At 65.3% G+C, this 56,704-nt stretch carries 53 protein-coding genes (2 of these 53 running past the window's edge); 25 read left to right on the plus strand and 28 right to left on the minus strand.

From position 1 onward, the window contains the following. A protein-coding gene (locus CK489_RS06220; protein ID WP_095731647.1) for a T6SS phospholipase effector Tle1-like catalytic domain-containing protein crosses the window boundary here: on the plus strand, positions 1-1,217 show its 3' portion. Its footprint begins 1,051 nt before the window's first position; 1,217 of the gene's 2,268 nt are visible here — the last part of the coding sequence; its start codon lies beyond the left edge, outside the window; its stop codon occupies positions 1,215-1,217. A gap of 90 nt (positions 1,218-1,307) precedes the next feature. Here the strand turns inward: CK489_RS06220 and CK489_RS06225 are convergent, their stop codons facing one another. Together CK489_RS06225 and CK489_RS06230 are read right to left on the minus strand one after the other, a co-directional pair. Further along, positions 1,308-2,408, minus strand: coding sequence for an LLM class flavin-dependent oxidoreductase (locus tag CK489_RS06225; protein WP_095731648.1), 1,101 nt, complete (start codon positions 2,406-2,408; stop codon positions 1,308-1,310). A gap of 104 nt (positions 2,409-2,512) precedes the next feature. Beyond that, positions 2,513-3,151 carry a TetR/AcrR family transcriptional regulator gene (locus CK489_RS06230; protein WP_095731649.1) on the minus strand — a complete coding sequence of 213 codons (639 nt, stop codon included), beginning with the start codon at positions 3,149-3,151 and terminating at the stop codon, positions 2,513-2,515. 55 nt (positions 3,152-3,206) lie between these two features. On the opposite strand from CK489_RS06230, the gene CK489_RS06235 reads away from it, so the two are divergent. Next, positions 3,207-4,718: an FAD-dependent oxidoreductase gene (locus CK489_RS06235; protein ID WP_198960845.1), complete on the plus strand. Its 1,512-nt coding sequence runs from the start codon at positions 3,207-3,209 to the stop codon at positions 4,716-4,718. A gap of 29 nt (positions 4,719-4,747) precedes the next feature. Here CK489_RS06235 and CK489_RS06240 read toward each other — a convergent pair whose 3' ends face one another. From CK489_RS06240 to cobS, 5 genes are all read right to left on the minus strand, one after another. Beyond that, the gene (locus CK489_RS06240) at positions 4,748-5,860 is read right to left on the minus strand and encodes an NADH:flavin oxidoreductase/NADH oxidase (protein WP_095731651.1); all 1,113 of its coding nucleotides are present in this window, start codon (positions 5,858-5,860) and stop codon (positions 4,748-4,750) included. A gap of 152 nt (positions 5,861-6,012) precedes the next feature. Continuing rightward, positions 6,013-7,119, minus strand: coding sequence for an esterase-like activity of phytase family protein (locus CK489_RS06245; protein ID WP_095731652.1), 1,107 nt, complete (start codon positions 7,117-7,119; stop codon positions 6,013-6,015). 3 nt (positions 7,120-7,122) lie between these two features. After that, a complete protein-coding gene (gene cobT, locus CK489_RS06250) occupies positions 7,123-9,021 on the minus strand; it encodes a cobaltochelatase subunit CobT (protein WP_095731653.1) in 1,899 nt (632 codons plus the stop codon). Further along, the gene (locus tag CK489_RS06255) at positions 9,018-9,428 is read right to left on the minus strand and encodes a GNAT family N-acetyltransferase (protein WP_095731654.1); all 411 of its coding nucleotides are present in this window, start codon (positions 9,426-9,428) and stop codon (positions 9,018-9,020) included. The genes cobT and CK489_RS06255 overlap by 4 nt, the downstream gene beginning before the upstream one ends. 3 nt (positions 9,429-9,431) lie before the next feature. Continuing rightward, positions 9,432-10,430 (minus strand): cobaltochelatase subunit CobS, encoded by a 999-nt coding sequence (cobS, locus tag CK489_RS06260; protein WP_050630678.1) that lies wholly within the window; start codon positions 10,428-10,430, stop codon positions 9,432-9,434. 294 nt (positions 10,431-10,724) lie between these two features. Between cobS and CK489_RS06265 the strand changes: the two genes are divergently transcribed. Further along, the gene (locus CK489_RS06265; protein WP_095731655.1) at positions 10,725-11,387 is read left to right on the plus strand and encodes a DedA family protein; all 663 of its coding nucleotides are present in this window, start codon (positions 10,725-10,727) and stop codon (positions 11,385-11,387) included. Positions 11,388-11,390: 3 nt separating this feature from the next. On the opposite strand, the gene CK489_RS06270 is transcribed toward CK489_RS06265, so the two are convergent. Next, positions 11,391-12,614, minus strand: coding sequence for a citrate/2-methylcitrate synthase (locus tag CK489_RS06270; RefSeq protein WP_095731656.1), 1,224 nt, complete (start codon positions 12,612-12,614; stop codon positions 11,391-11,393). A 76-nt stretch (positions 12,615-12,690) separates the two neighbouring features. Between CK489_RS06270 and CK489_RS06275 the strand changes: the two genes are divergently transcribed. Then, positions 12,691-13,785 carry a citrate synthase/methylcitrate synthase gene (locus tag CK489_RS06275; protein WP_095731657.1) on the plus strand — a complete coding sequence of 365 codons (1,095 nt, stop codon included), beginning with the start codon at positions 12,691-12,693 and terminating at the stop codon, positions 13,783-13,785. A gap of 192 nt (positions 13,786-13,977) precedes the next feature. Here the strand turns inward: CK489_RS06275 and CK489_RS06280 are convergent, their stop codons facing one another. Next, entirely contained in the window at positions 13,978-14,613 is a 636-nt protein-coding gene (locus CK489_RS06280) for a J domain-containing protein (RefSeq protein WP_050630680.1), read from the minus strand. A gap of 109 nt (positions 14,614-14,722) precedes the next feature. Here CK489_RS06280 and CK489_RS06285 point away from each other — a divergent pair, with 109 nt between their 5' ends. Both CK489_RS06285 and CK489_RS06290 read left to right on the plus strand, forming a co-directional pair. Then, positions 14,723-14,998, plus strand: a complete 276-nt coding sequence (locus CK489_RS06285) for a BolA family protein (RefSeq protein ID WP_095731658.1) — start codon at positions 14,723-14,725, stop codon at positions 14,996-14,998. Between the two features lie 127 nt (positions 14,999-15,125). Next, complete coding sequence (locus tag CK489_RS06290) at positions 15,126-15,575, plus strand: hypothetical protein (RefSeq protein WP_050630682.1); 450 nt, start codon at positions 15,126-15,128, stop codon at positions 15,573-15,575. Between the two features lie 45 nt (positions 15,576-15,620). Here CK489_RS06290 and CK489_RS06295 read toward each other — a convergent pair whose 3' ends face one another. The 3 genes from CK489_RS06295 to CK489_RS06305 are packed head-to-tail and all read right to left on the minus strand — an operon-like array spanning position 15,621 to position 18,720. Continuing rightward, positions 15,621-16,928 carry an HlyC/CorC family transporter gene (locus CK489_RS06295; protein WP_050630683.1) on the minus strand — a complete coding sequence of 436 codons (1,308 nt, stop codon included), beginning with the start codon at positions 16,926-16,928 and terminating at the stop codon, positions 15,621-15,623. A gap of 17 nt (positions 16,929-16,945) precedes the next feature. Continuing rightward, positions 16,946-18,088, minus strand: a complete 1,143-nt coding sequence (aroB, locus tag CK489_RS06300; RefSeq protein WP_095731659.1) for a 3-dehydroquinate synthase — start codon at positions 18,086-18,088, stop codon at positions 16,946-16,948. Continuing rightward, positions 18,085-18,720, minus strand: a complete 636-nt coding sequence (locus tag CK489_RS06305; protein ID WP_095731660.1) for a shikimate kinase — start codon at positions 18,718-18,720, stop codon at positions 18,085-18,087. Before CK489_RS06305 ends, aroB begins: the two co-directional genes overlap by 4 nt. Positions 18,721-18,865: 145 nt before the next feature. Here CK489_RS06305 and CK489_RS06310 point away from each other — a divergent pair, with 145 nt between their 5' ends. The 7 genes from CK489_RS06310 to CK489_RS06340 all read left to right on the plus strand — a co-directional run bounded on the left by CK489_RS06310 (position 18,866) and on the right by CK489_RS06340 (position 27,047). Next, positions 18,866-19,012 carry a hypothetical protein gene (locus CK489_RS06310; RefSeq protein WP_016843561.1) on the plus strand — a complete coding sequence of 49 codons (147 nt, stop codon included), beginning with the start codon at positions 18,866-18,868 and terminating at the stop codon, positions 19,010-19,012. Between the two features lie 17 nt (positions 19,013-19,029). After that, positions 19,030-20,043 carry a site-specific tyrosine recombinase XerD gene (gene xerD, locus CK489_RS06315; protein WP_095731661.1) on the plus strand — a complete coding sequence of 338 codons (1,014 nt, stop codon included), beginning with the start codon at positions 19,030-19,032 and terminating at the stop codon, positions 20,041-20,043. Positions 20,044-20,245: 202 nt separating this feature from the next. Continuing rightward, positions 20,246-21,208: an acetyl-CoA carboxylase carboxyltransferase subunit alpha gene (locus CK489_RS06320; protein ID WP_095731662.1), complete on the plus strand. Its 963-nt coding sequence runs from the start codon at positions 20,246-20,248 to the stop codon at positions 21,206-21,208. Positions 21,209-21,437: 229 nt separating this feature from the next. Then, a complete protein-coding gene (locus CK489_RS06325) occupies positions 21,438-22,910 on the plus strand; it encodes a L,D-transpeptidase family protein (protein WP_095731663.1) in 1,473 nt (490 codons plus the stop codon). Positions 22,911-23,446: 536 nt separating this feature from the next. Further along, on the plus strand, positions 23,447-23,833 hold the full coding sequence (locus tag CK489_RS06330; protein WP_095731664.1) for a nuclear transport factor 2 family protein: 387 nt from the start codon (positions 23,447-23,449) through the stop codon (positions 23,831-23,833). Between the two features lie 229 nt (positions 23,834-24,062). Beyond that, positions 24,063-25,574 carry a Do family serine endopeptidase gene (locus CK489_RS06335; RefSeq protein WP_095731665.1) on the plus strand — a complete coding sequence of 504 codons (1,512 nt, stop codon included), beginning with the start codon at positions 24,063-24,065 and terminating at the stop codon, positions 25,572-25,574. A gap of 129 nt (positions 25,575-25,703) precedes the next feature. Continuing rightward, entirely contained in the window at positions 25,704-27,047 is a 1,344-nt protein-coding gene (locus CK489_RS06340; protein WP_245350268.1) for a S41 family peptidase, read from the plus strand. A gap of 90 nt (positions 27,048-27,137) precedes the next feature. Here the strand turns inward: CK489_RS06340 and CK489_RS06345 are convergent, their stop codons facing one another. The 9 genes from CK489_RS06345 to CK489_RS06385 form a co-directional block, all read right to left on the minus strand. Further along, the gene (locus tag CK489_RS06345) at positions 27,138-27,368 is read right to left on the minus strand and encodes a cysteine rich repeat-containing protein (protein WP_050630690.1); all 231 of its coding nucleotides are present in this window, start codon (positions 27,366-27,368) and stop codon (positions 27,138-27,140) included. Between the two features lie 645 nt (positions 27,369-28,013). Next, positions 28,014-28,715 carry a branched-chain amino acid ABC transporter ATP-binding protein gene (locus CK489_RS06350; protein WP_050630691.1) on the minus strand — a complete coding sequence of 234 codons (702 nt, stop codon included), beginning with the start codon at positions 28,713-28,715 and terminating at the stop codon, positions 28,014-28,016. After that, a complete protein-coding gene (locus CK489_RS06355; protein WP_050630692.1) occupies positions 28,708-29,442 on the minus strand; it encodes an ABC transporter ATP-binding protein in 735 nt (244 codons plus the stop codon). The genes CK489_RS06350 and CK489_RS06355 overlap by 8 nt, the downstream gene beginning before the upstream one ends. Further along, on the minus strand, positions 29,429-30,523 hold the full coding sequence (locus CK489_RS06360; protein WP_245350269.1) for a branched-chain amino acid ABC transporter permease: 1,095 nt from the start codon (positions 30,521-30,523) through the stop codon (positions 29,429-29,431). Before CK489_RS06360 ends, CK489_RS06355 begins: the two co-directional genes overlap by 14 nt. Before the next feature lie 7 nt (positions 30,524-30,530). Further along, positions 30,531-31,751 carry a substrate-binding protein gene (locus tag CK489_RS06365; RefSeq protein ID WP_050630694.1) on the minus strand — a complete coding sequence of 407 codons (1,221 nt, stop codon included), beginning with the start codon at positions 31,749-31,751 and terminating at the stop codon, positions 30,531-30,533. 5 nt (positions 31,752-31,756) lie between these two features. Beyond that, positions 31,757-32,614, minus strand: a complete 858-nt coding sequence (locus tag CK489_RS06370) for a branched-chain amino acid ABC transporter permease (RefSeq protein ID WP_095731668.1) — start codon at positions 32,612-32,614, stop codon at positions 31,757-31,759. A gap of 36 nt (positions 32,615-32,650) precedes the next feature. After that, on the minus strand, positions 32,651-34,165 hold the full coding sequence (locus tag CK489_RS06375; RefSeq protein WP_050630695.1) for an amidase: 1,515 nt from the start codon (positions 34,163-34,165) through the stop codon (positions 32,651-32,653). A 165-nt stretch (positions 34,166-34,330) separates the two neighbouring features. Continuing rightward, a complete protein-coding gene (locus tag CK489_RS06380) occupies positions 34,331-35,515 on the minus strand; it encodes a substrate-binding domain-containing protein (RefSeq protein WP_095731669.1) in 1,185 nt (394 codons plus the stop codon). Positions 35,516-35,583: 68 nt separating this feature from the next. Beyond that, on the minus strand, positions 35,584-36,765 hold the full coding sequence (locus CK489_RS06385) for a substrate-binding domain-containing protein (protein WP_095731670.1): 1,182 nt from the start codon (positions 36,763-36,765) through the stop codon (positions 35,584-35,586). A 178-nt stretch (positions 36,766-36,943) separates the two neighbouring features. On the opposite strand from CK489_RS06385, the gene CK489_RS06390 reads away from it, so the two are divergent. After that, entirely contained in the window at positions 36,944-37,387 is a 444-nt protein-coding gene (locus CK489_RS06390; protein WP_016847408.1) for a MarR family winged helix-turn-helix transcriptional regulator, read from the plus strand. Between the two features lie 144 nt (positions 37,388-37,531). Further along, positions 37,532-37,966, plus strand: coding sequence for a VOC family protein (locus CK489_RS06395; RefSeq protein ID WP_095731671.1), 435 nt, complete (start codon positions 37,532-37,534; stop codon positions 37,964-37,966). A 56-nt stretch (positions 37,967-38,022) separates the two neighbouring features. Here CK489_RS06395 and secA read toward each other — a convergent pair whose 3' ends face one another. Then, positions 38,023-40,887 (minus strand): preprotein translocase subunit SecA, encoded by a 2,865-nt coding sequence (gene secA, locus CK489_RS06400; protein WP_095731672.1) that lies wholly within the window; start codon positions 40,885-40,887, stop codon positions 38,023-38,025. 379 nt (positions 40,888-41,266) lie between these two features. On the opposite strand from secA, the gene CK489_RS06405 reads away from it, so the two are divergent. Beyond that, positions 41,267-42,196 carry a peptidylprolyl isomerase gene (locus CK489_RS06405; protein WP_050630698.1) on the plus strand — a complete coding sequence of 310 codons (930 nt, stop codon included), beginning with the start codon at positions 41,267-41,269 and terminating at the stop codon, positions 42,194-42,196. 375 nt (positions 42,197-42,571) lie between these two features. Continuing rightward, complete coding sequence (gene argJ, locus CK489_RS06410; protein ID WP_095731673.1) at positions 42,572-43,813, plus strand: bifunctional glutamate N-acetyltransferase/amino-acid acetyltransferase ArgJ; 1,242 nt, start codon at positions 42,572-42,574, stop codon at positions 43,811-43,813. 92 nt (positions 43,814-43,905) lie between these two features. Here the strand turns inward: argJ and CK489_RS06415 are convergent, their stop codons facing one another. Further along, positions 43,906-45,255, minus strand: coding sequence for a TadE/TadG family type IV pilus assembly protein (locus tag CK489_RS06415; RefSeq protein ID WP_095731674.1), 1,350 nt, complete (start codon positions 45,253-45,255; stop codon positions 43,906-43,908). 165 nt (positions 45,256-45,420) lie between these two features. On the opposite strand from CK489_RS06415, the gene CK489_RS06420 reads away from it, so the two are divergent. Continuing rightward, on the plus strand, positions 45,421-45,831 hold the full coding sequence (locus CK489_RS06420; protein ID WP_050630700.1) for a (deoxy)nucleoside triphosphate pyrophosphohydrolase: 411 nt from the start codon (positions 45,421-45,423) through the stop codon (positions 45,829-45,831). 309 nt (positions 45,832-46,140) lie between these two features. On the opposite strand, the gene CK489_RS06425 is transcribed toward CK489_RS06420, so the two are convergent. Next, entirely contained in the window at positions 46,141-46,983 is an 843-nt protein-coding gene (locus CK489_RS06425) for a methyltransferase domain-containing protein (protein WP_095731675.1), read from the minus strand. Positions 46,984-47,061: 78 nt separating this feature from the next. On the opposite strand from CK489_RS06425, the gene CK489_RS06430 reads away from it, so the two are divergent. From CK489_RS06430 to CK489_RS06450, 5 genes are read left to right on the plus strand one after another with little or no spacing between them, the layout of a single operon-like run. Further along, a complete protein-coding gene (locus CK489_RS06430; protein WP_095731676.1) occupies positions 47,062-47,871 on the plus strand; it encodes a ComF family protein in 810 nt (269 codons plus the stop codon). A 29-nt stretch (positions 47,872-47,900) separates the two neighbouring features. Continuing rightward, positions 47,901-48,173: a glutaredoxin 3 gene (gene grxC, locus CK489_RS06435; RefSeq protein ID WP_050630704.1), complete on the plus strand. Its 273-nt coding sequence runs from the start codon at positions 47,901-47,903 to the stop codon at positions 48,171-48,173. Further along, the gene (locus CK489_RS06440; RefSeq protein ID WP_095731677.1) at positions 48,173-49,051 is read left to right on the plus strand and encodes a carbon-nitrogen hydrolase family protein; all 879 of its coding nucleotides are present in this window, start codon (positions 48,173-48,175) and stop codon (positions 49,049-49,051) included. The genes grxC and CK489_RS06440 overlap by 1 nt, the downstream gene beginning before the upstream one ends. Continuing rightward, on the plus strand, positions 49,048-49,518 hold the full coding sequence (locus tag CK489_RS06445) for a DUF1178 family protein (RefSeq protein WP_050630706.1): 471 nt from the start codon (positions 49,048-49,050) through the stop codon (positions 49,516-49,518). The genes CK489_RS06440 and CK489_RS06445 overlap by 4 nt, the downstream gene beginning before the upstream one ends. Continuing rightward, positions 49,515-49,943 carry an EamA family transporter gene (locus CK489_RS06450; protein ID WP_095731678.1) on the plus strand — a complete coding sequence of 143 codons (429 nt, stop codon included), beginning with the start codon at positions 49,515-49,517 and terminating at the stop codon, positions 49,941-49,943. Before CK489_RS06445 ends, CK489_RS06450 begins: the two co-directional genes overlap by 4 nt. A 58-nt stretch (positions 49,944-50,001) precedes the next feature. Here the strand turns inward: CK489_RS06450 and CK489_RS06455 are convergent, their stop codons facing one another. From CK489_RS06455 to CK489_RS06470, 4 genes are all read right to left on the minus strand, one after another. Continuing rightward, complete coding sequence (locus tag CK489_RS06455) at positions 50,002-50,901, minus strand: EamA family transporter (RefSeq protein ID WP_095731679.1); 900 nt, start codon at positions 50,899-50,901, stop codon at positions 50,002-50,004. Positions 50,902-51,321: 420 nt separating this feature from the next. After that, positions 51,322-51,603, minus strand: coding sequence for a GIY-YIG nuclease family protein (locus CK489_RS06460; RefSeq protein WP_095731680.1), 282 nt, complete (start codon positions 51,601-51,603; stop codon positions 51,322-51,324). A 711-nt stretch (positions 51,604-52,314) separates the two neighbouring features. Continuing rightward, complete coding sequence (gene ubiG, locus CK489_RS06465) at positions 52,315-53,097, minus strand: bifunctional 2-polyprenyl-6-hydroxyphenol methylase/3-demethylubiquinol 3-O-methyltransferase UbiG (protein ID WP_095731681.1); 783 nt, start codon at positions 53,095-53,097, stop codon at positions 52,315-52,317. A gap of 14 nt (positions 53,098-53,111) precedes the next feature. After that, positions 53,112-53,579, minus strand: a complete 468-nt coding sequence (locus tag CK489_RS06470) for a PH domain-containing protein (protein ID WP_050630709.1) — start codon at positions 53,577-53,579, stop codon at positions 53,112-53,114. 209 nt (positions 53,580-53,788) lie between these two features. On the opposite strand from CK489_RS06470, the gene CK489_RS06475 reads away from it, so the two are divergent. Further along, positions 53,789-55,045 (plus strand): aspartate kinase, encoded by a 1,257-nt coding sequence (locus CK489_RS06475; protein ID WP_050630710.1) that lies wholly within the window; start codon positions 53,789-53,791, stop codon positions 55,043-55,045. 468 nt (positions 55,046-55,513) lie between these two features. Continuing rightward, positions 55,514-56,704 carry the 5' portion of a phosphoenolpyruvate--protein phosphotransferase gene (ptsP, locus tag CK489_RS06480; protein WP_095731682.1) on the plus strand. The gene runs 1,077 nt beyond the window's last position, so only the first 1,191 of its 2,268 coding nucleotides appear in the window; the start codon lies at positions 55,514-55,516; its stop codon lies off the right edge, out of view.

Raw genomic sequence — 56,704 nt, forward strand, 5'->3', positions numbered from 1 at the left:
ATCCCTATGCCGGCGTCAGCGTGCCGATGCCGAAGATCCATGAGAGCGTGTTCGAGCGGATCGACAGCGGCGCCAATGCCTATGCCCCGATCGGCCTGCCGCCGAACTACGTGGTCGTCTCCCGCGGCGGCCAGATCACGCCGTTGGCTTCCAGCACGTTTGAAACGTCCGCCGGCGCGCCGGCGCGCTATGCCGCGCAGGAGAAGCTTTGGAATTTCGTCTGGATGCGGCGGATCGCCTACTTCGCGACACTGGCGGCGTCGCTGCATCTGGCGGCGTTCTGGCTGTTCCACAATCAGCACAAGGAGCACGAATTCAGCTCCTGGTTCAGGATGATCTCGGAGCTGGTGCGCTTTGTGGAATCCTTCCTGCCGGCTTCGTTTCACTGGTGGACCGATTGGTACGCGGGCAATCCGGAATGGTTTGCCGGCGGCATCATCGCCGTTTTGGTGCTGATGGGCGTCGGCAATTCGCTCAGCGCAACCATCAGCGACAGGATGCGGATCATCTGGCGTGACCGCGCCAGCCCGGCGCCGCTCTCCGGGTTCATGCACGATGCGATCTATCGAGTCCGTACCAGCGCGATCTATCAATGGATTCTCAATGCCGGGAAGCGGCACGTCGTGCCCTTCCTGCTCACGGCCCTGCTGGTCTGGTTCGGCGCGACGCTCCTCAGCCATTTCCTGTTCAATGCCGCGGACTCGATGGGCGCCTTCTGCAACGGGACCGAGGCCGACAAGCTCGTCGCCGTCGACAAGGGCATCCCGCAGGATGCGGCCGATTTCGACACCAGCGCGATCTGTGCGCCGACCGGCCTCAAGGTCCGCACCGGTTTCAGATACGAGATCGCGATCACGATGTCGGAGCCATGGGAGGACGCCGGACGCGCGGTGACGCCGATCGGATACCGAACCTCGACCATCGAGGGCGCAAAGCGCTGGCGCGGATACGCCACGATCTTCCTGCGGCGGATCCTGTTCCGGCCCTGGTTCAGGTTGATCGCGCGGGTCGGAGAAACCGGCGTCGACGAGTATTTCCTCGATCCCCTGCCGGCGCCGAACACCGACCCGCAGGTCTACAAGGCAAGGTTCACCGCGGACCGCAGCGGCGAGATCTTCCTCTACGTCAACCAGGCCGTCATAGGCGTGCCCTGGATCACCAAATGGTTCTACGGCGATCACAAGGGCAAGGCGAAGGTCACGGTGAAGTTGCTGTAGGCAGCACAGCCCGTCGGATCCGTTGCGATCAGGCGATCCCGTGAAAGCGGGGCGGCGTTGCCGCCGCCCCGCGTCATCCTCATCCCAGACCTAAGCCGCGCGCCCGACCGAGGCGTCGAGATGCTTCAGCCGCGGCAGCACCTCGTGCTTCAGGAGCCGCAGCGAATTGTGCCAGGCCTCGGGCTTGTGCTTGTAGTCAAAGCCGAACACCAGGAGCACGCCGAAGCCGCCGACTTCCTGATAGATCTTCTCGATCTTCTCGGTGACCGTGGCGGGCGAGCCGACGATCCAGTTGTTGCGGGCGCAATACTCCACCGTGACGTCACTGTCGGGAACGTCGGGCGACGCCTTCAGATAGTCCTTGAAACCGAAATGGCCGAGCAGCGGCAGGAAATACTCGCCCATCATCCGGCCCATCATGTCGCCGGTCGACAGCTTCCAGGCCTCCGCGTCGGTATCGGCGACGAAGACCTCGCGCACCATCCGCCAATCCTTTCGGCTCGGCTTGCGGCCGGTCCTGGCGGCGCCGGCTTCGACCGAGTCCCAGTGGCTGCCGACATAGGCCGGATTGAGATTGAGGCTCATCGGAATGAAGCCGCGCTCGCCGGCGAGCTTCAGGGTGTCCGAGTTCTTCGACAGGCCGGCGACGCCGATCGGCGGATGCGGCGCTTGCTGAGGCTTGATGTGGGGCTTCAGGAAATCGAACATCGTGTCCGGCTTGGTCACCGTCCAGAACTTGCCTTTGTGAGTCCACGGACCCGGCTCGGTCCACATCTTCAGGATGATCTCGAGCGCTTCGCGTGTCATGTCGCGGTTCTGGCCGGACATGCCGTCGACATTGAACATCGCCCAGTCGCTCGGCAGGCCCGAGGCGGCGACGCCGAAGTTCAACCGTCCGTTTGAGAGATGATCGAGCATCGCGACGCGGTTGGCGAGCTCGGCCGGATGATGATACGGCAGCAGGAAGCCACCGGGCCCTATGCGGATGTTCTTGGTCTGCAGCAGCGCCTGCGCCACCAGGAGATCGGGCGACGGATGCGGCTCCCAGGGCGCGGTGTGATGCTCGCCGATCCAGGCTTCCTGATAGCCGAGTTCGTCGAGCCAGCGCAGCACCTGCAGGTCCCAGTCGTGGCCCTCTTTCAGTCCGCACTCCGGCGGATGCGACGGCATCGCGAAGTATCCGAGTTCCATGGGTTTCCTCTCTTTGTTCGTTGCGTGTCTTCCGCACGCGCGCAGAGAGTAGCTGCCCAGGCTGCGACAGAACAATGGTTTTATCGCCTGCTGCCCTGCCGGGATTACACGTAAGGCGTCCCCTTCAGCATGGTTGCGATGCCGGAAAAGCTTCGTTCCATGATCCGCAGAAAGGCCTCGCGTGACGACGCAGCCGGCCGGCGGGCCTTGTGCTCGCGAAGACCTTCCGCATAGCCAACGGTCAGCGCCGTGACCACCATCGCAGCTGTGAGCCTGGCATCGGCATCGGCGTTCGGCCGCTTGATCGCGCCGGCCAGTACGGTCGCCAGATCGTCGATCAGCTCGTCACGCATCTCGCGCGCCCGCGCCGAGAGTGCCGGGCTCTCGGCGACGGTGCGCCAGAACTTTGCCGTTCCATCGGTGAACTTCGCAAATGGATGTGCGCGATCCGCCAGGCTGTGCACCAGCCTGCACAGCGTCGCGAGCGGCGCCTCGCCGGCCGGCCGCTCGGCAAAGGCCGCCCGCAGCATCTGGCGGCTTTCCTCCTCGCGGTCGAAGAACAGGTCCTCCTTGCGCGGAAAGTAATTGAACACCGTCATGCGGGAGACCTCGGCGGCCTCGGCGACTTCGGCCACCGAAACATTGTCGAAGCCGCGCGCCAGGAACAGCTCGGTCGCGACATCCGAGATCGCCTGCCGCGTCGCCTCCTTCTTCCGCTCGCGCAATCCGCCCTGATTTGACATGCGAGAATTTGTACCATACTAAATATTATACTGAGTACAAATTTATGGTGACGGCGTGACGCATGAGCGAACGGATGTGGTTGTGGTCGGCGCCGGGCCGACCGGTTTGCTGCTGGCGATCGGACTGACTTTGGGCGGCGCCGACGTGATCGTGATCGAGCGGCTGACGGAGCCCGACCAGACCATCAAGGCCGGCGCGATCGGCGCCCTCGCAGGCGAGGCGCTGGAGCGCCGTGGCCTTGCCGACGAAATGGATGCGGTCGAACGCAGCATGGCGGAGGGCATGTCGAGGCTCATGAAGAGCGCGGGCGACGAGACCGAACTGCCGTTCAAGAAATTCGGCGGTCACTTCTCCGGTATCTTCCGGATCGACCAGACGCGGCAGCGCGAGCCGAACCGCCGGCTGCGCGGTGTGAACCAGCAGGCACTGGAACGAATGCTCGGCGAGCGCGCCCGCGCGCTCGGCATCGAGATCAGGCGCGGCTGCGAACTGATCGATTTCGAAGATCACGGAGTGGGCGTCGCGGCACGGATAAAGAGCGCATCCGGCGATGTCGAGCTGCACGCCGCCTATCTCGTCGGCTGCGACGGCGGACGCAGCACGGTGCGCAAGCGGGCGGGCTTCGACTTCTCCGGCACCGAGCCAACCCTCACCGGGCACCAGGCCATCGTCGACCTCGATCATCCCGACCGTCTGCTCCCGGTGGGCTGGCGACGCACGCCGGTCGGCATGATGGCGTATGGCCCGATTCCCGGCCGGGTGTTCCTCGCCGAGTTCGACGGGCCGCCTACCGATCGCAGCGCGCCGGTGACGCGCGAGGAGATCGAGACCACGTTGCGCCGGATCAGCGGCGCCGACGTCCGCGTCACCGCGGTGAAGACCGCAACGCGCTTCACCGACAATGCGCGGCAAGCCGACAGCTATCGCAGGGGTCGCGTGCTCCTCGTGGGCGACGCGGCGCATGTGCACTCGCCGTTCGGCGGGCAAGGCCTCAATCTCGGGCTGCTCGATGCGGTCAATCTCGGCTGGAAGCTTGCGGCGGTTGTCTGCGATCGCATGCCCGAAAGTCTGCTCGACAGCTACACGGAAGAACGGCATCCGATCGCGGCAAGGGTGCTCGCCAACACCCGCGCTCAGGTCGCATTGATGCGGCCTGACGTCATGACCGACGCCTTGCGCGAGATCGTCACTGACCTGATGAGCCTCGACGAAGGCACCCGCTATTTCGGTGAAATGATCAGCGGCATCCGGATTCGTTACGACCTCGGCAACGACCATCCGTCAGTCGGCCGGCTCGCCGGCAATATCGCCCTCGGCGACGACAACGCGGAGACAACGCTGTTCGATCGGATGGAGGACGGCAAGGCCGTGCTGGTCGATGCAGCGGGCGGCACGGCGTCAGCGATCGCAGCCCGCTGGGACACTCTGGTCCGATGCGTACCGGGGCGTGGCAGCCCTTCACTCCTCGTCCGTCCGGATGCCTGCATCGCCTGGGCGACCGACGGCACCGACATGACGGGCCTCGACGCCGCGCTCACGCGATGGTTCGGGCCCGCCATGCATTGACCTCGGCAAACGGCCGGCGAGACGGAGCGTCAGCGCGCGCCGAACGTGGTCTTGCCGAACAGCGCCTTCTGGGTCGAGGGCTGCGAGCGCCAGTATTGCGGCGGCGCGCTCACCTCTCCGCCGAGCTCGGCGGCGGCGTGCCAGCCCCAGCGCGGATCGTAGAGCATGCCACGGGCAAGCGCGACCATGTCGGCCTTCCCGGACGCGACGATCTCCTCCGCCTGCTTCGCTTCGGTGATCAGGCCGACCGCCATCGTGGTGACACCGGTCGCCTCCCGCACCGCCTGCGCCGCCGGCACCTGATAGCCCGGCCCGAGCGGGATCTTCTGCAGCGCAGAGACGCCGCCGGAGGAGACATCCATCCAGTCGACGCCGCGCTTCTTCAGCTCCTTGGTGAACTCGATGGTCTGCGCGACGTCCCAGCCGCCCTCGACCCAATCGGTCGCCGACACCCGGACGCCGACCGGCTTGCGGTCCGGAAAGACAGCGCGCACCGCGTCGAACACTTCGAGCGGAAAACGCATCCGGTTCTCGAGCGAGCCGCCGTAGCGGTCGGTGCGCTTGTTGGCGAGCGGCGACAGGAACTGGTGCAGCAGATAGCCGTGCGCGGCGTGCAGCTCGAGCGCGTCGATGCCGAGCCGGTCGGCGCGCTTCGCTGACGCGACGAAGGCTTCGCGGATGCGCGCCAGGCCGGCATCATCGAGCGCCACCGGCGCGGCTTCGCCGTCCTTGTGCGGGACCGCTGAAGGTCCAACCGTCTGCCAGCCGCCTTCGGCAACCGGGATCAACTGCCCGCCCTCCCAGGGACGCTGGCTCGAGGCCTTGCGGCCGGCATGGGCGAGCTGCATCGCGACCGCCGTCTTGGAATGCTTGCGCACCGAAGCCAGGATCGGCTTCAGCGCTGCTTCATTGGCATCGCTGTAGAGACCGAGGCAGCCCGGCGTGATCCGCCCGATATCCTCGACATGGGTGGCCTCGATGCAGAACATCGCGGCGCCCGACAGCGCCAGCATGTTGATGTGGGTGAAATGCCAATCATTGGCGGAGCCGTCATTGGCCGAATACTGGCACATCGGCGCAACCATGATGCGATTGGCGAGTGTCAGACCACGCAGTTCGATCGGGGAAAACAGGGTGCTCATGCGGCGATATCCGGATCGGGGAAAGGGCCCGGATAAGATAGAGGCCGAGGCCGCAATCACCAACTGTCCGGGACGCCGTGCAGGCCCGGCGCAGATCAGCAATGCGGATACGATGTCCGTTCACCCTCCCCTGGAGGGGGTGAAGGGAAGCCTCACTCCACCAGCGTGAACTGCAGCAGCAGGTTGCGCTGGATCAGGGAGAAATTGTCGTCGGAAATCATGGTCAGCACGGTCTCGCCCTCGGCGGTGACATGGGCATCGATGCCTTCCATGTTGTCGATCTCATTGCCGAGATCGGCGTTGAAGATCGCCGGTCCGTCGACGATGGCGCCGGGCGCGATGTCGGACAGCGCGAGGCGGCGGATACGGATGCCGACACCGCCGAGCCAGGAGAATTTCCGCTCCAGGATCAACAGATCGCCCGACGGCATCAGGACCGCATCGCTGATGTCGAAATTCTCGGTGCGTCGGACGCTGAACTGGCCCGGCGTCTTGCCGCCGACCAGGAAGGCGATCAGGTTGCCGCTCGCGTCGAGCCCGCGCTCCGACATCGCGATCAGCGTGCCGGCCAGCGCCTGCCCCTTGGCCAGATCCTTGGGCATGACCTTGGGCACGAAGACCAGCGCCTCGAGCCCCTTGTTGATGGGAAGCTTGCGCGCCGCCGGCGGCAGCGGCACCACCTCGCCGCGCGAACGGGTAAAGCCCTTGGCGAAGTCGAAGCGCAGTACCTGGTTGACCCGTTCGAGCCCGACATAGGCAGTCGAGCCGTCGAGCGCGAGCGATTCCGAATCGTACCAGCCGCGGGTCGCGGTGATCGGCCTGCCGTCGGCACCGAGCAGCGGCGCGGCCTCGACATCGTCGAGCCCGGCCATCTCGCGGCCGCGATAGGCGATGCGGCCGGTGAACCAGGTGCCCTGGTCGCTGACCGCGATGAAGCGCTCCCCCCTGGTATCGAGCCTGAGCGCGGAGAGGCCGCCGAAGCCGGCGAACGACGAGGTCAGAATGAGGCCGCTGCGATATTCCAGCGCGCCGAACCGCACCTTTGCACGATCGCGGATATCGAACGACGGCAGCGGCCGTGCGTTGACCTCGATCGAAGCCGGTTCATCGACGCGATGGCGGCCCGGTCTCCCCGGCGGCCCTGGCGTCAGCGCCGACGGGTTCGCGCCCTGTGCCAGCGCGAGACGCGGCAATGCTGCGGCCGACAACCCCGCCGCCACACCTTTCAGGATATGGCGGCGGCTAAAGGTTGAGCGCATGTCTCACGAGTGGAGGCGGCGCCGCGTGCCCGCGCCGGGCGCCGAGCCGTGGGTCTCGCTGAACAGCTCGGCGAGCTTTTCGGTGATGGCACCGCCAAGCTCCTCGGCATCCACGATGGTAACGGCGCGGCGATAATAGCGCGTCACGTCGTGACCGATGCCGATCGCGATCAGCTCGACCGGCGAGCGGGTCTCGATCTCCTCGATGATGTGGCGCAGATGCCGCTCGAGATAGTTGCCCGGATTGACCGACAGCGTGGAGTCGTCGACCGGCGCGCCGTCGGAGATCATCATCAGGATGCGGCGCTGCTCGGGGCGCGCGAGCAGGCGCTTGTGTGCCCAGTCGAGCGCCTCGCCGTCGATGTTCTCCTTCAGGAGACCTTCGCGCATCATCAGGCCGAGGTTCTTGCGCGCACGACGCCACGGTGCATCGGCCGACTTGTAGATGATGTGCCTGAGATCGTTGAGGCGGCCGGGATTGGCCGGCTTGCCGGCGGCAAGCCAGGCCTCGCGCGACTGCCCGCCCTTCCAGGCGCGGGTGGTGAAGCCGAGGATCTCGACCTTGACGCCGCAACGCTCCAGCGTGCGCGCCAGGATGTCGGCGCAGGTGGCGGCAACCGTGATCGGACGGCCGCGCATCGAGCCGGAGTTATCCAGCAGCAGCGTCACCACGGTGTCGCGGAACGTCGCTTCCTTCTCATGCATGAAGGACAGCGGATGATAGGGATCGGTGACGACGCGCGACAGCCGCGCCGGATCGAGGATGCCTTCCTCGAGATCGAAATCCCAGGCGCGGTTCTGCTGCGCCATCAGGCGGCGCTGCAGGCGGTTGGCGAGCCGCGCCACGATACCCTGCAGATGCGCGAGCTGCTTGTCGAGATAGGAACGCAGCCGCTCCAGTTCGTCGTGATCGCAGAGGTCCTCGGCGGCGATCACCTCGTCGAACTTCGGCGCAAACGCATGATATTCCGGACCGCGCGGTTCGTTCTGGCCGCGTGAATTCGGCCGCGTCGCTTCGCCCGGCGTCTCGTCGTCGCCGAGCTCGCCGTCGTCGAACGTGTCCGACGTGGAGGCCTGCGCGCTCTCCATCGCGCTTTCGCTCATCTCTTCCGCTGACGTCTGCGCCTGGTCGGCGCTCATCTCCTGCGCGGCGTCGGAATCGGGCGAGCCCTCGGCGCCGGACTGATCGCTCTCGCCGTCCTGGTTCTCGTCCTGATCCTCGTCGTCGTCGGAATCCATGTTGCGGTCGTCGCCGAGATCGAGCGCCGACAGCAGGTCATGGACGAGGTCGCCGAACCTCGCCTGGTCCTCGGTGAAGCGGCTGAGCTGGTCGAGCCGCGAGCCGATCTTGTCCTCCAGCGTCGGACGCCAGAGATCGACCATCTTCTTGGCGGCCGCGGGCGGCGCCATGCCGGTGAGACGCTCGCGCACCAGCATCGCCAGCGCATCTGACAGCGGCGCGTCGGCGCGGTCGGTGATCTCGTCATACTTGCCGCGGTGGAAATGATCGTCAAGCATCGCGGTGAGGTTCTTCGCGACGCCGGCCATCCGGCGCGAGCCGATCGCCTCGACGCGCGCCTGCTCGACCGCCTCGAACACGCCGCGCGCCTGCGGATTGCCGGGCATCAGCTTGCGGTGCACCTTGGGATCGTGACAGGCGATCTTCAGCGCGATCGAATCGGCGTGGCCGCGCACGATCGCCGCATCGCGCTTGGTCATCTTGCGCGCCGGCTCCGGCAGCCGCGCCTTGCCGGGCGCAAGCCCCGGCCGCTCGGCGGCAAAGGAGATCTCGAGCTCCGGCTTCTTGGCGATCGCCTTCAGGCACGCCGACACCGAGCGCTTGAACGGCTCGGTCGGCGCTTCCTTCGATCCGGGACGGAATTTGATATTGGAGGTTGTCATAGCGATTTCGTAAACCAGTGGCGCGTGACGCCGCCGGGATATCCCTCAATCGAACCGAACTCTTTATATCCATTGGCGCGGTAGAAGCCCGGCGCCTGGAAGCTCATCGTATCCAGATAGGATTGCGTGGCTCCGAAGCGCCGCGCCTCGTCTTCGATCGCCTTGATCAGTTTCGCGCCAAAGCCCTTGTTGCGAAACTTCTGCTCCATCCAGAACAGCTGGATGAACAACACCGCGGTCCAGACCTCGCCGACGATACCGCCGACGATCTCGTCGCCTTGCCGCAGCGAGATGGCGAAGCGCTTGTACTTCTGCTTCCCCATCTTCTCGTTGTTGTAGCGGAGCAGTCCGCCGAGCACCGCTTTCTTCGTCTGTGTGACTGTGCGCTCGACGGAGATTTTCGGCATGGACTAGCTGAGCGCCACGTTGACCGAGGATTCCGGCAACTCGACGTTGAAGCAGCGCTGGTAGAACTCGGCGACCAGCGGTCGTTCCAGCTCGTCACACTTGTTGAGGAAGGTGACGCGGAACGCGAAGCCGATGTCGTTGAAGATATCGGCGTTCTCGGCCCAGGTGATCACCGTGCGCGGGCTCATCACCGTCGACAGGTCGCCATTGGCGAACGCGTTACGGGTGAGATCGGCGAGGCGCACCATCTTGTTGACGATGTCGCGGCCTTCCTGCGTGCGATAGTGCTTCGCCTTGGCCAGCACGATCTCCACTTCCTCGTCATGGGCGAGGTAGTTCAGCGTGGTGACGATCGACCAGCGGTCCATCTGGCCCTGGTTGATCTGCTGGGTGCCGTGATAGAGGCCCGAGGTGTCGCCGAGGCCGACCGTGTTGGCGGTCGCGAACAGGCGGAACGCCGGATGCGGCTTGATCACCTTGTTCTGGTCGAGCAGCGTCAGGCGGCCGGAGACTTCCAGCACGCGCTGAATCACGAACATCACGTCCGGGCGACCGGCGTCGTATTCGTCGAACACCAGCGCGATGTTGTGCTGCAGCGCCCAGGGCAGGATGCCGTCACGGAATTCGGTGACCTGCTTGCCGTCCTTGACCACGATGGCGTCCTTGCCGACGAGATCGATACGGCTGATATGGCTGTCGAGGTTGACGCGCACGCAGGGCCAGTTGAGGCGGGCCGCGACCTGCTCGATGTGGGTCGATTTGCCGGTGCCGTGATAGCCGGTGACCATCACGCGGCGGTTCTTGGCAAAGCCGGCGAGGATCGCAAGCGTGGTGGCGCGGTCGAAGCGATAGTCGCTGTCGACTTCCGGCACATGCGGATCGACTTCGGAATAGGCGGGAACTTCCAGATCGCTATCGATCCCGAAGACCTGCCGAACCGAAACCTTCATGTCGGGCAAGCCGACGGGTTGTTGCTCTTTGGTCTGGACGGCGGTCGTCATTCATCCTCCGAGGTCCCGGGCATTCCCGAAACCAGATTGTAGGGCATTTGGCTGCGGATGGGGTGCTACGCACAAGCCTAGCAGAGAGCATCGGCCGGCAGAAGCCCACGGGCAAATCAAAGTTCCGTTGTTGTATCATCAAGATAGGCGCGAAACCCGGTTTTTGGAAGGCTGCTCTGCAAATCCCGCCGTACTTTTGCCGCAGCGCCCCGGCGGCCTGTCCGGCCGGGCACTTTTCAGCCCGGCGCGGAGTTGTTAGCTCTCGTACCGTTTCACCGTCACCCATGGGATTCTGTGACTTCATTCCTTGACCCATTGATCGCGTTCGTTTCAGCCCACGCCTGGCTCGCCTATCTGACGCTGTTTCTGGCCGCCCTGCTGGAAGCCGTTCCGGTGGTTGGCTCATTGGTTCCGGGCTCGACGATCATCCTGGCGTTGAGCGCGCTGGTCCCGGGCGGCGAATTGAAGCTGTGGCCGGTGCTCGCCGCGGCGGCCTGCGGCGCGATGCTCGGCGACGGCACCGCCTACCTGATCGGCTATCGCAGCCAGCGCGAGATCCTCTCCGCCTGGCCGCTCTCCAACTACCCGCGCGTGGTCGCGCAGAGCGAGGCCTTTTTCAACCGCTGGGGCGTGCTCGCGGTGTTCTTCGCCCGCTTCGTGCCGCCGATTCGCGCCTTCGTACCGATCACCGCCGGCGCGCTCGACATGCCGCCGGCGCGCTTCTACGCGGTCAACATCCCCGCGATTCTGCTCTGGGCGCCGGCGCATGTGCTGCCCGGGGTGCTCGCGGTCACCGCGCTGCACGACTATGCTGGCCTGCCGCATCATCAACACGTCGGCAAGCACCTGTGGATGTTCGCGGTCGCCGGCGCCGCCATCATCCTGACGCTGGCGGTCTGGACCATCCGCCGCCGCCATGGCGGCGGCCTGATCGAACCGTCCAAGCCGGCAGAATAAGAGCTAGATGCTGTTGGTGGTGCCGGCCCGCCCGGGTGCAGGGCCGACATAACGCGCCCGCGGCCTGATCAGCTTGCCGAGCGCAAGCTGCTCGCTGGCATGCGCGATCCAGCCGACGCTGCGCGCCATCGCGAACAGCGCGAGCTCGCTTCCTGCGGGCATCCGCAACGCATGCACCAGCACCGCCAGCGCGTAATCGATATTGACGAACTCGCCGGTCGCCTCCGCGATGCGCTCCGGCACTTCCCGGGTGAATTTGCGCGGCGCGCCGGCCCGCGTCAGCGCCTCGAGCAGCGAGATCGCGCGCGGGTCGCCCTTCTTGTAGACGCCGTGGCCGAAGCCGGCGAAGCGCTCGCCGAGTGCGACCCGCTCGCGCACCACTGGCGCAACGTCATTGTCGATCATCGTCCTGACCAGGCGCGAGGCGAGCACGCCGGCGCCACCATGCATCGGGCCTTTCAGCGCGACGAGCCCCGCGATCACCGCGTCGTATAGATTGAGCCCGGTCGATGCCGCGCAGCGCGCGGTGAAGGTGGACGCATTTAATTCGTGATCGGCGAGCAGCACCAGCGCGCGGCGAACAAGATCCGACGCGTGCTTGTTGTCGGGCGCCCACACCCGCGCCACCTGCTCGTGCAGCGGCTCGGCCGACGGCACGGCGTTCAGCATGGTCGCGACCAGCAGCCGCAGGATGCGCCCGCCGACCATCGCGCGGCCATCGGGCGCGCGGGTGAAGGCGCCGGGATCGGCGCTCGCCGCCAGCGCCAGCACCGCGACCGTGCGGTCGATCGGCTGGGCGCGGCGCGCGGCCTCGGCGATCGCACGCATCTCATCGGAGACATGCGGGCAATTGTCCGGCGCGAACGGATCGACGCCGGTGACATCCCACAGCAGCGTCGCGGTGTGCTCCAGCGTGTCGCGCTGGGAGAGATCGACGCAATTGACGCCGCGGTAGATCGGGCCCTGCTCGGTGATGGTTGCGATCGCCGAATCCATCACCGGCAAGTCGGCATCGAAATTGCGGAACCCGCGCGGCTCCGGCGACGGCACGCGGCGCTCCTTCAGCCCCCTGATGTCCTCGGCACGGTAGCGGTGGCTGCGCGAATCCGGCGACGGCTCGGAGCGGATCAGGCCGCGGCTGACATAGGCGTAGAGGGTCGCCGGCGAGATCGCGAGCTCGGCGGCGGCCTCGCGGGCGGAGAGGTAAAGCTCGGCGGATTTTTTCATATTGATTTATATAATCAAGATTGATCAACTCGTCGAGTGGCCCGACCTTGAAGCGGTGAAGCAAGGAGATCGGGCCATGAATATGATTCTCACCAAGAGCCAGATCGGTCTGGATGGCGTTCCCGCCGCCGAGACCGTGTTGAGCCATGTCGACGGCGAGCGCGGCGAACTCGTCATCGCCGGCGAGCACGTCGCGAGCCTCGCCGACAAGTCGAGCTTCGAGGGCGTCACCGCGCGGCTGTGGAACGGCGCCACCGGCAAGACGCTGAGCGAAGCCAATGTCCGCGCCAGCCTCGGCGCCGCCCGCGAGCGCGCCTTCGCGCGGCTGCCGGACCTGCTGCCGGCGACGCGCGGCATGTCGATCGTCGACGGCTTCCGGGCCGCGATCGCGGGGCTGCGCGGCGAGAACGGGCTGGAGCACGAGGCGACCATTGTCGGCGCCTTCCCGGTCATCGCCGGCGCCCTGGTCCAGCAAGCCAAGGGGCATGATCCGATCGCACCGGATCCGAATGTCAGCCACGCCGCCGACACGCTGCATATGCTGCTGGGCCGCAAGGCTGCGCCGCGCGAGGTCGCGGCACTCGACGCCTATCTCGTCACGGTCTGCGATCACGGCATGAATGCGTCGACCTTCACCACGCGGGTGATCGCATCGACCCAGGCGGATCTGTTCGCGGCCATCACCGGCGGCTATTGCGCGCTGACCGGCCCGCTGCATGGCGGCGCACCGGAGCCGGTGCTGGAGATGCTGGATGCGATCGGCACGCGCGAGCGCATCAAGCCCTGGGTCGACGGCGCGCTGGCGCACGGCGAGCGACTGATGGGCTTCGGTCATCGCGTCTATCGCGTGCGCGACCCGCGCGCCGACGTGCTGAAGGTCGCGATCGAGTGCCTCGAGGCCAGCGGTGCCGACCTGCCGTTTGCCGGCGAGGTCGAAGCCTATATCCGCGAAGCGCTGCGAAAGAAGAATCCGGAGCGTCCGCTCGAGACCAATGTCGAGTTCTTCACCGCGATCCTGCTCGATGGGCTGGAGATTCCGCGGCAGGCCTTCACGCCGATCTTCGCGGTGGCCCGCGCCGCCGGCTGGACCGCGCACGCGCTCGAGCAGCGCCGCACCGGGCGGCTGATCCGGCCGAGCTCGTCCTATGTCGGGGCGGTGCCGAAGAGCTAGGAGCTGACCGACGTGATCGACGGCGGAGCTAGATTCTCCGCTGTCGTCCCTGCGAACGCAGCGACCCATACGCCGCGGCCCATCAATTGGGCAATCGGGCAGACATCCTGTGTGAACAATAACCGCTGGTGGTTATGGGCCCCTGCTCCCGTGCGCAATTGCGCACCAGGCAAGGGCGACGACGGCGATAGCTTACGCCTCGCGCACCACGGTCTTCAGATAGTTGTACGCCTTGATGATCTCGATCAGGCGATCCTCGGTGGAGCGGTCGCCGCCATTGGCGTCGGGGTGGTGCTGCTTGACCAGCGCCTTGTACTTCGACTTGACGTCTTCCAGCGTCGCCCCGGCACCGAGCCCCATCACCAGCAGCGCCTTGCGCTCGGCGTTCATGACCTTGCGGGTCTCGGGCTTCGGCTCCGCGCCGCCCGGTCCGGGGCGCCAGCGCCCGCGGCCGTTGAGTTCGGAGAACATGTGGAACGGATCGGAGGCGGCATCGAGACCGCTCTCCTTCTTGCCGTTGTTGGCACCCATCTTCCAGGTCGGACGGTGACCGGTCAGCGCGTCCTTCTGGTAGCGCGCGACGTCGTCAGGATTCATGCCCTGGAAGAAATTGTAGGACTGGTTGTACTCGCGGACGTGATCGAGACAGAAGTGCCAATACTCGCGCGAATTCTCGCGGCCCTTCGGGGCGCGGTGCGCGCCCTTGTTCTGGCAACCCGCCCACTCGCAGGTCACGGCCTGCTCGCCGGCCTGCGCCTGGCGCTTCGCACTCACCTTGGTCGGCTTGATGCGAATGGAGTCGAAGAATTTTGATGAATCGATCGGCATGATCTCTTTGACTACGCAATGCACAAATCTTCAAGTCTTGACATTGCGCAGACCTCGTTTCCCGTTAGCACCATTGACGAAAAGCCGTCGCGAACCTAACTCCGCCGCCATGAGCACCAAAGACGTTATCATAAACAAGTTGCGTGAAGCTTTCTTGCCCGAAAGCCTCGACGTCGTCGACGAGTCACATCTGCATGAGGGCCACGCCGGCCACAGCCCAGGCGGGGAGACGCATTTCAGGCTATATATTGTGTCTCCGGCCTTCGAAGGGAAGAGCCGGATCGAACGCCATCGCATGATAAATGCGACGCTGGCGCAGGAACTCGCCGGCTCGGTGCATGCGCTGGCGATCCATGCACACGGCCCCGGGGAAAAGCCGCGCTAGCTCGCGCCTGGCTCAAGACGCCACGGCGGTTTTCCGTTATGAGAAAAGGATCTCCGGCGATGGACTTGCTCCATATGTGAGCAGGTGAACGATGGATCGCATCGCCGCACATGATATGGGGCTATTGATGATCCCTTGCTGGCCACGTTTCCGGTCGATCGTCACCGCCGCCGGCCTGCTCCTGATTTGCGCGATGCGCCCGGCCGCGGCGCTGGACATGCCGAGCCCCTTCGTCCAGGAGGTGCTGATCAAGAGCATCCTGGTGTCGCTCAACGATGCGGTGGCCGCGAATAATTTCACCGTGTTCCACGCCAAGATCTCGAAGCCGTTCCGCGACCAGTTTCCACCCGACAAGCTGCAGACCATCTTCAAGGACCTGGTCGACAAGCACGCAGTGTTCGACGCCGTGGTCGCCAAGCCGATCGTGCTCGATGAGGACGCCAAGATCGACGACAAGGGCGTGCTGCGGCTAAAGGGCCATTTCGACACCACGCCCAAGCAGGTGAAGTATCAGCTCGGCTTCATCCCCTCCGACGGCGCATGGAAGCTGTCGGGCATCTCGATCGACATCGAGTAGCGAGACGCCCCCCCCCGAGCCGTCATCCTGAGGATGCCCGTAACGCTAGAACGCCGTGCCGGCCCGCTTCGGCTTCTTCTCGTCCAGTTCGGCCTCGCGCGGCACCGCGACGATGCGCAGCGCGGTGATGCGGTTGCGCTCGCGGCGGAGCACACGGAAACGGAAGCCGTGGAAGGTGAAGCTCTGGCCGCGCTCCGGGATCGAGCGCGCCTCGTGGATCACGAGGCCGGCGACCGTGGTAGCCTCCTCATCCGGCAAGCGCCAGTCCATCGCACGGTTGAGGTCACGGATCGGCACCGAGCCGTCGACCACCACGGAGCCGTCCGGCTGCGCCCGCACGCCGGCGACGACGACGTCGTGCTCGTCGGAGATGTCGCCGACGATCTCCTCCAGGATGTCCTCCAGCGTCACCATGCCTTCGACCTCGCCATACTCGTCGACCACGAGGGCGAAATGGGTCTTGCGGCGGCGGAACGCCTTCAGCTGCTCGGAGACCGGGCGCATCTCCGGCACGAACCAGGGCGGCAGCGCGATCGCGGAGGCATCGATCGCGGACATGTCGCCTTCATTGGCGCGGATCGCGCGCAGCAGATCCTTGGCGTGCAGCACGCCGACGATATTCTCGGGCTTCTCCCGCCACAGCGGGATGCGGGTGTATTCGCTCGCCAGCACCTCGCGCACCAGTTCTTCCGGCGGCAGGTCGGCGTTGACCATGGTCATCTCGGTGCGATGGACCATCACGTCGGAGACCTGCAGCTCGCTGAGGTCGAGTAGCCCGCCGAGCATATCGCGGTCCTGCTTCTCGACCTTGCCCTCGTGGTGCAGCAGATCGACTGCGCCGCGCAGGCGCTCGGTCGGCGACAGGATGGCCTGATGCGCACCGATCTTGATGCCGAGCAGCTTCATCAGGGCGCGGACGATGCCTTCGATGATGGTGAGCAGCGGACCGAGCACGAACACCGTCAACCGCATCGGCCGGGCCACCAAAAGCGACACCCGGTCCGGCGCATTGATCGCGACGGTCTTCGGCAGCACTTCCGCGAAGATCACCACCAGCACCGTCATCACGCCGGTGGCGTAGAGCACGCCGACATCGCCGAACCAGGCGGTGAAGATGCCGGTGGCAAGCGCGGAGGCGCCGATATTGGCGATATTGTTGCCGAGCAGCAGCGCGCCGATCATCCGCTCGCGCATCGCCATCAGGCTCGAGACCACGGTGGCCTCGCTGTTGCCCTGCTTCGACAGCCGCAACATGCTGGCGCGCGAGGCGCCGGTCAGCGCGGTCTCACTCGCCGAGAAGAAGGCGGAGATGAGCAGGCAGAGCAGCACGATCGAGAAGGTGAACCATCCCACTGATTTGATCCGTGGCTTTAGGCCTTCAGCTTGGCTTGCAGGAAGTCGCGCACCGGCTGCGGCTCGACATTGTTGGCAATCACGGCACGGCCGACCGCATCGAGCAGGATGAAGGTGAGCTTGCCGCGCTTGACCTTCTTGTCCTGCGCCATCAGCGCCAGTAGCGCGTCGGCATCGGCGAGTCCTTCCTGCGTGAAGCCTGCGATGTCCTGCAGGCGCGTCGGCAGTCCTACCGCGGAAAGATGACGGGCGATGCGGGCCGCATCGTCTGGTGAAATCATGCCGAGCTGCGCCGAGAATTCCGCAGCCAGCACCATGCCGACCGAAACGCCCTCGCCGTGGAACAGGCGGTCGGAGAAGCCGGTCGCGGCTTCCAGCGCATGGCCGAAGGTGTGGCCGAGATTGAGCAGCGCGCGCTCGCCGGTCTCGCGCTCGTCGCGGGAGACGACGCCGGCCTTGGCGCGGCAGGAGGTTGCGATGGCGTGCTCGCGCCCGGCGCCGCCTGTGAAGATGTCGGCGTGATTCTTTTCGAGCCAGGCGAAGAACGCCTCGTCGCCGAGGATGCCGTATTTCGCGACCTCGGCGTAGCCGGCGCGGAACTGGCGTGGCGATAGCGTGTCGAGCACGGAGGTATCGGCGATCACCAGCACCGGCTGGTGGAAGGCGCCGATCAGGTTCTTGCCCTGCGGCGAGTTGATGCCGGTCTTGCCGCCGACCGAGGAATCGACCTGGGCGAGCAGCGAGGTCGGCACCTGCACGAAATCGACGCCGCGGCGCAGGATCGCGGCCGCAAAGCCTGCGAGGTCGCCGACCACGCCGCCGCCGAGCGCGATCACGAGATCATTGCGCTCGATCTTGGCTGCGATCAGCGCTTCGCTGACCTGTGTCAGCGTGGCGTAGCTCTTCGAGCCCTCGCCCTCCTCGACGACGATCCGCGACGTCGGCACGCCCGCGGCCGCGAGCGACGCTTCGGTCGGCTCCAGCCAGTGCTTGGCGACGGTGCGGTCGGTGACGATGGCGGTGCGCACGCCGGGCCGCAGCGCCGCGACGCGTTCGCCGAGGGACTGCAGCACATCGCGGCCGATGACGATGTCATAGGCGCGGTCGCCGAGCGCGACATCGACGGTAACGGAGGCGGAGTGTTTCAAGGGCGCAGTCATGAGGTCGCGTTCAATCCATCAGGTGGAGGCTCGCCGTCCGGCCTCGCGCCGCACAGATGCGCATGCAGGGCCGCGAGGCATTCGTCGACGATGCGGTCATGCGGCACGTCGCGCGAGGCGATCGTCAGGTCGGCGCTCTTGTAGACCGGCTCGCGCTCGCTGAGCAGGCGGTTGACGGTCGCCTCGGGGTCGGCGGTCTGCAGCAGCGGGCGATCGGCACGGCGGCGGACCCGGCGCATGATGATATCACTGTCGGCCTTGAGCCAGATCGAGATCGCACGGTCGCGGATCCGGTTGCGGGTCTCCTCGCGCATGAAGGCGCCGCCGCCGGTCGCCAGCACGATCGGGCCGCTGTCGAGGATGCGGGCGATCACCCGCGCCTCGCCGTCGCGGAAATAGGCCTCGCCATGGGTCTCGAAGATCTCCGGGATCGTCATGTCCGCCGCCGTCTCGATCTCGGTGTCGGCATCGGTGAACGGCAGCTTGAGCCGCGCCGCCATCCGCCGGCCGATGGTCGACTTGCCGGCCCCCATCATGCCGACCAGCACGATCGACCGCGGCCCCAGCGCGGCCGTGATATCGGCCTCCAGGGTCGGGTGGGTAGTGGGCGCCGGGACGGCTGCGTCGGACATCAAAAAGCTCGGATATTGGGACGAATTGTTCAGAATTCGAGCCACCTATACTACCCCCGGCGACACCGTTACCAGCGACTCTTGCAACCGCGCGGGGAACATGTTGGATGATTTCATTGGTTAATTCGCCGCCCGAGTCGCCTCCATGCCCAGCCTGTTCCGCTTCCTGACGGTCGTCGCCGTGATTTTCGGGATCGGCTACGGCATCGTCTTCGCGCTGGCGAATTTCGTGCATCCGAAGCCGCGGGAAATGACGGTGACCATCCCGCCGGATAAGTTCCTCAAGAAATAGGCGCTATGAGTCTTGGCATGACCGCTTCCGCCAAGATCACCAAGACAGCCGCCAGGGCCGACACCAAGACCGGCACCAAGACCTCTGCCAAGTCCTCCGATGCCAAGCTGACGGCGCTGTTCCTCGACATGCTGGCCGCGGAACAGGGCGCAGGCAGCAACACGCTCGACGCCTACCGGCGCGACCTCACCGATTTCTCCGACTATCTCGGCCATGCCGGCACCGATTTCACCGGCGCCGACACCGAGGCGCTGCGCGGCTACCTCGCCGATCTGGACACGCGCGGCTTCAAGTCGACCAGCGTGGCGCGGCGGCTGTCGGCGATGCGGCATCTCTACCGCTTCCTGCTCAATGAACGGATCCGCTCCGACGATCCGGCCGCGATCCTGTCCGGCCCGAAGCGCGGCCGCGGCCTGCCCAAGGTGCTGTCGATTGGTGACGTCGACCGCATGCTGACCCGCGCCAGGGAGCTGACCCAGACCGACGTCTCGCCGGCGCAGCGGCTGCGCGCGTTGCGGCTCTACTGCCTGCTCGAGGTGCTCTACGCCACCGGCCTGCGCGTCTCCGAGCTGGTGTCGCTGCCGGTCTCCGCGGCGCGGCGCGATGCGCGGATGATCGTGGTGCGCGGCAAGGGCAACAAGGAGCGGCTGGTGCCGCTGAACGATGCCTCGCGCCAGGCGATGGCGGATTACCTTGCGGCGCTGGAGGTGATGACGCCGAAGGCGAAGAAGGCCGCGCCATCGAAATGGCTGTTTCCCTCCTCCGGCGAGAGCGGCCATCTGACCCGGCAGCATTTCGCCCGCGACCTGAAGGAGCTCGCGAGCGCCTCGGGCCTCGCACCGCGGCTGGTCTCCCCGCACGTGCTGCGCCACGCCTTCGCCAGCCATCTGCTGCACAACGGAGCGGACCTGCGCATCGTGCAGACCCTGCTCGGCCATACCGACATCTCGACCACCCAGATCTACACCCATGTGGTCGAGGAGCGGCTGAAGAGCCTGGTCCGCGACCTGCATCCGCTGGCGGAGACGTAAGTCCAGCGCCCGCCGGACATCGATACCGTCACCTGATCCGCCTTGACTTCCGCACCATCTCCGCAGAAAGAGCGTCACCTGCCTGCGATCCCGAAGCGTGCATTCCGCCGGAATGCGCGTTAACCAATTGAAGTTACAAAACTTCTCCTCTCTACGCCAAAACCGCTTCGCCCCTCGCACCGTTCCTCCCTATATTGAGTTGATGCCCGACCCGATGCGCAGCTATCTCGACTTCGAAAAACCCGTCGCCGAGCTTGAATCCAAGATCGACGAGTTGCGCACGCTTGCCGCAAGCGGCAGCGACATCGGCGACGAGGTCGCGCGGATCGAGGACAAGGCGGCGCAGGCGCTCACCGACCTCTATGCCAATCTGACGCCGTGGCAGAAGACGCTGGTGGCGCGGCATCCGCAGCGGCCGCACTTCACCGATTTCATCGGCGGCCTGATCACCGAATTCACGCCGATGGCCGGCGACCGCAAGTTCGCCGACGACGAGGCGCTGATCGGCGGCTTCGGCCGCTTCCGCGGCGAGAGCATCTGCGTGGTCGGCCAGGAGAAGGGCGCGACCACCGACAGCCGCATCAAGCACAATTTCGGCATGGCGCGCCCCGAAGGCTACCGCAAGGCGGTGCGCCTGATGGAGATGGCCGATCGCTTCGGCATCCCGGTGCTGTCGATCGTGGATTCCGCCGGCGCCTATCCCGGCATCGGTGCCGAGGAGCGCGGCCAGGCCGAGGCGATCGCGCGCTCGACCGATGCCTGCCTGTCGCTCGGCGTGCCCAATGTCGCGATCGTCACCGGCGAAGGCATGTCGGGCGGCGCCATCGCCATCACGACCGCCAACCGCGTGCTGATGATGGAGCACGCGATCTACAGCGTGATCTCGCCGGAAGCGGCGTCCTCGATCCTGTGGCGCGACGGCACCAAGGCGCAGGAAGCCGCCAACAGCATGAAGATCACCGCGCAGGACATGCTGCGCTTCGGCGTGATCGACCAGATCCTGAAAGAGCCCTCCGGCGGCGCGCATCGCGACCCCGCCGCGATGATCGCGACCACCGGCGATGCGATCGCCCAGGCGCTCAACGACCTACGAAATCTTGATCCGGACGCGATTCGCAAACAGCGGCGCCAGAAGTTCCTCGACATCGGCCGCAAGCTGGCCTGACCCACCCAAATCGCCGGATTTTTCGTCCAAATTAGCCGGTTTTGCCGTAATTGGGCCCCGAGCCGGGTCTTTAACGTTCCTTGAACCATGCCTGCTACCGTGAAGGCTGTCAGCCCCGGTTCAGGTTGCGAGCAGGGGTGGTCGAAGGCTAATATTTTACACAATGGCTTCAGGGCATATTCGCCGTGTTGGGGTCGCGAAAATCGCCCGGTGGGTGTGGAGCTCGGACTTGACTCATCGCACGCTCGTACGCGCGCTTCTGACTTCGGCGGTGCTCGCCGCAGGCGTCATGCTCGCCGGTTGTGACAGCGACCAGATCTCGCTCGCCCAGAACGCCAAGGCCAACCAGCCGGTCCCGCCAAAGCTCGTCGCCGCCATGGCCGAGAAGGACATGGACCTGCAGTCGCCGATCCTGGTGCGGCTGTTCAAGCAGGAGGCCGAGCTCGAGGTCTGGAAGCAGACCCGCTCCGGCCAGTTCGCGCTGCTCAAGACCTACCCGATCTGCCGCTGGTCGGGCGATCTCGGCCCGAAGGTCCGCGAAGGCGACCGCCAGGCGCCGGAAGGGTTCTACTCGATCAACCCGAGCCAGATGAATCCGCAGTCGGCCTATTATCTGTCGTTCAACACCGGCTATCCCAACGCCTTCGACAAGTCGCTCGGCCGCACCGGTTCGGAGCTGATGGTGCATGGCGATTGCTCGTCGCGCGGCTGTTACGCGATGACCGACGAGCAGATCGCGGAGATCTATTCGCTCGGCCGCGAATCCTTCTTCGGCGGGCAGAAGGCGTTCCAGTTTCAGGCCTATCCGTTCCGGATGACCGCGGTGAACATGGCCAAGCACCGCAACAATCCGAACATGCCGTTCTGGAAGATGATCAAGGTCGGCAACGATCATTTCGAGGTGACGAAGCAGGAGCCGAAGGTCGACTTCTGCGAGAAGAAGTACGTCTTCGACGCGGCGAAGCCCGCCGACGCGACACGCGATCCGGTGTTCAATGCATCGGCAAAGTGCCCGGCCTATGTGATCCCCGAGGAGATCGCGAGCGCGGTGCGCGAGAAGGAGCAGCGCGACGACGCCGAGATGGCCAAGCTGGCCGCCAAGGGCACGCCGGTGGCGCGCCTCAACACCGGCATCGACGGCGGCATGAACGCGATCTTCGCTTCGAAGATTCCGGAAGGAAACACCGGCCTGTCCGAAGGCGGCGACAGCCAGGCGCTGGCATCGATGTCGCTGGCGCGCGCCCCCGGCACGATCCCCGGCACGGTCAATCCGCCGCGGCCCAACCTCGCGGTCCAGCAGGAAGAGCCTGTCGTGGCGACGACGTCGTCGACCTCGGTCGCGACAGCGCCCACGCCCGCGGCCAACACCCGCGTCGCTTCGGCCAATGCGTCAGACAAGTCCGAAGGCTTCTTCTCGAGCTTTGCCCGCAAGGTCGGCATCGGCGGCGCCACCGCCGACGCCAGCAAGACCGCCGCGCCGACCGCGGCCGCACCGGCCAAGCCGAAGGTCGCCGAAGCCAAGCCGCAATCGGTTGTGCGCGTCGCCCCGAAGGCCGAGCCGAAGGTCACCGCCAAGCCCGCACCGAAGCCGCAAGTCGCCACCGCAGCCGCACCGGCGGCGACATCGTCGACCCAGCTCGCCGGCTCCGCACCTGTGGTGCAGACCAACTCGTTCGACACCCGCTTCTCCGCGGTGAAGTAAGCGCGGCTGGCGCACCGCCGCGAGTCGCTGGCGATAAGCATTCCAAACAGCACACGATGTCGTCCCTGCGAAAGCAGGGACCCATAACCACAGGGCTGCGCCGTTGGAGCGCGCTGTGGCTACAGCTTGGCAAGGCCGTTTGCATTCGTGGTTATGGGTCCCGGCTCAAGGCCGGGACGACACCGAATGTGTTGCGCGGCCTCCGGGTCATGATTTCGCGTTCTCGCGGCGCAGCACGTTCGGACTTGCATCTTGTTTCGTCGCTTCGTGAACAGAGAGCGCAGGGAAAGCTGGCATATAGCCGCGCCTCTCTCCCTCGTCATTCCGGGGCTCGCGAAGCGAGAGCCCGGAATCCATAAAGCCACAGGTTTCGGAGATGAATGGATTCCGGGCTCGACGCTACGCGCCGCCCCGGAATGACGAAGAGACAGCGAGAGTGACTTCGCATCACCCTACTGTCGCCACCACATTCCTCTTGCCATGGGGGCGCGGACGATCGTCAGATGACGCACGCGGGAACAGCCGGAGAGATTGCCATGGACGATCAAGCCGTACGCGCGGCGCTGCAGCGCCATTGGGAAGCTTCTGATGCGAGCGATTTCGAGCGCGAGCATGACATCTACCGTGACGATGCCGTGCTCGACTATCCGCAATCGGGCGAGCGGATTCGAGGCCGGCGCAACATTCAGCAAAGCCGCACGGTGCAGCCGAACAAGAAGCGCTTCGCGATCCAGCGCATGATCGGCGGCGGCGATCTCTGGATCACCGAATACATCCTCACCTATGACGACAGCCCGTCCTACGTGGTGAGCATCATGGAATTCCGCGACGGGCTGGTCGCCCACGAAACTCAGTATTTCGCCGAGCCGTTCGACCGTTCGCCTTCACGGGCACATCTCGTCGAGCGCGTCGGCAGAACGTAGCTCAGCACCGGATCGAGGCGCCGTCGCCTGCACACGTCGCCATTTTCATTCGCCGCGGCGTCGCGCGTCTGCTCGGCGCGAGCCCGGACATCTATTCGCGCGTTCGCCGAGCCTTACCGCGAATTTAGCAACCTATCCCTCGAATTAATCCATCGGACAGGACGCCGTAATGCGGCGACGATATTTTTTTGTCAGCGATACGAGGCAACCACACTCAGGAGAAAACATCATGCGAGAGGACAACAATCAGAACCGCCGGCCATCCTCGCGGCGCATCGCGCTGCTCGGTTCCGTTGCAATGATCGGTGCGGCCATCGCGGTCGCAGGACCGCTGGCGCATCGGCCATTTGTCGAACAAGCCTTCGCCGCGGCTCCGACGTCACAGACGCAAGGCCCCGCGGGCTTCGCCGATCTGGTCGCGAAGGTGAAGCCGGCTGTCATTTCGGTTCGAGTGAAGCTCGACGAAGAGAGCAACGCAAACGGAGCCGACGCAGAAGGCCTGCCGCCGTCCTTGCAAGGCACGCCCTTCGAGAAGTTCTTCCGACAGTTCGGTTCCGACGGCAATCCGGGCGGCAAACTTCAGCACCATGAGATCACCGGCGTCGGCTCCGGCTTCTTTATCTCTGCGGACGGTTATGCCGTAACCAACAATCATGTCGTCGACCATGCCAAATCGGTGCAGGTCACGACGGATGACGGCACGATCTATACCGCGAAGGTGATTGGCACCGATCCGAAGACGGACCTTGCGCTCATCAAGGTCGACGGCAAGTCGGATTTCACCTTCGTCAATCTCGAGAGCCAGATTCCGCGCGTCGGCGACTGGGTCGTGGCGGTCGGCAACCCCTACGGCCTTGGCGGCACCGTGACGGCCGGCATCATCTCGGCCGAAGGGCGCGATATCGGCGCCGGGCCCTACGACAACTACATCCAGATCGACGCGCCGATCAACAAAGGCAACTCCGGCGGACCGACCTTTGATACCAATGGCAACGTCGTCGGCGTCAACACCGCGATCTATTCACCGTCGGGCGGTTCGGTCGGCATCGGCTTCGATGTGCCGGCACCGACCGTCAAGATGATCGTCGCCCAGCTCAAGGAGCACGGCACAGTGACGCGCGGCTGGCTCGGCGTGCAGGTGCAGCCGGTCACGACAGGCATCGCCGAGAGCCTCGGCCTGAAGCAGGCCCGGGGTGCGCTCGTCGACGAGGCCCAGCCGGACACGCCGGCGGCGCAAGCCGGTATCAGGCCAGGCGACGTGATCACGGCGGTTAACGGCAACGCGGTCGAGGACTCGCGGACGCTTGCGCGAGAGATTTCAGGGATGGCCCCCGGCAGCTCAGCGAAGCTCGACATCGTTCGCAAGGGCGAAGGGCAGACGCTGACGGTGACGCTCGCCAAGATGCCAAACGAGACCAGGAAAATTGCCCGGGCCGATGAATCCGAGCAGGGCTCATCGAAGGGCGTCCCCCATCTCGGTATGTCGGTCGCTCCGGCAGGCGACGGCGGCGGCGTCGGCAACAGCGGGGTCGTGGTCACGGCGATCGAGCCGGACGGACCGGCGGCCGAGCACGGCCTGCAATCCGGCGATGTCATCCTTGCGGTCGGAGGCAAGAACGTCAGCTCGGCAGCCGATCTCCGCAACGCGCTCTCGGAAGCGAAGTCCGAAGGCAAGCATGATGTTCTGATGCACGTGAAGACGTCCGACAATACCCACTTCGTCGCCATGCCGATCGGCTAGGCATGACTTCGACTTGCCGTCGCGTGTTCTCCAGGCGCGACGGCAGGGGCTCAACATCAGGAAGGCCGCCGCGCTCCGTGCGGCGCGTTCACGTGTTCAACTCTCCAACCGCGCGGGCAAGCCATGAAAATGAAGACATCCCATTTGCGCACGATCGGAATCGTTTGCGCGGCATCGGCCGCCCTGGCCGGCCTGGCGCTGGCGTCGGAGGTCGCTGCCGGCCCTTCCAGGGCCGATCTCGCGCTCCTTGCGGGCGTGATGCAGCTCGTGCAGCAGGACTACGTGCATCCGGTCGATTCGCGCCAGCTCACCGACGCGGCGCTGAAGGGGATGCTGTCGCGTCTCGATCCACACTCCTCCTACATGACCGAGGCGGAATTTCGTGAGTCCAGAGAGGACATTAGCGGAAAGTTCGGCGGCGTCGGCCTCAAGGTCACCGATCACAACGGGTCGCCGACTGTTCTATCACCGATCGACGATACGCCCGGTGCCCGTGCAGGCTTGCAACCGGGCGACGAGATCGTTTCGGTCGACGGCCAGACCACGCGCGGCGTGGACCTGATGGAGGTGATCAGAAAGATTCGCGGGCAGCCGGGAACGACCGTGACATTGACGATCCAGCGCGGCCGCCAGTCACCGTTCGAGGTTCCCCTCACGCGGCAGATCATCAGGGTCCACAGCGTCAAGTCCCGGCTGGAACCGAATGACGTGGGATATCTGCGGATCAGCGAGTTCGGCGAGGAGACGCCGAACGAACTTCACCAGGCCATCTCGACGCTGCAACACGAGGCGGGCGGTAAGCTGGCCGGCCTCGTCCTCGACCTCAGAAATGATCCCGGCGGCCTGCTCGCTTCGGCTGTCGATGTGTCGAGCGATTTCCTCAACGGCGGCACCGTCGTTTCGATCCGTGGGCGCAACGCCAACGACGATCAATTGTTCACGGCCCCGGCAACGAGTGCCCTGCTCCCGGACACTCCAATGGTGGTTCTCGTCAACGGCGCCTCCGCGTCGGCATCCGAAATCGTTGCAGGGGCGCTGCAAGACCGGCATCGCGCGACCGTGATGGGAACGCAGAGTTTCGGCAAGGGATCCGTGCAGACCATCATTCCAATCAAGGATCATGGTGCCTTGCGGCTGACAAGCGCGCTCTACTACACGCCGTCAGGCCGCTCCATTCAGGGTGACGGGATTACACCCGACGTTCTCGTCGAGGCGGCCAAGGACGAGCAAGTCGCGAACTCGCTGGTCTGGCGCGAAGCCCAGCTCCACGGTGCATTCGCCAATCCGGGGGTGCTGCCAAAATCCGACGCCTCGCCGGCTGCGAAGAGCGCATCTGCTGAAGCAACCTCGCCGCCGATCAAGGAGCAGCTGATCGGGAGCGATCGGGACACCCAACTCAAGGCGGCGCTGAAATATCTCGAGCGCTTGCCGGCCGGAAATCCGGCCATCATCCACACCAGCGTGCCGGGATAATCCAGCAAGGCTCGGGAACACGAGCACCGTCGATCGCAGCCGGCACGGAAGCCACGAGGCGCCGTTCGGGAAGTTATCCGCAAGCGACGGCTACATGCCGTGGCTCTCGAACACCTTCTTGCAGCTTCGGCTCAGGCTGTCGCGGTTGGTCTGAAGACAGTTCTGCACGGCTCCGTCATTGCCGAGGTCCTTGCGGCAGAAGCGCTGTGCATCGCGCGAACACGCCTTCTGTTCCGCCGAGGTGCCGGCATGCTGCGCGAGCGCGGCGCTGCTGTTCATCGCGGCAACGGCAAGAAAGGCTGCAATCGAAAAATAACGCATCGGTGAAGTCCTCCCGCGGCCCAACGGCGGCGGAGACATTTCGTTCCTTGGGGGAACCGGGATCCGCGCTGCTTCGCGGACGAGCCCGCGCCCGAGCGGGTAGCGGCCGGCAGCAAGAAAACACGTCGAGAAAAATAGGCTCTGCCTCAATCAGAACCGGAATGCCCTGGAGTAACGGGTCGTCGTCGAACCCTACCTTTCATCTGTGGCTACCGGCATTGCCTCGTTGTCCGGCACACGGTCATTCGCCATCGCTTCGATTATCTCGATGATACGTCGTCGTGCAGCACGATCGCGGATCGAGCGAAAGGCCCGAAGCAGCCGGAACGCGTCCGCTGCGTCTCTTGCCTGCCGTTCCTTCGTCAAGAGTGTCCCCGCATGATCCGGTCGATCCAACAAGCGCAGGAACCGATCGCGGTCCCGAGCTACCGGACGCCCAACAGGAATTCAGCATTCCCTCGCCGGGCCTGCGTTGACCTTCGTCAAAAACGGAAACCGTGTTGCCGGCGCTGATCCTCGGCCGGACCGAGACAACCGGAGCCGACCCGGACGTGTCGGACCACTGCGCCAAAGGCCTTTGCGAGCGGGAGCCGGGCCGGCCGCGATCTCGACGACCTTCGGTACCGCGACCCGTTCGCTGCGCCGCTACGGCGCCAGATACCGCAGCAATTCCGGATCGCTCCGCACCTTGCCCGCCTCGCCCTGCAGCGCGACGCGGCCGCGATCGAGCACATAAGCGTAGTCGGCGACGCGCAGCGCGAGGTCGAGATGCTGCTCGACGATCACGACCGAAATGCTTTTCGCGAGCTCGATCAACCGCTCGGTGATCTCCTCGATCACGCCGATCCAGACGCCTTCGGTCGGCTCGTCCAGCAGCAGCAGTTTCGGATTGCCGAGCATGGCACGGCCGATCGCCAGCATCTTGCGCTCGCCGCCGGACAGCGTGCCGGCTGGCTGCTCGAGCCGCTGGCCGAGCTTCGGGAAGATCGCCAGCACGCGATCGACGGCACTGGCGTCCGAATTGGACAGCGAGCCGACGGCGAGGTTGTCGCGCACCGACAGGCGGGCGAACACCGAATGCTCCTGCGGCACATAGCCGATGCCGGACCGCACCCGCTCCTCGGTGCGGCGGCGGGTGATGTCGCGACCGTCGAAGTGCAGTTCGCCTTGCGAGCTCGCAAGCTCGCCGACGATGGTCTTCATCAGCGTGGTCTTGCCGGCACCGTTGCGGCCGAGCACGGCGACGCCGCCGCGCCAGGGAATGCCGATGTTGACATCGAACAGGACCTGGCTGCGGCCATAACCGGCATCGAGATGCCTGATATCGAGGAAGGATTGGTCAGGCACGGCGAAGATAAATCTCCTGGACGTTCTTGTTGGCCTGGATTTCCGCAACGGTCCCCGACGCCAGCACCTTGCCCTGGTCGAGCACGGTGAGGCGGTCGCAGATGTCGCGGATGAAATCGAGGTCGTGCTCGACGATGACGAGCGAGCAATGCTGCTTGATCGGCTGCAGCAATTCGCCGGTGACGCGGCGCTCCTCGAGGCTCATGCCGCCGGTCGGCTCATCCAGCAGCAGAAGCCGCGGCTTGCCGGCAAGCGCCATCGCGATCTCGAGCCATTGCTGCTGGCCGTGCGACAACGCCGCCGCGGCATCATGCGCGCGATCGGCGAGCCGGAACTGGGTCAGCATCGTCATCACCTGATCGTGCAACTTCCTGCGGGTGCGCGACAGCACGAGATCGAACAGCGAGCACTGCGCCTGCAGCGCCAGCAGGATGTTGTCGTACAGCGTCAGCGTGGGGAGCACCGAGGTGATCTGGAATTTCAGGCTCATGCCGGCGCGGGCGCGCTCGGTCGGCGTGAACGCGGTGATGTCGGTGTTGACGAAGGAGACCTTGCCCGTGGTCGGCACCTCGGCGCCGGCGACGCATTTCATCAGCGTGCTCTTGCCCGAGCCGTTCGGCCCGATCAGGCCGTGAAACTCGTTCTCGCCGACGGTCAGCGCCGCACCGTCAAGCGCGGTGAGCTTGCCGAATACCTTGCTGATCCCTTGCGCTTCAAGGAGCGGCATTGCCGGGCTCCTTTGGGGCCTTGCCGAAGCTGCCGACCCGTTCGCGCTCGCCGAGCACGAAGGAGATCAGCCCGAGCGGGCGGAACATGATCACGAGCAGCAGCAGCACGCCGAGGATGATCGGCCAGACGTCCCGGTAATTGTCCGACAGCCAGAACGACACGCCCTCGATGATCACGGTGCCGATCACCGCGCCTATCAGCGTGCCGGAGCCGCCGAACAACACGTAGAGCACGACTTGGGTCGAGAACACGACGCCCAGCATGTTGGGCCAGACGAAGCCTTCGTGGAAGGCATAAAGGCTGCCGGCGAGGCCGGCGATGGTGCCGCCGACCGCGAAGATGATCGCCTTCAGGTGCTGGGCCTTGTAGCCGAAGAAGGCGATGCGCTGCTCGTTCTCGCGCAGGCCGGCGAGCGCGAGGCCGAATTGCGAACGCACCAGGAAGCGGCAGAGCAGATAGACCACGACGAGGATGCCGAGCACCATGTAGTAGTAGACCGGCCCCTCCTCGAACTCGTAGCTGCCGAGGGTCAGCGGCGGGATCGACGGGATGCCGTTCTGGCCGCCGAGATAGTACCAGCCGCGCGCCAGCCGGTCCGCGGCATAGGAGCCGGTCAGCGTGCCGAGCGAGACGAAGATCACGCTCGAAGGATAGCGCCCGAGCAGCAGGAAACCGCCGAGCAAGAGCGCCGCGGTGAGGCCGATCAGCGTGCCGGCGGGCAGGATCAGCAGGATCGAGGTGACGTTGAGGTCACGCGCCATCAGTGCCACGCCGTAGCCGGCGGCACCGAAGAACAGCGCCTGGCCGAAGCTCATGATGCCGGCATAGCCCCACACCAGATCGAACGACAGCGCGAACAGCGCGAGGATCACCACACGGGTGGCGAACACCGTGAGATAATCCTGCAGCACCCATGGCAGGACCAGTGCAATCAGCAGCACCAGCCCTTCCACGATCGGCAGGACCTTCCATCCTGCCGATGCCTGTCCCGCCGGCGCGCGTGCGGCCGGTGCACCTTCACCCGTCACGACATCTGGTTCCTCACCGACGCGTGCGACGGCCTCGCTTGCTCCACCCATTGATCGCTCAGCACTCCTTGGGATCAACGAGACCGTCGCTGCGCGCCACGATCTCATAGTTCCCGCCTTTGGCAACAGCGGTGTACATCTTCATCTTGCAATGGCGCTTGCCCGGCACCATTTCGGCCGGTCCGCCCGGCCCTTCGGCGATCTTGGCGTGGTCGAGCGCGGCCGCAACCGACTCGCGGTCGACCTTGCCGGCTTCCTTGACCGCGGCTTCCCACAGCTTGAGGCCGCGATAGGTTCCGGTGGCGGCGCTGCCGGCCGCGAACAGGAAATTGCCGGGGAAATCCTTCTCGTAAGCCGCCTGCAGCTTGGCGTCGAACGGATCTTCCTTGGTCAGCACCTTGAAGTAGTCGAGGCAGCTCGCCAGCCCCTCGATCTCGTTGGCCTGATTGATGTTGAGCGTGTTCTCGTCATAGTAGACGCAGGCCAGCCGTCCGCCGTTCTTGAGGAAGCCTGCTTCATAGAGCTGCTTGAAGAACGGACCGACGCCCGGCGGGATCACGGTGTTGAAGACGACGTCGACCTTGTTGGAGATGACGCGGTTCACCGTGGCCGAGAAGTCGACCTGGTCGAGCGGGTAATACTCCTCGAACACGACCTCGCCGCCATTGTCCTCGATCACCTTGCGGGCGTAGACGTTAAGCGTGTGCGGCCAGACATAGTTGGCGCTCGGCAGCGCGAACTTCTTGCCGCCGTTCTTGATCAGCCAGGGAATGAAGGTGTCGCATTGCTGCGCCGGCGTCGGCCCGGTGCAGAACAGATACGGCGTGCACTCCTTGCCCTCGTAGAGCTGCGGATAGATGTAGAGCGTCTTGCCGCGCGCCACGATCGGATCCTTGATCGCGTTGCGCATCGAGGAGGTGATGCCGCCCAGCACCATGTCGACCTTGTCGCGCTGGATCAGCTTGCGGACATTGCCGACCGCGACCGATTCGTTCGAAGCGGTGTCCTCGATGTAGAGCTCGAGCGGCCGGCCGAGCAGGCCGCCGCCGGCGTTGATCTCCTTGATCACCATCTTGGCGACGTTGGCGTCGGCGTTGCCGGCATAGGCGATCGGGCCGGTCAGGTCGGTCGCGATGCCGACCTTGATCGGGCCCTCGGCGGCGTTGGCCCAATCGGGCCTGACGACCCAGCTGCCCACCCCGGTCGCGAGCGCGCCGGTCGCGAAGGCGAAATTGCCCATGAAGCGGCGGCGCGTCAGATTCATGCGTTCAATCGACATGGTGATTAGACCCCTTTCCCAGCAATGAGGCCTTGCGGCCGGAATTTGATGAAGGCGATGGCGAGCACGAAGACGAGCACGTCGGCGACGACCGGCGACATGACCCATGGCAGCGCCGCGCTGAGCGTGCCGATCAGGCCGGCGCCGGCGACCGGGCCGATGAAGGAGCCGACCCCGCCGACCATCACGGCGACGAAGCCCTGAATCAGGAAGCGGATGCCGAGATCGGCGAACAGGCTGAACACCGGCACGATCAAGGCGCCGGCAAGCCCGGCCAAGGCCGCGCCGAACGCAAAGGTCGCGCCGTAGATCAACGGCGTCGAGATGCCCGAGGCGCGCGCCAGCGCCGGGTTTTCCAGCGTGGCGCGGACCCGCAGCCCGAAAGAGGTGCGCGCCAGCAGCAGATAGCAGGCGCCCATCACCAAGAGCGTGATCACGATGATGGTGAAGCGCCAGGCCGAGATATGGACGGAGCCAAGGTCGATCGAACCGCCGATCGGCTCCGGCACGGTGAGATAGAAGCCGCCGATCAAACCGCGGACACTTTCGCGGATGATCAACCCGAGCGCATAGGTGCCGAGCATCGCCACGATCGGCGCGGCGTAGAAGCGCCGGATGATCAGCGCCTCGAGCACGAAGCCGAGCGCGCCGACCACGAAGGGCGCCGCGATCATGCCGGCCCAGACCGGCGCGCCGTGGGCGTAGGCCAGATAGGTCACATAGGCGCCGAGCAGGACGAACTCCCCTTGCGCGAAGTTGAAGATGCCCATCATGCTGGCGATGATGCCGAGCCCGAGCACGACCAGCACGATGATCGCGCCGAAGCTCACGATCTCGAACACCGCGGCGAAGGTGCTAGCCATGGTGTTCGATCCCTCCGGTCTGCGACAAGCGGCGCCTCACATCTTCTTCCAGTCGCCGGCCTGCTCGAAGGCGTGCGCGGCGCGGTAGATGGTGCTCTCCTCGAACATCCGGCCGACCAGCATCAGCCCGACCGGCAGGCCATCGACCATGCCGCAGGGCAGCGACATTGCCGGGTGATGGGTGATGTCGAACGGCGCGGTGTTGGAGATCATCTCGAGCGCGCGGGCGACATATTCCTCGCGGCTGGCATTGGCCTCGGGCAGTTTCGTCGCCTTCATCGGCGTGGTCGGCATCAGCAGCAGGTCGTAGTCCTTGAAGGCCTTGTCGTAGGCCGCCGCGAGCCTCCGGGAAATGTTGAGCGCCTTGCCGTAGAAGCGCGGGCCGAAGGTGTTGTTGATGTAGGTGCCGAGCATCATGAACAGCTTGGTGGTCTCGGACAGCGAATCCGCCTGACGGCGCCAGCCGCGATGGAAATCCATCAGCGAGGTCGAATAGAGGTCGCCGCGGCTGAGGCCGTAGCCGTCGCCGAACATCATGGTCTGGGTCAGGCCTTCGGTGCCGATCGGCGTCCAGATCGCGCCGCCCGCCATGTGCATCGGGATCGAGACATTCTCGACCGACGCGCCGAGGTCCTTGAAGCGCTTGGCCGCCTCGCGCACGCTTTCGTTCACCGCGGCTTCCGCGGTCGGCTGCTCAAAACCTTCCTTGAGGATGCCGATCTTCATGCCCTTGACGCCCTTGCCCAGCGCCTTGGTGTAGTCCTCGACCTTCGGCGCCTTGATGCGCGGATCGTAGCCGTCGTCGCCGGCCAGCACTTCGAGCAGCAGCGCATTGTCTTCCACCGACGCGGTCATCGGGCCGGTGTGGTCGACGTAGATCTCGATCGGCATGATGCCGGTATACGGCACGAGGCCCCAGGTCGGCTTCATGCCGTAGGTGCCGCAGAACGAGGACGGCATGCGGATCGAGCCGCCCTGGTCGCCGCCGATCGCCATGTCGACCTCGCCGAGCGCGACTACGACCCCGGAGCCCGACGACGAACCGCCGGCCGAATAGCCCATCTTGTGCGGATTGTGCACTGGACCGTAGGAGCCGGTATGGCTGCCGCCGGACAGGCAGAAGTGCTCGCAATGCACCTTGCCCTTGATCTCGGCGCCGGCATCCAGCATGCGGGTGACGATGGTGGCATCGAAGTCGGGCACAAAACCTTCCAATGTCGACGAGCCGTTGGTCATCGGCACGCCGGCCAGCATGATGTTGTCCTTCAGCGCAACCGTCTTGCCCTTGAGCTTGCCGGAGGCCGCACCCTTCACCGTCGACTTGCGGTACCAGGCGTTGTGCTTGTTCTCTTCGGGCGCCGGGCGATAGCCGGGCGTGCGCGGATATTTCACCTCGGGCAGTTCGTCCGGCAGCTGGGCGACAAGGTTGTAGGCATCGACCGAGCCCTGCATCAGGCCGCGGAACGAGGCCACGTCCTCATCGGTGAGTGACAGGCCGCACTGCTCGGCGACGGCACGAAGTTGCGTTGGCGTGGGAAGGACGACGGTCACGGCGCTCTCCTGAAGCTTTTGATCCCTGGATGATCCCTCGGCACAGGGCCGGGCTGCGCGTTGACCCGCGCGAACCGCTCACCCTGTTGCTGTATTGAAAACGGAAATATTTTCCTTTTCAAGTATTTTTTCACAAACAGGTTCGCCAGACTGTCGCGTCCAGCCTCAGATCGCCTTGATCACCCTGAAGTCGAGGCCGTCGGCTTCGGCAAGATACATCGGCATCCTGGCGTGGCCGCTGCGAACCGTGACCGGACCCCGCGGGCCGCGATAGACGAGGTTGTCCGCAGCCGCGAGCAGCGGCCGCATGTCCAGCGTGCCGGCGCGGTTGGCGGCGGCCTCGAGCAGGCAGAAGCCTTCATAGGCGGACTCGCCGCACGACCCGATCGGCGGCGCGAACGGCCCGAACATCGCCCGATGGCGGTCCCTGAAATCGTCGCCGGCGTGCGAGCCGACAGAGGGGAAATAGCCGGAGGCGCAGAACAGGTTCTCGGTCTTGTCGGCGCCGATGCCGAGCAGCGACGTTTCGTCGACGCAGCCGGCATAGCGCAGAATGGTGCGGGCGAGCCCGGCATCGGCGAAGGCGCGGTTGAAGGTCACGCTGTCGGTCCCGATCAGCGAGATCAGCACGACATCGGGCTTCGCCGCACGGATCCGCTCCAGCTGCGCCTCGTGATCGTCCTCGCCGACCGGCACGAACTCCTCGCCGACCACCGTGCCGCCGGTCTCCTTGATGTAGCGCTTCACCGCGCGGTGCGATTGCCACGGCCAGACATAATCGCTGCCGATCAGGTACCAGCGCGCGGCGCGCTTGGTCTCGGCGAGCCAGTGGATCGACGGCCGGCTCTGCCAGCGCGGCGTCTCGCCGATCGCAATCACGCCCGGCGTCCGTTCGCCGCCCTCATAGACCGGCGTGTAGATGTAGGGGATCTTGCTGCGGGTGATGAGGTTACGCAGCGCGAGGCGCACCGCGCTGGTGTGCATGCCCATGATGAGATCGACCTCGTCGGACGCGATCGCCTGCTCGGCGCGGTCCAGAACTTCGTCGAGCGGTCCGCCGGCGTCGTAGACCTGGAACTCGATCTCGCGGCCGAGGATGCCGCCGCGCCGGTTGATCTCCGCGACGGCCAGTTGCGCGGTCGAGGTCGTGGCTGGCCCCCACATCCCGGGCGAACCGGAGCAACAGACGAAGCCCGCGACCCGCAGCCGATTGCGCGCGCCGCGCGGACCGAACCCGCTGCGATCCATCGGCGCAAGCATGCGATCCGACGCCGCCGACGCCAGGTTCCTGAACAACAGGGACGGCGGGAACGGGAGATTTCTTGCCGTGACGTTGAGCGTCGAATGCACACCTGCTCCTGTCTGGCACCGCACCCTGGGGCAAGCGCGGCGTCGCCCTCGCGGACGACGGTGCCAAGCTAGATCGTCTTGATCACATTGAAGTCGAGACCGTCGGCTTCGGCAAGATAGATCGGCATTTCGGCGCGGCCATCACGAATGGTGACCGTGCCGCGCGCACCGCTGTAGACGAGGTTGCGCGCCGCTGACGATAGCGGCCCCGTCGACAGCGAGCGGGCCCGGTTGGCCGCCGCTTCGAGGAAGCGCATCCCCTCATAGTTCGACTGCCCGACCGAGCCGATCGGCGGCGCGTGCGCCCCGAACATCGCGCGGTAGCTGGTCTGGAACTCGTCATTGGCGCGCGAGTCGACGCAGCCGAAATAGCCGGAGGCGCAGAACAGGTTCTCGGTCGCGTCCGGCCCGATGCCGAGCAGCACCGTCTCGTCCATCGCGCCCGCATAGCGCAGCGTGGTGGCGGCGAGGCCCGCCTCGGCGAAGGCGCGGTTGAAGGTGATGCTGTCGGTCCCGATCAGGGTGATCAGCACGACATCGGGCTTGGCGGCGCGGATTCGCGCCAGATGCGGCTCGTGATCGTCCTCGCCGAGCGGGACGAACTCCTCGCCGACCACCTGGCCGCCGGCCTCCTTGATGTAGCGCTTCACCGCGCGATGCGATTGCCAGGGCCAGACATAGTCGCTGCCGATCAGGTACCAGCGCTGTGCCTTCTTGACCTCGGTGAGCCAGTGGATCGCCGGCCGGCTCTCGGCCCGCGGCGTCTCGCCGATCGCCATCACGCCGGGGGTCCGCTCGCCGCCCTCATAGACCGGCGTGTAGACATAGGGGATGCGGCCGCTCGTGACCTTGCGCAGCGCAAGGCGCACCGCGGAGATATGCGAGCCCATGATCACGTCGATCTCGTCGTAGGCGATCGCCCGCTCGGCGCGGCGCACGACCTCTTCGATCGGCCCGCCGGCGTCGTACATCGACAATTCGACCTCGCGGCCGCGAATGCCGCCGCGCCGGTTGATCTCCGCAACCGCCAGCACGACGCTGTTGGCGGAGATCGGCCCCCAGATCCCGGGCGCGCCGGAGAAGGTGATGAAATTGCCGATCCGAAGCTTGCTGTCGGTGCCGCCACGGCGCGATGAGCCCGGCTTGACGGTCAAAGCGAGATCGGCCGCGCAGGACGACGGGCTTCGAAACAGGTGCGGCGGCGCGACGGGCAAACCGCCATACGCCTGGTAAGAGACCGTCGAGAGCACGCCAACTCCTGTCTGGGAAGCAATACGCAACGCAGCCAGCGGGCGGTCGCGGCATCCGCCCTTTGGTTGGGGGAATATCCTAGGGGAAAATATTGAATATTCAACAATTGAAGTGCATATAGAAACGGCATGCGTTGCCGGACATTCATTCACCGGGTCAGGAACCAGGTCTCACGCCGTGGCTAAACCGCCGAAAGAAAACTCCCCGATCACCGAACACCTCGCCTACCTGCTCGCGCAAGCCAACCGGGAAATCAACCGGCAGTTGGAGACGCGGCTGGCCAAGGAAGGCGTGCCGGTCGAGCAGTGGCGCATCCTTAAAGTGCTGTCCGACGGCAACGGCCATTCGATGGGCGAGCTCGCGGATGCTGTGCTGCTCAACCATCCGACGCTGACCAAGATGATCGACCGCATGGTGTCGGACGCGCTGGTCTACCGCGTGCAGGACCCCAAGGATCGCCGCAAGGTGCTGATGTTCGTCTCCGACCGCGGCAAGGCGCTGTGCCGCCGGCTCAACTCGCTGGCGGTGAGCCAGGAGGAGCACATCGTCGAGAGCTATGGCGACAAGTCGACCACCGAGCTCAAGCGCCTGCTGGAAAGCCTGATCGGCAGCGCCAACTAAGGCCGCGCCGGCCCATCAAAAAAGACCAGCGGGGAATGTCGGGCCCGGGGCGTTCGGTGCGTCCTGTGGGCGCGCCTGCGGCGCAGCCTTCGCATGCCGTCGCGTAAGGTTCCCCGATCCACCATCAGCGAGGACATCCCCGTCATGACTTCGATCACGCCGTTCCTCTGGCTCGACAACAATGTCCGCGATGCCGTCGCCTTCTACAAATCGGTGTTCCCGAACGCCGAGATCGAGACCGTCAGCGACTTCATGGCGAGCTTCGAGCTCGAGGGGCAGCGGTTCTACGCGCTCAATGGCGGGCCGCAGCACAAGTTCAACGAGGCGGTGTCGTTCTTCCTCAGCGTCGAAACCCAGGAGCAGGTGGACTACTTCTGGGGGAAGCTCACCGACGGCGGCCAGGAATCGCGCTGCGGCTGGCTCAAGGACCGCTTCGGCCTGTCCTGGCAGGTGATCCCGACCGCGCTGAGCCGCTACCTCGGCGATCCCGACCGCAAGGCCGCCGACCGCGTCATGCAGGCGATGCTCAAGATGCAGAAGATCGTGATCGCCGATCTCGACAAAGCCTACGCCGGGTGACGGCGAGGCGGCTGCGACGGGCGGGTCAGCCCCGCCACGTCAGCCCTTGCGGCGGCTTAAGCGTATCTTCCGTGGCAGTGCTTGTACTTCTTGCCTGAGCCGCAGGGGCAATCCTCGTTGCGGCCGACCTTGCCCCAACTCGCCGGATCGTTCGGATTGCGATCGGCAGCGGACATGGCCGGCGCCAGCGAGGCCTGGGCGTAGGTCGCTTCCTGCAGGCTGGCGCGGGCGAACTCGTCCTCGCCGGTGTCGGGATCGAGCTTGTGCGCTTCCATCATCGGCAGCGGCTGCGGCGGCTCGTCCGGCGGCACGATCTCGACCCGCATCAACTGCGCGGTGACCGCCTCGCGCAGATGCGCGCTCATCTCCTGGAAGAGATTGAAGGCTTCGGTCTTGTACTCCTGCAACGGATCGCGCTGGCCGTAGCCGCGCAAGCCGATCACCTGACGCAGATGGTCGAGCATGATCAAATGCTCGCGCCAGAGATGGTCGAGCGTCTGCAGCAGGATGGTCTTCTCGACGTAGCGCATCACGTCCGGGCCCCATTGCGCGACCTTGGCCGCCATGCGCTCGTCGACGTGGTTCTCGATGCGGTTGAGCAGCTCCTCGTCGGCGATGCCTTCTTCCTTGGCCCATTCGTCGACCGGCAGGTCGACATCGAGCACGCGCTTCAGCTCTTCCTTGAGGCCCGCGGTGTCCCACTGCTCGGCATAGGCGTGCTCGGGGATGTGCTTGGCGACCACGTCCTCGACGAAGGCGTGGCGCATGTCGGTCACGGTCTCGACGACGCTGTCGTCCTTCATCAGGTCGACGCGCTGGTCGAAGATCACCTTGCGCTGGTCGTTCTGGACGTTGTCGAACTTGAGCAGGTTCTTGCGGATGTCGAAGTTGCGCGCCTCGACCTTCTGCTGGGCCTTCTCGAGCGCCTTGTTGATCCAGGGATGGATGATGGCCTCGCCTTCCTGCAGGCCGAGCCGCTGCAGCATGCTGTCGAGCCGGTCGGAGCCGAAGATGCGCATCAGGTCGTCTTCCAGCGACAGGAAGAACTTCGAGCGGCCGGGGTCGCCCTGACGGCCGGAGCGGCCGCGCAGCTGGTTGTCGATGCGGCGGGATTCGTGGCGCTCGGAGCCGATGATGTAGAGGCCGCCCGGCTTCTTCACAGTCTTGGCCGGCTTGCTGCCCTTGGCGGCCTCGACCTCGAAATCCTCTTCCGCCTTCAGCACGATCTCGCGGAAGCGCTCGATGTCGGCCTTGATCTGCTCGATCTTCTTGGCCTTCTCGGCCTCGTCAGTGATCCCTGCGGTCTCCTGCTGGATCCGCATCTCGAGCGAGCCGCCGAGCTTGATGTCGGTGCCGCGGCCGGCCATGTTGGTCGCGATCGTGATAGCGCCCGGCACGCCGGCTTCGGCGACGATATAGGCTTCCTGCTCATGGAAGCGGGCGTTCAGCACCGCGAACAGCTTTGCCGGCTTGCCCGCGCGCGCGGCGGCGTAGAGCTTCTCCATGCCGGATTCGGAGGTGAAGTCGATCTGCTTGTAGCCGTGCTTCTTGAGGTAGTCGGCCAGCACTTCCGACTTCTCGATCGACGCCGTGCCGACCAGCACCGGCTGCAGCCGCTTGTTGGCGCGCTCGATCTCGGCAAGGATCGCGGCGTACTTCTCGTTCTGGGTGCGGTAGACCTCGTCGTCCTCATCGAGACGCGCCACCGGCAGGTTGGTCGGGATCTCAACGACCTCGAGCTTGTAGATGTCGAACAGTTCGTCGGCTTCGGTCAGCGCCGTACCGGTCATGCCCGACAGCTTCTGGTACATCCGGAAATAGTTCTGGAAGGTGATCGAGGCCAGCGTCTGGTTCTCGGGCTGAACCGTGACGTGCTCCTTGGCTTCCAGCGCCTGGTGCAGGCCTTCCGAGTAGCGGCGGCCCTGCATCATGCGGCCGGTGAACTCGTCGATGATGACGACCTCGTCGTCGCGGACGATGTAGTCCTTGTCGCGGGTGAACAGCGTGTGCGCGCGCAGCGCCTGGTTGACGTGATGCACGACGGAGACGTTCTCGACGTCGTACAGCGAATCGCCCTTGAGCTGGCCGGCATCGCGCAGCAGGTTCTCGAGCTTCTCCATGCCGCCTTCGGTCAGCGTCACCGTGCGCTGCTTCTCGTCGACCTCGTAGTCGTCCTTCTTGACGAGCTTCGGCATGAAGGTGTCGATGGTGTTGTAGAAATCCGAACGGTCGTCGAGCGGGCCGGAGATGATCAGCGGCGTGCGCGCCTCGTCGATCAGGATCGAGTCGACTTCGTCGACGATCGCGTAGAAATGCTCGCGCTGGACCATGTCCTCCAGGCGGTACTTCATGTTGTCGCGCAGGTAGTCGAAGCCGTATTCGTTGTTGGTGCCGTAGGTGATGTCGCAGGCATAGGCCGCCTTGCGCTCGGCGTCGTCGAGGCCGTGCACGATCACGCCGGTGGTCAAGCCCAGGAAGGCATAGATCTGGCCCATCCAGCCGGAGTCGCGGCGGGCGAGGTAGTCGTTGACGGTGACGACATGGACGCCCTTGCCGGCGAGCGCGTTGAGGTAGACCGCAAGCGTCGCGACCAGCGTCTTGCCTTCACCGGTCTTCATCTCGGCGATGTCGCCTTCGTGCAGCACCATGCCGCCGATCAGCTGGACGTCGAAATGGCGCTGGCCGAGCGTCCGCTTGGCCGCCTCGCGCACCGTGGCGAAGGCCGGGACCAGGATGTCGTCCAGCGTCTTGCCGCCGGCGAGTTGCTGCTTGAATTCGGCGGTGCGGGCCTTGAGCTCCTCGTCCGTCAGTTTGACGAGCTCGGGCTCCAGGGCGTTGATGGCGCTGACGCGGGACTGATACCCCTTGACCCGACGGTCGTTGGCGGAGCCGAAAAACTTGCGGGCGAGCGCGCCGATCATGCGAAATTCCTGTTCTTCGGTCTCGAGTTCGGTCTTGGTTCAGTCTTGAATTTCAGTCTTGGAATACAGCCTGAGATGGTCCGGCGGATCGCCTATCAACTCACCGTGACGCGCTACGGTTCGAGCCCCGACCCGGGGCTCCCTAGCCAATTGAGTGGGAAACGGGCCATCCTGGGTTCAACGGCGAAAAACGCAGCAAAATAAGCGCTCTCACCGCTGACACGGTCGGCCAGAGATATGGCCCGGTCGGGGGGTTGTCAACGCCGCCAAGATGTCAAGGAATTCATCATTTTGACAAGACTTTCGCGTTGCCAATGTAACACGATTGGGCGAGTGTCCGCCCCGCTCGAGCTTCCCCCCTTTAGACCAAGGATTTTGCATGACCACCTCGCCTCCGGAAACCAAAACCGGCCTGCGCCTCGGCCTCGCCACCCTGGCCGCCACGGGCTGTCTTGTCGCAGTGCTGGCTGCCGGCCTCCCGGTCCGCGCCGCGGAATCCGACCCGGTGCTGGCGAAGGTGAACGGTTCCGAGATCCATGCCAGCGACGTGGCGCTCGCCGAGGAGGAACTCGGCCCGAGCCTGCAGCAGATGGACCCCTCGACCCGCAAGGACAACGTGCTGTCCTTCCTGATCGACATGAAGATCGTGTCCAAGGCCGCCGAGGACAAGAAGATCGAGAACAATGATGACTTCAAGAAGCGGCTCGCCTTCACCCGCAACCGCCTGTTGATGGACAGCCTGCTTGCCAGCGAAGGCAAGGCCGCGACCACCGACGACGCCATGAAGAAGGTCTATGAAGAGGCCGCCAAGCAGATCACCGGCGAGCAGGAAGTGCGCGCCCGCCACATCCTGGTCGAGACCGAGGACGAGGCCAAGGCGATCAAGGCCGAGCTCGACAAGGGCGCCGACTTCGCCGAGCTCGCCAAGAAGAAGTCCAAGGACCCCGGCGCCTCCGACGGCGGCGACCTCGGCTTCTTCACCAAGGAGCAGATGGTGCCGGAATTCTCCGCGGTCGCCTTCACGCTCGAGCCGGGCAAGATCTCCGATCCGGTCAAGTCGCAGTTCGGCTGGCACATCATCAAGGTCGAGGAAAAGCGCAACCGCAAGGCGCCCGACTTCGAGCAGGTGAAGGCCCAGATCGAAACCTATGTGACCCGCAAGGCCCAGGCCGACTACGTCGCCAAGCTGCGCGAGGCCGCCAAGGTCGAGCGCATGGACAAGCCGGCCGCGGATGCGGCGGCACCGGCGGATGCCGCCAAGGACGCGCCGAAGCCGGCCGACAACAAGATGGCCCCGGCGAAGAAGTAAACTTCGCGACACTGAACTGATCGAAGTTGCGATGGCCGGGCATGTCCCGGCCATTTTGCTATTTGTGGGGCATCGCCACGGCCACACCAGTACTGTCGTCCCTGCGAAAGCAGGGACCCATACGCCGCGGCCGGTGTTTGTAGACCGGCCTCGTCTTTCCAGAACCCTGCAACAATCGACTTCGGTGGTTATGGGTCCCTGCTTTCGCAGGGACGACACGGAGGATGTCGGCCCGCTCATGACTCCTACAATCTATCCACCGGGCTTCGGGTTCTTTGAACGATTCATGACAGAGCGTTCGCGTCACAGCCCTCTCCCGCTCCAGCCGGCGAGATGATATGCAGCGCTTCCCTCCCCGTAGCCGGAAGCTTGCCGATGTCCACCGCCGTCTCCCCCCTCGCCCCGCCTGACGTTCCCGAGATGCCCGTGATCACGGGTGTGCGGCTTGCGACCGCTGCCGCCGGCATCCGCTACAAGGGCCGCACCGACGTGCTGCTCGCGCTGCTGGACAAGGGCACCACGGTCGCCGGTGTCTTCACCAAGTCGAAATGCCCGTCGGCGCCGGTCGAATGGTGCCGCGCCAAGCTGAAGGGCGGAGCTGCGCGGGCGCTGGTGGTCAATTCCGGCAACGCTAACGCCTTCACTGGCAAGACCGGCAAGGCGTCCACCGCGCTGACCGCGCAGATCGCGGCCAAGGCGGTCGGCTGCTCGACCTCGGATGTGTTCCTCGCCTCCACCGGCGTGATCGGCGAGCCGCTCGATGCCACCAAGTTCGACGGCGTGCTGGCGCAGCTCGCCGAGACCGCGACCCCCGACCTCTGGATGGACGCCGCCAAGGCGATCATGACCACCGACACCTTCCCGAAGGTCGCCACCGCGACCGTCAAGCTCGGCAAGGCCAAGGTGACGATCAACGGCATGGCCAAGGGCGCCGGCATGATCATGCCCGACATGGCGACCATGCTGTCCTTCATCTTCACCGACGCGCCGCTGTCGGCCGGTGTGCTGCAATCGCTGCTCAAGGCCGGCGTCGAGGACACCTTCAATGCGCTGACCATCGACGGCGACACCTCGACCTCCGACACGCTGCTCGCCTTTGCAACCGGCGCTGCGGCCGCCAACGGCGCGCCGAAGATCTCGCGCGCCAGCGATCCGCGCCTGAAGGCCTTCACCAAGGCTTTCCAGAAGATCCTCGCCGACCTCTCCGAGCAGGTGGCGCGCGACGGCGAAGGCGCGCGCAAGCTGGTCGAGGTCGTGGTCGAGGGCGCGACCACCAAGCCGTCGGCTCGCAAGATCGCAATGTCGATCGCCAATTCGCCGCTGGTGAAGACCGCGATCGCCGGCGAGGACGCCAATTGGGGCCGCGTGGTGATGGCGGTCGGCAAGGCCGGTGAACCCGCCAACCGCGACAAGCTCTCGATCTCGTTCAACGGCATCCGCGTCGCCAAGAGCGGCGCGCGCGATCCGTCCTACAACGAGAAGGAGGTGTCGGAGGCGATGAAGGCGCCGAAGATCCAGATCAAGGTCGCGCTCGGCCTCGGCAAGGCGAAAGACCGCGTGCTGACCTGCGATCTCACCAAGGAATACGTCGCGATCAACGGCGATTACCGGTCGTAAGCGCTACACAACGCCACAACCTCCGTCATTGCGAGGAGCGAAGCGACGAAGCAATGACGGGGTTGCTGACAGTCTGGCAGCCGGCCACGATCCTAACTGCTGATCCGCGCGTCGGCGACCGCCTTCTTGAACAGCGCGTTCATCGCGTCCGCGATGCCCTGGGTCGGGCTGACCTCGAAATAGAAGCCCGGCGACGCACAGGCCTGCATGTTCTGCGCGATCTGGCTGTTCGGCGACGGGCCGAACGGACCCTGGTTGAACGGATCGATCCAGGTCATGTACCAGTTGTTGGTCGGCAGTTGCAGATAGGTGGTGTAGAGCACCGCGATCTTGATGCCGCGGTTCTTGATTGCGGTGCAGAGCGCCGGGTTGATCGGCGACTGGCAGCGATTGCTGCCGCTGATCGGCTTCAGGCAGCTTGAATTGGGCTCATCGGCCACGCCGTCGGAAACGAAGAACAGATATTTGAGCGGCGCCGACGACGTGCCGGTACCCGGGTTTGCGATCGCATTGTTGATCTGCGGAAAAATCGCGGTGAACTGGCTGTCCTTGTCCGCGGTATAGGAATCGTTGTTGCCGTAAACGCCCATCAGATCGATGTTGCCCGCCGCCGACTTTGCACTCGACAGGCTGGACGACAGCGAAAACAGGCTTCGCAGGCCGTAGGTCGCCGAGGACGCGCCGAAGTCATAGATCGCCATCCGGAACTGGCTCGAATAGGTCTGGGTCGCCGACGCGGTATCCATCAATTGCTGGGTCGCACTGCGAAGCACGTCGATCCGCGTCGTCACGCCAAGCGATTTCGCCAGATTGTAGTAGTTGTTGGGATCATTGTAGTCGTGGCAGGCGAAGGCGCATTGGTCGTTCGGCTTGAAGCTGTTGCCGGTGGTGGCCTTGACCAGGGCGTCGACGTCCGTCGGCGTGGCGCCAACCCCCATCGACGGCGAATTGTCCAGCAGCAGATAGAAATCGATATAGAGCGGCATGTTCGCGGTCGAGGTCGACGTGCCGGACACGCTCACCTTGCTCCGCCCCATCACGCCGAGGAACATGGTCGGGACGTCGGCGGAGAACTGCACCGTCGAGGTGATGGTGCCGCCGCTCTTGGTCATGGTCGGCGTCACGCCGGTCAGCGTGAAGCCGTTCTGGTTGGAGATGTTGCCGTTGAAGATCTTCCTCGCATCGGCTTCGCCTGCCGAAATCTCACCGTCCGAGGTCATGGCGCCGGCGGCGATGAAGCCGGGCGATGCCTTGGCGACCGATCCGACGCTCGCAGCATCGGCGGCGGATATCAGCTTGCTGCGGATCTGGTTGGCGCGGGAATAGTCGACCGCGCATCCGACCGCGATGAGGAGCGGCAGCAGGGCAAGGCCAAAGATCATCGCGATGTTGCCGGAGCTATCGCGGCGGAAACGGCTGATGGTCCGGATCAAGGTGCTCATGGCTTATGTCGACAAAGAAAATGATGGGTCGATCAACTCCTTCACCCTGCCGGTAGCGAATTAAGGCCGGCTTATCGCGGATGAAGATAAAGGCCAGCGAACACAAATCGTTTGGCTGACGCCGCGGAGCTGGTTAATGAAAGCTTGCAAATTGGAAGGGGCCGCATGGCTGACATCAAGCTGACCCTCGTCGTCGCCTGCGCTTTGGTCGACGCCGACAAGCGCGTGCTGCTGGCGCAGCGCCCCGAGGGCAAGGCGCTGGCGGGCCTGTGGGAATTCCCCGGCGGCAAGATCGAGCCCGGCGAGCGGCCGGAGCAGACCCTGATCCGCGAGCTGCACGAGGAGATCGGCATCACCGTGAGCGAGCCGTGCCTCGCGCCGCTGACTTTCGCCAGCCACGCCTACGAGACCTTCCATCTCCTGATGCCGCTCTACATCTGCCGGCGCTGGGAGGGCATGGCGGTGGCGCGCGAGGGCCAGAATCTGGCCTGGGTGCGCGCCGGCAAGCTGCGCGACTACCCGATGCCGCCGGCGGACATCCCGCTGCTGCCGCATCTGATGGATCTGCTGCTCTGATCTGAACTTGCGGTGCGACCGCTCTGCCAGCTCTCCTGAGGGGCCGTCGCAGGGGTGCGCTGAAAATATCGAAAACAACCCCATGCAAAGCAGCCTCCGCTGCCGGTGTTCGGCATGGCGACTTGACACGTCGGGCAAATCACCGGCATAATTCCATTATTCCGAAATCGTGTAAGCAGCCGTCGCCCGCCTTGTGAGAGAGGCTGGATGGCATCGACGACGGCGATCGACCGTAAGGGACACACCGGTGGATGGCTCCCTCCCCCCTTGCGGGGGAGGGAGCCATGGCATCGGTGCCGCCCTAACAGCTCAACGCTTCGCACCCTTCACTGCGGCCTCCAGACTCGCCTTCGCCGAGCCGGGCTTGAGCGGCTTTTGCTGGCTGTCATGCGGCGCCCAGCCGGACAGCCAGACGATATCGAAGGTGGCGCGGATGCGGCCGTCAGGATCGGCGAAGCGCTCGCCGTAGATCTGCGCCATGCGCAGCATGGTGGCGCGGCGGGTCGGGGTGTGACGGCGCTCGCGCAACACGTTGGTCGCGCCCATGCGCCTGAGATCGGCCATCAGCGCGAACGCGCTCGCATAGCGCACCACGACGCGGTCGACATCGGTCACCGGCAACGCAAAGCCGGCCCGCTGCAACAGCGCGCCGATGTCGCGCAGATCGGCGAACGGCGCGACCCGCGGCGACACCCCGCCCTCGCACTCCGCCTCCGCTGCGGCAAAGCTCTGCCTGAGCTCGGTGAGCGTATCGCCGCCGAGCATCGCGGCAAGCAGCAGGCCATCCGGCTTCAGCGCGCGGCGAAGCTGTGCCAGCACGCCGGGCAGATCGTTGACGAACTGGAAGGCCAGCGCGGAGACCACGAGATCGCGCGATTCCGGCGGCAGACCGAGCGCTTCCACCTCGCTGAAGCCAATCGGATCGACCGACCCGACATGCCTGCGCAGGGCGTCCGCGAGCCCGTCACCCGGCGTCCAGACATCAGCCGCCGCCGAAAAGCTCCGCGATACCGCCTGCAAACGGTCCGCCATGTCCTCCGCGGCGCGCTCGAGCAAGAACGTCGCGGCTCCCTCGCGCCGGGCACGCGTCAGCCGCGCGGCGAGCAATGCGCGATCGAACAGGATGGGGGCTGAGGCCGGGTTCGGTGCCATGCCGGCTGGTTACGCCGGACCGCCGCCGCAGGCAATGCGCCTTGAGCCCGCGTTGCCCAAACGCTAGCCTCGCCCGCCATGGACGCCGAGGTCTCACCGACACGCTCCCTTTCCGGTCACTTGCAGCGCGCGCTTGGCGCGGTAGGGAGCGCGTGGCTGCGCACTACGCGGCTGGCGCTCGACATCGCGCTGCCGACGCTGTGCGTGTCCTGCCGCGAGCCGGTCCATGGCGAGGGCGTCTGCGCGGCCTGCTGGGCCAAATTGTCGTTCATCGCGCCGCCGTTCTGCCCGCGGCTCGGCATTCCCTTTGTCTACGATCCCGGACCCGAATTGCTGTCGATGGAGGCGATCGCCAATCCGCCGGCCTACCAGCGCGCTCGCGCCGCGGTGCGCTATGACGACGTCGCCCGCACCCTGGTGCATGCATTGAAATACCAGGATCGCACCGATCTGGCGCCGACAATGGGTCGCTGGATGGCGCGGGCGGGGAAGGAATTGCTCTCCGAGGCCGACATGCTGGTTCCGGTTCCGCTGCACTGGCGGCGCGGCTGGAGCCGCCGCTACAACCAGTCCGGCGCGCTCGCCAAGGTGATCGCGCGCCACAGCGGCGTCAAAATGGTCTCCGAGGCGTTGCGCCGCACCCGCGCCACCGAGCAGCAGATCGGACTGTCGCGCAAGGACCGCGCCAGCAATGTGCAGGGCGCATTCGGGGTCACTGAGGAACGCAAGGCTGACATCCAGGGCCGCCGCGTGATCCTGGTCGACGACGTCCTGACCTCGGGTGCGACAGTGGATGCCTGCGCACGGGCGCTGCTGCGGGCCAAGGCCGCGCAAGTCGACGTGCTGGTGTTCGCCCGGGTTGTCGATACCCACCGTGCTCCCATATAATCTGACATTCAGGTTCAACCGAGCACACCATGACCGCTGCCATCGAAATCTACACCCGCCCGGGCTGCGGTTATTGCACCGCGGCCAAATCGCTTTTGACGCGCAAGAACGCTGCGTTCACCGAATTGAACGTTGCCAGCAACCCGGCCTATCGCGACGAGATGTACGATCGCGCCGGCGCCGGCTCGACCTTCCCGCAGATCTTCATCGGCAAGACCCATGTCGGCGGCTGCGACGAGCTCTACGCGCTCGACCGCGAGGGCAAGCTCGACGGCCTGCTGAGCAACGGAGGCGGCGCCTGATGAGCACGGACAACATTTTCACCGCCGCCATGGTGCAGATGCGCACCGGATTGCTGCCCGAGCCGAGCCTCGAGCAGGGCACGCGGCTGATCCGCGAGGCGGCGGCGCAGGGCGCCAAATACGTGCTGACCCCCGAGGTCAGCAACATGATGCAGCTGAACCGCAAGGCGCTGTTCGAGCATTTGGCGAGCGAAGAGGACGACAAGTCGCTGAAGGCGTACCGCGCGCTGGCCGCGGAATTGAAAATCCATCTGCATGTCGGCTCGCTGGCGTTGCGCTACTCGCCGGAGAAGGCGGTCAACCGCTCGTTCCTGATCGGGCCCGAGGGCAATGTGCTCGCGAGCTACGACAAGATCCACATGTTCGACATCGATCTGCCGGGCGGCGAGAGCTATCGCGAGTCGGCCAACTATCAGCCCGGCGAGACCGCCGTGATCTCCGACCTGCCCTGGGGCCGGATCGGCCTCACGATCTGCTACGACGTGCGCTTCCCGGCGCTCTATCGCGCCCTTGCGGAAGCCGGCGCGTCGTTCCTCACCGTGCCCTCGGCCTTCACCCGCAAGACCGGCGAAGCGCATTGGCACACCCTGCTGCGCGCCCGCGCCATCGAGACCGGCTGCTTCGTGTTCGCCGCGGCGCAGGCCGGCCTGCATGAGAACAAGCGCGAGACCTTCGGGCATTCGCTGATCATCGACCCCTGGGGCGAGATCCTTGCCGAGGGCGGTGTCGAGCCGGGCGTGTTCCTCGCCGAGATCGATCCCGGCAAGGTCGAGACTGCGCGCAAGACCATTCCCTCGCTGCAGCATGGCAGGCGCTTCGGCATCGCCGACCCCAAGGCCGGCCCGGAGCATCTGCACCTCGTCCGGGGTTCGGCATGATCCGCTACACGCTGCGCTGCGAGCGGGGTCATCAGTTCGAGAGCTGGTTCCAGAGCTCCTCGGCCTATGAATCGCAGGAGCGCCGTCACCTGATCAATTGCCCGTCCTGCAGCTCCGACAAGATCGAGCGCGCAATCATGGCGCCGCGGGTTGTCAGCAAGAAGGGCCGCGAACCGGCCCAACCCGCGCCGGCCGCGCCCGTCGAGGCGGCCGCCAATGAACCGACGTCGCTGATGATGGCGCAGGAACGCGAGCTGCGCAGCAAGCTGAAGGAATTGCGCGACCACATCGTGAAGAACGCCGACAATGTCGGCGACCGCTTCCCCAACGAGGCGCGCAAGATGCATTACGGCGATATCGAGCATCGGCCGATCTATGGCGAGGCCTCGCCCGAGGAAGCGCGTGCGCTGATCGACGAGGGCGTCGAGGTGTCGCCGCTGCCGACGCTGCCGGAAGACCGGAATTGATCTCGACCTGGCAGGTCTGGGCGTTCCTGTCCGCCGTATTCGCCGCCCTGACCGCGATCTTCGCCAAGGTCGGCGTCGAGGGCATCAACTCCGATCTCGCCACCCTGATCCGCACCGTGGTCGTGCTGATCACGCTGTCGGCGATCCTGTTCGCGACCGGGCAGTTCACCCAGGCCGGGCCGATCTCGGCCAGGAGCTGGCTGTTCCTGCTGCTGTCCGGGCTCGGCACCGGCGCGTCATGGATCTGCTATTTCCGCGCACTCAAGCTCGGCCCCGCCACGCTGGTCGCCCCGATCGACAAGCTCAGCGTGGTGCTGGTGGCGCTGTTCGGCGCCGTCTTCCTCGGCGAGCGCCCCTCGGCCTATGGCTGGATCGGGATCGCGCTGATCTCGGCGGGCGCGGTGCTGATCGCTGTAAAGGGCTAAAGCGTTTTCAAGCGAAGTGGGCGCCGGTTCGCGTGAAGAGAACGCGTTGAACAAGAACCTACGCGGCGATCAAGAGCGCGACGCCGATCACGATCAGGACGATGCCGAACACCTCGCGCAGCGAGAACGGCTGCTTGAGCGAGAAATACGCCACGCCCTGCGCGAACAGCACCTCGATCAGCGCCAGCGTGCGCACATTGGCGGCGGCAGTGAGCGCGAACGCCAGGAACCAGAACTGCGACGAGAACGCGCCCATGAAGCCCGCGAACATCGAGGGCCGCCACAGGCCGAGAATCTTCCGCAACACGTCGGGCGCGCGCAGCAACAGATAGACCGACAGGATCAGCGTCTGGACGAACAGGCTCCACATCAGCGTGTAGGAAGCCGCCGTCACGAACGTGACGCCCGGCACCGCGATGATGGCGCCGCGAAAGCTCACCGCCGAGATCGCGAACACAGCGGCGGCGCCAAGGCCGAGCACGGTCGGGCGCAGATCGGCAAAGCTTTTTTGCCCGCCGGGCCTGAGCGCGGTGACGACGACGCCGACGGTCGCGATCATGATCGCGATGACCTTGGCGGCTGTCAGATGGTCGCCGAGGAAGATGAAGCCGAAGATCGCGGTCTGGATCGCCTCGGTCTTCATATAGGCGGTGGTCACCACGAAGGAGCGGTCGTTCATCGCCAGCAGCATGAAGCCGGTGCCGACGATCTGGCTGAGCGCGCCCGACAACAGCCACGGCCAGAACGCGGCCATCGGCCACGGCACAGGGTCGCCGGTCACGATGATCGCGAGCAGAAAGAACACCACCGAGAACGGCAGGCCGAACAGGAAGCGGATATTGGTCGCGCCCCAGGTCCCGAGCGGCCCGGTGAGCTGCCGCTGCATCGCATTGCGCGCCACCTGCCCGAACGCAGCGACGATCGTGAAGGGAATCCAGAGCGAGGAGAGCGTGAACATGCGGGCTAAGGGGTGTGCCGGGCGGGAGTACGCGCGCAGCGTGCCCGGCAGGAGGTATACGGTCAACCTAGACAGTGCATGACTGACTTGCGATCGCGCCACCAACTCGATGTCGTCCCTGCGAAAGCAGGGACTCATAACCACAGGGAGAGGTTTGGGGCATCATGGTCCAACGGACCATGAGACGCCCATCAGGTCTGACGAGATCTGCAGCAGACACGCCCCGAACCCAGATCGCGCTCAACAACATCGGCCGGTGGCTATGGGTCCCTGCGTTCGCAGGGACGACACCGGTGTATCCGCAAATGCCGGGCTAACTCACCTAAGCCGTTAGCAAGAGGCACGCCGACACCCAAACTCCCCGTCGTCCCTGCGAACGCAGGGACCCATAACCACGGGGAGCAGTTCGTGGCACGCCGGTCAGACAAGCAGGTCGCTGAGATCTCGCCATTCCGGATTTTCGCGCTCGATCAGCTCTATCTTCCAGTCACGCTTCCATTTCTTGAGCTGCTTTTCGCGCGTGATCGCTTCCTCGGCGCGTTGATAGGACTCCACAAGAACCAACCGGTAAACGCTGTATGTCTTGACGAACGACGAGCCCTTGCCGTCGCGATGTTGCTCAAGCCGCTTGTGAACGGAATTCGTCACGCCGATATAGAGCGTGCCATGGCGTCGACTTGCGAGGATGTAGACGTAGTACATGCCGGGACCGTGGACCTCGCCCAACCATTGGAGCCGGTGGTTATGGGTCCCTGCTTTCGCAGGGACGACACCTTTCGGATGGCATCAGCGTCTCACATCTCCACCGGTCGCGCCACAAACTCCGTGTCGCCCCAGCGAACGCAGGGGCCCATAACCACAGGGAGCGGATTGGGGCACGATGGCCGGACAGCCGGCCCTACAACAATCGGAACGCTAACCTCGCCCAATTGTCTGGGCCGGCGGCTATGGATCCCTGCTTTCGCAGGGACGACACCTTTCGGATGGCATCAGCGTCTCACATCTCCACCGGTCGTGCCACAAGCTCCGTGTCGCCCCTGCGAACGCAGGGGCCCATAACCACAGGGAGCGGATTGGGGCACGATGGCCGGACAGCCGACCGACAACAATCGGAACGCTGACCTCGCCCAATTGTCTGGGCCGGTGGCTATGGGTCCCTGCGTTCGCAGGGACGGCACCGCCCAGATGGCATCAGCGTCTCACATCTCCACCAGTCGTGCCACAAACTCCGTGTCGCCCCTGCGAACGCAGGGGTCCATAACCACAGGGAGCGGATTGGGGCACGATGGCCGGACAGCCGGCCCTACAACAAATCGGAACGCTGACCTCGCCCAATTGTCTGGGCCGGTGGCTATGGGTCCCTGCTTTCGCAGGGACGACACCTATCGTGTGGTCGAGATCGGAGCCAATGACTCACACCTCTTCCGCCACCACCATGTAGTTCACGTCCATGTCGGTCGAGACGGTCCATTTGTCGGCGAGCGGGTTGTAGACCACGCCGGCCTGTTCGGTGACGGTGAGGTTGACGTCGCCGAGATAGCGTTCGAGCTCGGCGGGGGTGACGAACTTGCTCCAGTCGTGGGTGCCGCGCGGCAGCCAGCGCAGGACGTATTCGGCGCCGACGATCGCCAGCGCAAAGCTCTTCCAGTTGCGGTTCAACGTCGAGACCACCATCAGCCCGCCGGGCTTGAGCATGACGGCGCAGCGCTTGATGAAGGCGCCGACGTCGTTGACGTGCTCGACCACCTCCATCGCCAGCACGATGTCGAAGCGCTCGCGCGCGTCCATATCCTCCACCGTGGTGCAGCGGTAATCGATCGACAGATGCCCCTTGTCGGCGTGCAGCTTTGCCGCGGCAATGTTGGTGGCGGACGGATCGATCCCGATCACCTGGGCGCCGAGCCGCGTGAACGGCTCGCACAACAGGCCGGCGCCGCAGCCGATGTCGAGCAGGCGAAGGCCGGACAGGCAGCTCAGGCTCTTGGCGTTGCGCTCGAACTTGCGGCAGGCGGCGTCGCGGATGTAGGTCAGGCGCAGCGGATTGATCTTGTGCAGCGGCGCCATCTTGCCGCGCGGATCCCACCATTCATCCGACAGTTTCGAGAACTTCGCGACCTCGGCCGGATCGACCGAACCGGAGGAGGCATTGGCGGAGGAACTGGCGGAGGAACTGGAAAGAGTTGTTTGCGGTGCCATGGTTGCGCGCGCCCCTATCGCGCGGTGATCGAATTGCGGAACGACAGCGGCGAGGCGATGGTCTTGATGGTCTCGATGCCCTCGCCGACACCGCGGATGGTGACGTCGCCGTAATTGAGCAGGCGTCCCGCGATGCTCTGGTTGACGTCGACGCTCTCGACCTTGTCGAGGCTCATCTCGAAGGTGCGCCGCTTGATGAAGCCGGTCTTGTGCACCACACGGAAATTGGTGACGTCGGTTTCCGTGGTCCAGCGATGGAACCAGGCCGCGCCGGTCCAGTACAGCGCCGCGACCGCGGCCACGGCGGCGGCCGTCAGGCAGGTCAGCACCAGGCCTTCGACCGTCGTCATCCGCGACAGGATCAGCAGCGCCAGCACCACGATCCAGCCCGCAATCGCCGGCAGATAGAACATCCAGTGCGCATTGGTGGAATACAGCACCTTCTCGCCGGGCTGCAGGATTTCGTCGATATAGCGTCCCATCCAATCCGCCTTCGAGTTACCCGCTAGTCACCCTTGCGCCACAGCCGGGCCGCAACCGCCAGAATCACCCCCGGGGGACCCCAGTAGACCCCTACCAACCGGCTTGCCCCCGAGCGCGGCGCTATGTATACGCGCCTTTCGGTCCCCGCGCTTGCGGTTTTCGGCGTGGGTTAACCTACTTATCCTCTTAAAGGAATAGACGCGTCGTCATGGGCCGCCTCGTGATGAAATTCGGCGGTACGTCCGTCGCCAATATCGATCGTATCCGCAACGTCGCCCAGCACGTGAAGCGCGAGGTCGACGCCGGCCACGAGGTCGCCGTCGTGGTCTCGGCGATGTCCGGCAAGACCAACGAGCTGGTGGCCTGGTGCACTGACGCCTCGCCGATGCACGACGCGCGCGAATACGACGCGGTGGTCGCCTCCGGCGAACAGGTCACCTCGGGCCTGCTCGCCATCGTGCTGCAGGGCATCGGCATCCAGGCGCGCTCCTGGCAGGGCTGGCAGATCCCGATCAAGACCTCGGACGCGCACGCCTCGGCGCGCATCCTCGAGATCGACGGCACCGAGATCATCACCCGCTTCAAGGAGCGCAAGGAAGTCGCCGTGATCGCCGGCTTCCAGGGCATCAATCCCGATACCGGCCGCATCACCACGCTCGGCCGCGGCGGTTCGGACACCTCGGCGGTGGCGATCGCAGCTGCGCTGAAGGCCGATCGCTGCGACATCTACACCGATGTCGACGGCGTCTACACCACCGACCCGCGCGTGGTGCCGAAGGCGCGCCGGCTCGACAAGATCGCGTTCGAGGACATGCTGGAGCTGGCCTCGCAGGGCGCCAAGGTGCTGCAGGTTCGCTCGGTGGAACTCGGCATGGTGCACAACATGCCGATCTTCGTGCGCTCCAGCTTCGACAAGCCTGAGGATATCGACCCGCACGCCAACCAGCCGCCGGGCACGCTGATCTGCAGCGAGGAGGAAATCATGGAAATGCACGTCGTCACCGGCATCGCCTTCTCGAAGGACGAAGCCCAGATTTCCGTGCGCCAGATCGAGGACAAGCCGGGCGTCGCCGCGGCGATCTTCGGGCCGCTCGCGGACGCCAATATCAATGTCGACATGATCGTGCAGAACGTGTCGGAGGACGGCAAGACCACCGACCTCACCTTCACCGTGCCGGCCACCGACTACAACCGCGCCAAGGACACCATTACCTCCGCCAAGGCCAAGATCGGTTACGCCCGGCTCGACACCGAGACCGACGTCGCCAAGGTGTCGGTGATCGGCAGCGGCATGCGCAGCCACGCCGGCGTCGCGGCGAAGGCGTTCAAGGCGCTGGCCGAGCGCAACATCAACATCCGCGCCATCACCACCTCCGAGATCAAGTTCTCGGTCCTGATCGACGCCGCCTACACCGAACTCGCGGTGCGCACGCTGCATACGCTGTACGGGCTGGATCAGGCGTAGGGTTAACGGCGGGCGGGCTCTCTCCCTGCCGTCATTCCCCGGTGCGCAATTGCGCACCTGCGGGCGCGCCACTTGGCACGAGCCCGCAATCCATTGAGCAGCAGGTTCAGTGGATGAATGGATTCCGGGCTCTCACTTCGCGAGCCCCGGAATGACGGGGTAGAGAGCACGGGATACCCTCCACGACCCCCGCCCCGGAGTTAGAATTTCTCTTAGCGGGCGCAGCATTGGGCTGACGCAGAAGTTATTTGCTACTGGCAGGCGTTTTGCTTGGCAAAGCGAGCCTCGATTGGCTATACGGCCAGTCAGGTAGGCTGTCGCAAACTGTGGCACAGTTTGATGATCCCGAATCGGCGGGAACTGGCGCGTGCGGCGACACCGAATGACTAAAATTGTTGTTTTTGACGAGTTTTGCGCCAGCGGCCGGCCGGCCCGGTGCGCCGGCCTCGTGGGGAGGGACTGAAGCATATGCGGAGCGCGTCGGGAGGCCCACGCATCCTGTTGAGACGGCTCCGCGAAACCATGGCGGAGCAAGTCTCCGCGCAGGAGCGCCTCGACAAGATCGTGGTGCTGATCGCGGCCAACATGGTGGCCGAGGTCTGCTCGACCTACGTGCTGCGCGTTGACAACACCCTCGAGCTCTACGCTACCGAAGGTCTGAACCGCGACGCCGTGCACCGCACCGTGCTGAGCGCGCATGAAGGCCTGGTCGGCCTCGTCGCCAGCGAGGCGACGCCGCTCAATCTGTCCGACGCGCAAAGCCATCCGGCCTTCGCCTACCGCCCGGAGACCGGCGAAGAGGCCTACCACTCGTTCCTCGGCGTGCCGATCCTGCGTGCCGGCAACACGCTCGGCGTGCTCGTGGTGCAGAACCGCGCCAAGCGCACCTATGTCGAGGAAGAGGTCGAGGCGCTGCAGACCACCGCCATGGTGCTGGCGGAGATGATCGCCTCCGGCGAGCTTGCCGCGCTGGCGCAGCCCGGCGCCGAGCCCGCCGCCCGGCACTCGCTGCACAAGACCGGCGCGGTGCTCTCCGACGGCATCGCGCTCGGCCATGTCGTGCTGCATGAGCCGCGCGTCGTCATCACCAACTACATCGCCGAGGACCTGCCGAAGGAGGTCAAGCGGCTCGACACCGCGCTCGCCAATCTGCGCGCCGACCTCGACCGCATGCTGGAGCGCGGCGACGTCGCCGACGGCGGCGAGCACCGCGAGGTGCTGGAAGCCTACCGCATGTTCGCCAACGACCAGGGCTGGTCGCACAAGCTGCACGAGGCGGTCGCCACCGGCCTCACCGCGGAAGCCGCCGTCGAACGCGTGCAGTCCGACACCCGCGCGCGCATGCTGCGCTCGACCGATCCTTACCTGCGCGACCGGCTGCACGACCTCGAGGATCTCGGTCATCGCCTGATGCGGCAACTGGTCGGCCAGGACCATGCGCCGTCGCGCGAGCAGCTGCCCGACAACGCCATCCTGATCGCCCGCGCGATGGGCCCCGCGGCGCTGCTCGACTATGACCGCAAGCGGCTGCGCGGCCTGGTGCTGGAGGAAGGCACCGCGAACTCCCACGTCTCGATCGTGGCGCGCGCGCTCGGCATTCCCGCGGTCGGCGAGGTGCCGAACGCGCCCGGCATCGCCGATCCCGGCGATGCCATCATC

This window comes from Bradyrhizobium sp. UFLA03-84, from assembly GCF_002289535.1.
Classification (GTDB): domain Bacteria; phylum Pseudomonadota; class Alphaproteobacteria; order Rhizobiales; family Xanthobacteraceae; genus Bradyrhizobium; species Bradyrhizobium viridifuturi.

What these genes read in the sequence shown, in the direction of transcription:
- CK489_RS06225 (WP_095731648.1), bottom strand. Translation starts at nt 2,408, where the DNA reads ATGGAACTCGGATACTTCGCGATGCCGTCGCATCCGCCGGAGTGCGGA.
- CK489_RS06230 (WP_095731649.1), bottom strand. Translation starts at nt 3,151, where the DNA reads ATGTCAAATCAGGGCGGATTGCGCGAGCGGAAGAAGGAGGCGACGCGG.
- CK489_RS06240 (WP_095731651.1), bottom strand. Translation starts at nt 5,860, where the DNA reads ATGAGCACCCTGTTTTCCCCGATCGAACTGCGTGGTCTGACACTCGCC.
- CK489_RS06245 (WP_095731652.1), bottom strand. Translation starts at nt 7,119, where the DNA reads ATGCGCTCAACCTTTAGCCGCCGCCATATCCTGAAAGGTGTGGCGGCG.
- cobT (WP_095731653.1), bottom strand. Translation starts at nt 9,021, where the DNA reads ATGACAACCTCCAATATCAAATTCCGTCCCGGATCGAAGGAAGCGCCG.
- CK489_RS06255 (WP_095731654.1), bottom strand. Translation starts at nt 9,428, where the DNA reads ATGCCGAAAATCTCCGTCGAGCGCACAGTCACACAGACGAAGAAAGCG.
- cobS (WP_050630678.1), bottom strand. Translation starts at nt 10,430, where the DNA reads ATGACGACCGCCGTCCAGACCAAAGAGCAACAACCCGTCGGCTTGCCC.
- CK489_RS06270 (WP_095731656.1), bottom strand. Translation starts at nt 12,614, where the DNA reads ATGAAAAAATCCGCCGAGCTTTACCTCTCCGCCCGCGAGGCCGCCGCC.
- CK489_RS06275 (WP_095731657.1), top strand. Translation starts at nt 12,691, where the DNA reads ATGAATATGATTCTCACCAAGAGCCAGATCGGTCTGGATGGCGTTCCC.
- CK489_RS06280 (WP_050630680.1), bottom strand. Translation starts at nt 14,613, where the DNA reads ATGCCGATCGATTCATCAAAATTCTTCGACTCCATTCGCATCAAGCCG.
- CK489_RS06285 (WP_095731658.1), top strand. Translation starts at nt 14,723, where the DNA reads ATGAGCACCAAAGACGTTATCATAAACAAGTTGCGTGAAGCTTTCTTG.
- CK489_RS06290 (WP_050630682.1), top strand. Translation starts at nt 15,126, where the DNA reads ATGATCCCTTGCTGGCCACGTTTCCGGTCGATCGTCACCGCCGCCGGC.
- aroB (WP_095731659.1), bottom strand. Translation starts at nt 18,088, where the DNA reads ATGACTGCGCCCTTGAAACACTCCGCCTCCGTTACCGTCGATGTCGCG.
- CK489_RS06305 (WP_095731660.1), bottom strand. Translation starts at nt 18,720, where the DNA reads ATGTCCGACGCAGCCGTCCCGGCGCCCACTACCCACCCGACCCTGGAG.
- CK489_RS06310 (WP_016843561.1), top strand. Translation starts at nt 18,866, where the DNA reads ATGCCCAGCCTGTTCCGCTTCCTGACGGTCGTCGCCGTGATTTTCGGG.
- xerD (WP_095731661.1), top strand. Translation starts at nt 19,030, where the DNA reads ATGACCGCTTCCGCCAAGATCACCAAGACAGCCGCCAGGGCCGACACC.
- CK489_RS06320 (WP_095731662.1), top strand. Translation starts at nt 20,246, where the DNA reads ATGCCCGACCCGATGCGCAGCTATCTCGACTTCGAAAAACCCGTCGCC.
- CK489_RS06330 (WP_095731664.1), top strand. Translation starts at nt 23,447, where the DNA reads ATGGACGATCAAGCCGTACGCGCGGCGCTGCAGCGCCATTGGGAAGCT.
- CK489_RS06335 (WP_095731665.1), top strand. Translation starts at nt 24,063, where the DNA reads ATGCGAGAGGACAACAATCAGAACCGCCGGCCATCCTCGCGGCGCATC.
- CK489_RS06340 (WP_245350268.1), top strand. Translation starts at nt 25,704, where the DNA reads ATGAAGACATCCCATTTGCGCACGATCGGAATCGTTTGCGCGGCATCG.
- CK489_RS06345 (WP_050630690.1), bottom strand. Translation starts at nt 27,368, where the DNA reads ATGCGTTATTTTTCGATTGCAGCCTTTCTTGCCGTTGCCGCGATGAAC.
- CK489_RS06355 (WP_050630692.1), bottom strand. Translation starts at nt 29,442, where the DNA reads ATGCCGCTCCTTGAAGCGCAAGGGATCAGCAAGGTATTCGGCAAGCTC.
- CK489_RS06360 (WP_245350269.1), bottom strand. Translation starts at nt 30,523, where the DNA reads ATGGGTGGAGCAAGCGAGGCCGTCGCACGCGTCGGTGAGGAACCAGAT.
- CK489_RS06365 (WP_050630694.1), bottom strand. Translation starts at nt 31,751, where the DNA reads ATGTCGATTGAACGCATGAATCTGACGCGCCGCCGCTTCATGGGCAAT.
- CK489_RS06370 (WP_095731668.1), bottom strand. Translation starts at nt 32,614, where the DNA reads ATGGCTAGCACCTTCGCCGCGGTGTTCGAGATCGTGAGCTTCGGCGCG.
- CK489_RS06395 (WP_095731671.1), top strand. Translation starts at nt 37,532, where the DNA reads ATGACTTCGATCACGCCGTTCCTCTGGCTCGACAACAATGTCCGCGAT.
- secA (WP_095731672.1), bottom strand. Translation starts at nt 40,887, where the DNA reads ATGATCGGCGCGCTCGCCCGCAAGTTTTTCGGCTCCGCCAACGACCGT.
- CK489_RS06405 (WP_050630698.1), top strand. Translation starts at nt 41,267, where the DNA reads ATGACCACCTCGCCTCCGGAAACCAAAACCGGCCTGCGCCTCGGCCTC.
- argJ (WP_095731673.1), top strand. Translation starts at nt 42,572, where the DNA reads ATGTCCACCGCCGTCTCCCCCCTCGCCCCGCCTGACGTTCCCGAGATG.
- CK489_RS06415 (WP_095731674.1), bottom strand. Translation starts at nt 45,255, where the DNA reads ATGAGCACCTTGATCCGGACCATCAGCCGTTTCCGCCGCGATAGCTCC.
- CK489_RS06420 (WP_050630700.1), top strand. Translation starts at nt 45,421, where the DNA reads ATGGCTGACATCAAGCTGACCCTCGTCGTCGCCTGCGCTTTGGTCGAC.
- CK489_RS06425 (WP_095731675.1), bottom strand. Translation starts at nt 46,983, where the DNA reads ATGGCACCGAACCCGGCCTCAGCCCCCATCCTGTTCGATCGCGCATTG.
- CK489_RS06430 (WP_095731676.1), top strand. Translation starts at nt 47,062, where the DNA reads ATGGACGCCGAGGTCTCACCGACACGCTCCCTTTCCGGTCACTTGCAG.
- grxC (WP_050630704.1), top strand. Translation starts at nt 47,901, where the DNA reads ATGACCGCTGCCATCGAAATCTACACCCGCCCGGGCTGCGGTTATTGC.
- CK489_RS06440 (WP_095731677.1), top strand. Translation starts at nt 48,173, where the DNA reads ATGAGCACGGACAACATTTTCACCGCCGCCATGGTGCAGATGCGCACC.
- CK489_RS06445 (WP_050630706.1), top strand. Translation starts at nt 49,048, where the DNA reads ATGATCCGCTACACGCTGCGCTGCGAGCGGGGTCATCAGTTCGAGAGC.
- CK489_RS06455 (WP_095731679.1), bottom strand. Translation starts at nt 50,901, where the DNA reads ATGTTCACGCTCTCCTCGCTCTGGATTCCCTTCACGATCGTCGCTGCG.
- CK489_RS06460 (WP_095731680.1), bottom strand. Translation starts at nt 51,603, where the DNA reads ATGTACTACGTCTACATCCTCGCAAGTCGACGCCATGGCACGCTCTAT.
- ubiG (WP_095731681.1), bottom strand. Translation starts at nt 53,097, where the DNA reads ATGGCACCGCAAACAACTCTTTCCAGTTCCTCCGCCAGTTCCTCCGCC.
- CK489_RS06470 (WP_050630709.1), bottom strand. Translation starts at nt 53,579, where the DNA reads ATGGGACGCTATATCGACGAAATCCTGCAGCCCGGCGAGAAGGTGCTG.
- CK489_RS06475 (WP_050630710.1), top strand. Translation starts at nt 53,789, where the DNA reads ATGGGCCGCCTCGTGATGAAATTCGGCGGTACGTCCGTCGCCAATATC.